The 57,671-nt window shown below is 50.9% G+C and carries 51 protein-coding genes, 1 tRNA gene and 1 other RNA gene (1 of these 53 running past the window's edge); 22 read left to right on the top strand and 31 right to left on the bottom strand.

The window, feature by feature from the left end; all coding sequences use genetic code 11:
- Positions 1-968 (top strand): glutathione-disulfide reductase (gene gorA / locus AACS05_RS22435; protein ID WP_045448620.1); only part of this gene is annotated, 968 nt, incomplete at its 5' end.
- 139 nt (positions 969-1,107) lie between these two features.
- Here the strand turns inward: gorA and AACS05_RS22440 are convergent.
- Positions 1,108-1,665 carry a hypothetical protein gene (locus AACS05_RS22440; RefSeq protein ID WP_136345375.1) on the bottom strand — a complete coding sequence of 186 codons (558 nt, stop codon included), beginning with the start codon at positions 1,663-1,665 and terminating at the stop codon, positions 1,108-1,110.
- A gap of 510 nt (positions 1,666-2,175) precedes the next feature.
- Positions 2,176-3,570: a cytochrome-c peroxidase gene (locus AACS05_RS22445; protein ID WP_045448622.1), complete on the bottom strand. Its 1,395-nt coding sequence runs from the start codon at positions 3,568-3,570 to the stop codon at positions 2,176-2,178.
- A gap of 425 nt (positions 3,571-3,995) precedes the next feature.
- Here AACS05_RS22445 and AACS05_RS22450 point away from each other — a divergent pair, with 425 nt between their 5' ends.
- Positions 3,996-5,645 carry an alpha,alpha-trehalase gene (locus tag AACS05_RS22450; protein WP_045448623.1) on the top strand — a complete coding sequence of 550 codons (1,650 nt, stop codon included), beginning with the start codon at positions 3,996-3,998 and terminating at the stop codon, positions 5,643-5,645.
- Between the two features lie 38 nt (positions 5,646-5,683).
- Here AACS05_RS22450 and AACS05_RS22455 read toward each other — a convergent pair whose 3' ends face one another.
- Positions 5,684-7,273 carry an STY4199 family HEPN domain-containing protein gene (locus AACS05_RS22455; RefSeq protein WP_045448625.1) on the bottom strand — a complete coding sequence of 530 codons (1,590 nt, stop codon included), beginning with the start codon at positions 7,271-7,273 and terminating at the stop codon, positions 5,684-5,686.
- 176 nt (positions 7,274-7,449) lie between these two features.
- On the opposite strand from AACS05_RS22455, the gene AACS05_RS22460 reads away from it, so the two are divergent.
- Together AACS05_RS22460 and AACS05_RS22465 are read left to right on the top strand one after the other, a co-directional pair.
- Positions 7,450-7,989, top strand: a complete 540-nt coding sequence (locus AACS05_RS22460) for a GNAT family N-acetyltransferase (protein WP_045448627.1) — start codon at positions 7,450-7,452, stop codon at positions 7,987-7,989.
- 90 nt (positions 7,990-8,079) lie between these two features.
- Positions 8,080-8,451, top strand: coding sequence for a glycoside hydrolase family protein (locus AACS05_RS22465; protein WP_045448629.1), 372 nt, complete (start codon positions 8,080-8,082; stop codon positions 8,449-8,451).
- Here AACS05_RS22465 and AACS05_RS22470 read toward each other — a convergent pair.
- Positions 8,448-9,050: a helix-turn-helix transcriptional regulator gene (locus AACS05_RS22470; RefSeq protein ID WP_045448631.1), complete on the bottom strand. Its 603-nt coding sequence runs from the start codon at positions 9,048-9,050 to the stop codon at positions 8,448-8,450. The two genes, AACS05_RS22465 and AACS05_RS22470, sit on opposite strands and share 4 nt — an antisense overlap.
- 369 nt (positions 9,051-9,419) lie before the next feature.
- On the bottom strand, positions 9,420-10,178 hold the full coding sequence (locus AACS05_RS22475) for an SDR family NAD(P)-dependent oxidoreductase (protein WP_045448633.1): 759 nt from the start codon (positions 10,176-10,178) through the stop codon (positions 9,420-9,422).
- Between the two features lie 119 nt (positions 10,179-10,297).
- On the opposite strand from AACS05_RS22475, the gene AACS05_RS22480 reads away from it, so the two are divergent.
- The 3 genes from AACS05_RS22480 (at position 10,298) to AACS05_RS22490 (ending at position 13,922) form a co-directional block, all read left to right on the top strand.
- Positions 10,298-11,197, top strand: coding sequence for a LysR family transcriptional regulator (locus tag AACS05_RS22480; protein ID WP_045448635.1), 900 nt, complete (start codon positions 10,298-10,300; stop codon positions 11,195-11,197).
- Between the two features lie 79 nt (positions 11,198-11,276).
- Complete coding sequence (yhjD, locus tag AACS05_RS22485) at positions 11,277-12,278, top strand: inner membrane protein YhjD (protein WP_045448637.1); 1,002 nt, start codon at positions 11,277-11,279, stop codon at positions 12,276-12,278.
- Between the two features lie 321 nt (positions 12,279-12,599).
- Positions 12,600-13,922: an MFS transporter gene (locus tag AACS05_RS22490; RefSeq protein WP_045448639.1), complete on the top strand. Its 1,323-nt coding sequence runs from the start codon at positions 12,600-12,602 to the stop codon at positions 13,920-13,922.
- Between the two features lie 45 nt (positions 13,923-13,967).
- Here AACS05_RS22490 and AACS05_RS22495 read toward each other — a convergent pair whose 3' ends face one another.
- Together AACS05_RS22495 and pdeH are read right to left on the bottom strand one after the other, a co-directional pair.
- Positions 13,968-16,028, bottom strand: coding sequence for an AsmA family protein (locus AACS05_RS22495; protein WP_045448641.1), 2,061 nt, complete (start codon positions 16,026-16,028; stop codon positions 13,968-13,970).
- A 77-nt stretch (positions 16,029-16,105) separates the two neighbouring features.
- A complete protein-coding gene (gene pdeH / locus AACS05_RS22500; RefSeq protein WP_045448643.1) occupies positions 16,106-16,873 on the bottom strand; it encodes a cyclic-guanylate-specific phosphodiesterase in 768 nt (255 codons plus the stop codon).
- A gap of 230 nt (positions 16,874-17,103) precedes the next feature.
- Here pdeH and AACS05_RS22505 point away from each other — a divergent pair, with 230 nt between their 5' ends.
- Positions 17,104-18,033: a sugar kinase gene (locus AACS05_RS22505; RefSeq protein WP_045448645.1), complete on the top strand. Its 930-nt coding sequence runs from the start codon at positions 17,104-17,106 to the stop codon at positions 18,031-18,033.
- A gap of 54 nt (positions 18,034-18,087) precedes the next feature.
- Here the strand turns inward: AACS05_RS22505 and AACS05_RS22510 are convergent, their stop codons facing one another.
- The 4 genes from AACS05_RS22510 to AACS05_RS22525 form a co-directional block, all read right to left on the bottom strand.
- On the bottom strand, positions 18,088-19,581 hold the full coding sequence (locus tag AACS05_RS22510; protein ID WP_045448650.1) for a M16 family metallopeptidase: 1,494 nt from the start codon (positions 19,579-19,581) through the stop codon (positions 18,088-18,090).
- A 221-nt stretch (positions 19,582-19,802) separates the two neighbouring features.
- A complete protein-coding gene (gene dctA, locus AACS05_RS22515) occupies positions 19,803-21,089 on the bottom strand; it encodes a C4-dicarboxylate transporter DctC (protein ID WP_045448651.1) in 1,287 nt (428 codons plus the stop codon).
- Positions 21,090-21,246: 157 nt separating this feature from the next.
- Positions 21,247-23,253: a biofilm formation regulator HmsP gene (gene hmsP / locus AACS05_RS22520; RefSeq protein WP_071829050.1), complete on the bottom strand. Its 2,007-nt coding sequence runs from the start codon at positions 23,251-23,253 to the stop codon at positions 21,247-21,249.
- A 226-nt stretch (positions 23,254-23,479) separates the two neighbouring features.
- Complete coding sequence (locus AACS05_RS22525) at positions 23,480-23,587, bottom strand: type I toxin-antitoxin system toxin Ldr family protein (protein ID WP_045448654.1); 108 nt, start codon at positions 23,585-23,587, stop codon at positions 23,480-23,482.
- Between the two features lie 429 nt (positions 23,588-24,016).
- Here AACS05_RS22525 and megL point away from each other — a divergent pair, with 429 nt between their 5' ends.
- Both megL and AACS05_RS22535 read left to right on the top strand, forming a co-directional pair.
- A complete protein-coding gene (gene megL / locus AACS05_RS22530; RefSeq protein WP_045448656.1) occupies positions 24,017-25,213 on the top strand; it encodes a methionine gamma-lyase in 1,197 nt (398 codons plus the stop codon).
- 117 nt (positions 25,214-25,330) lie between these two features.
- Positions 25,331-26,629: an amino acid permease gene (locus tag AACS05_RS22535; protein WP_045448658.1), complete on the top strand. Its 1,299-nt coding sequence runs from the start codon at positions 25,331-25,333 to the stop codon at positions 26,627-26,629.
- Positions 26,630-26,662: 33 nt separating this feature from the next.
- Here the strand turns inward: AACS05_RS22535 and AACS05_RS22540 are convergent, their stop codons facing one another.
- The 12 genes from AACS05_RS22540 to AACS05_RS22595 form a co-directional block, all read right to left on the bottom strand.
- Positions 26,663-27,865, bottom strand: coding sequence for a sigma-54 interaction domain-containing protein (locus AACS05_RS22540; protein ID WP_045448660.1), 1,203 nt, complete (start codon positions 27,863-27,865; stop codon positions 26,663-26,665).
- A gap of 176 nt (positions 27,866-28,041) precedes the next feature.
- A complete protein-coding gene (dppF, locus tag AACS05_RS22545; protein ID WP_045448662.1) occupies positions 28,042-29,046 on the bottom strand; it encodes a dipeptide ABC transporter ATP-binding subunit DppF in 1,005 nt (334 codons plus the stop codon).
- Positions 29,043-30,026 (bottom strand): dipeptide ABC transporter ATP-binding protein, encoded by a 984-nt coding sequence (dppD, locus tag AACS05_RS22550; RefSeq protein WP_045448664.1) that lies wholly within the window; start codon positions 30,024-30,026, stop codon positions 29,043-29,045. The genes dppF and dppD overlap by 4 nt, the downstream gene beginning before the upstream one ends.
- A gap of 10 nt (positions 30,027-30,036) precedes the next feature.
- The gene (gene dppC, locus AACS05_RS22555; RefSeq protein WP_045448666.1) at positions 30,037-30,939 is read right to left on the bottom strand and encodes a dipeptide ABC transporter permease DppC; all 903 of its coding nucleotides are present in this window, start codon (positions 30,937-30,939) and stop codon (positions 30,037-30,039) included.
- Between the two features lie 9 nt (positions 30,940-30,948).
- A complete protein-coding gene (gene dppB, locus AACS05_RS22560) occupies positions 30,949-31,968 on the bottom strand; it encodes a dipeptide ABC transporter permease DppB (RefSeq protein WP_045448668.1) in 1,020 nt (339 codons plus the stop codon).
- Between the two features lie 162 nt (positions 31,969-32,130).
- Positions 32,131-33,738, bottom strand: coding sequence for a dipeptide ABC transporter periplasmic-binding protein DppA (gene dppA, locus AACS05_RS22565; RefSeq protein ID WP_045448670.1), 1,608 nt, complete (start codon positions 33,736-33,738; stop codon positions 32,131-32,133).
- On the bottom strand, positions 33,653-33,889 hold the full coding sequence (locus AACS05_RS22570; protein WP_162604169.1) for a hypothetical protein: 237 nt from the start codon (positions 33,887-33,889) through the stop codon (positions 33,653-33,655). Before AACS05_RS22570 ends, dppA begins: the two co-directional genes overlap by 86 nt.
- Before the next feature lie 420 nt (positions 33,890-34,309).
- A non-coding RNA gene (locus tag AACS05_RS22575) (RtT sRNA) lies at positions 34,310-34,442 on the bottom strand.
- A gap of 32 nt (positions 34,443-34,474) precedes the next feature.
- Positions 34,475-34,551: transfer RNA gene (locus AACS05_RS22580), tRNA-Pro, on the bottom strand.
- Between the two features lie 91 nt (positions 34,552-34,642).
- Positions 34,643-36,334, bottom strand: a complete 1,692-nt coding sequence (gene eptB, locus AACS05_RS22585) for a kdo(2)-lipid A phosphoethanolamine 7''-transferase (protein ID WP_045448672.1) — start codon at positions 36,332-36,334, stop codon at positions 34,643-34,645.
- A gap of 212 nt (positions 36,335-36,546) precedes the next feature.
- The gene (locus AACS05_RS22590) at positions 36,547-37,749 is read right to left on the bottom strand and encodes an L-lactate MFS transporter (protein WP_045448674.1); all 1,203 of its coding nucleotides are present in this window, start codon (positions 37,747-37,749) and stop codon (positions 36,547-36,549) included.
- A 250-nt stretch (positions 37,750-37,999) separates the two neighbouring features.
- Positions 38,000-38,704 (bottom strand): autotransporter outer membrane beta-barrel domain-containing protein, encoded by a 705-nt coding sequence (locus AACS05_RS22595; protein WP_045448676.1) that lies wholly within the window; start codon positions 38,702-38,704, stop codon positions 38,000-38,002.
- A 159-nt stretch (positions 38,705-38,863) separates the two neighbouring features.
- Between AACS05_RS22595 and tag the strand changes: the two genes are divergently transcribed.
- Together tag and AACS05_RS22605 are read left to right on the top strand one after the other, a co-directional pair.
- Positions 38,864-39,427, top strand: coding sequence for a DNA-3-methyladenine glycosylase I (gene tag / locus AACS05_RS22600; RefSeq protein WP_045448677.1), 564 nt, complete (start codon positions 38,864-38,866; stop codon positions 39,425-39,427).
- On the top strand, positions 39,424-39,864 hold the full coding sequence (locus tag AACS05_RS22605; protein WP_045448678.1) for an N-acetyltransferase: 441 nt from the start codon (positions 39,424-39,426) through the stop codon (positions 39,862-39,864). Before tag ends, AACS05_RS22605 begins: the two co-directional genes overlap by 4 nt.
- Here the strand turns inward: AACS05_RS22605 and AACS05_RS22610 are convergent.
- Complete coding sequence (locus tag AACS05_RS22610) at positions 39,833-42,166, bottom strand: molybdopterin guanine dinucleotide-containing S/N-oxide reductase (RefSeq protein ID WP_045448679.1); 2,334 nt, start codon at positions 42,164-42,166, stop codon at positions 39,833-39,835. The two genes, AACS05_RS22605 and AACS05_RS22610, sit on opposite strands and share 32 nt — an antisense overlap.
- Positions 42,167-42,327: 161 nt before the next feature.
- On the opposite strand from AACS05_RS22610, the gene AACS05_RS22615 reads away from it, so the two are divergent.
- The 6 genes from AACS05_RS22615 (at position 42,328) to ghrB (ending at position 48,259) form a co-directional block, all read left to right on the top strand.
- Positions 42,328-42,990, top strand: a complete 663-nt coding sequence (locus tag AACS05_RS22615; protein ID WP_045448680.1) for an OmpA family lipoprotein — start codon at positions 42,328-42,330, stop codon at positions 42,988-42,990.
- Positions 42,991-43,102: 112 nt separating this feature from the next.
- Positions 43,103-44,119 carry a LacI family DNA-binding transcriptional regulator gene (locus AACS05_RS22620; RefSeq protein WP_045448681.1) on the top strand — a complete coding sequence of 339 codons (1,017 nt, stop codon included), beginning with the start codon at positions 43,103-43,105 and terminating at the stop codon, positions 44,117-44,119.
- 100 nt (positions 44,120-44,219) lie between these two features.
- Positions 44,220-44,969: a sugar phosphate isomerase/epimerase family protein gene (locus AACS05_RS22625; RefSeq protein ID WP_045448682.1), complete on the top strand. Its 750-nt coding sequence runs from the start codon at positions 44,220-44,222 to the stop codon at positions 44,967-44,969.
- Positions 44,970-44,972: 3 nt separating this feature from the next.
- Complete coding sequence (locus AACS05_RS22630; RefSeq protein ID WP_045448683.1) at positions 44,973-45,911, top strand: sugar kinase; 939 nt, start codon at positions 44,973-44,975, stop codon at positions 45,909-45,911.
- 64 nt (positions 45,912-45,975) lie between these two features.
- Positions 45,976-47,262 (top strand): MFS transporter, encoded by a 1,287-nt coding sequence (locus tag AACS05_RS22635; protein WP_045448685.1) that lies wholly within the window; start codon positions 45,976-45,978, stop codon positions 47,260-47,262.
- A 22-nt stretch (positions 47,263-47,284) separates the two neighbouring features.
- On the top strand, positions 47,285-48,259 hold the full coding sequence (gene ghrB / locus AACS05_RS22640; RefSeq protein ID WP_045448688.1) for a glyoxylate/hydroxypyruvate reductase GhrB: 975 nt from the start codon (positions 47,285-47,287) through the stop codon (positions 48,257-48,259).
- 88 nt (positions 48,260-48,347) lie between these two features.
- On the opposite strand, the gene AACS05_RS22645 is transcribed toward ghrB, so the two are convergent.
- Positions 48,348-49,058 (bottom strand): DUF3053 domain-containing protein, encoded by a 711-nt coding sequence (locus tag AACS05_RS22645; protein WP_045448690.1) that lies wholly within the window; start codon positions 49,056-49,058, stop codon positions 48,348-48,350.
- 378 nt (positions 49,059-49,436) lie between these two features.
- On the opposite strand from AACS05_RS22645, the gene AACS05_RS22650 reads away from it, so the two are divergent.
- The 3 genes from AACS05_RS22650 to cueP all read left to right on the top strand — a co-directional run bounded on the left by AACS05_RS22650 (position 49,437) and on the right by cueP (position 50,947).
- Positions 49,437-49,727, top strand: coding sequence for an HTH-type transcriptional regulator (locus tag AACS05_RS22650; protein WP_045448692.1), 291 nt, complete (start codon positions 49,437-49,439; stop codon positions 49,725-49,727).
- A gap of 281 nt (positions 49,728-50,008) precedes the next feature.
- A complete protein-coding gene (cspE, locus tag AACS05_RS22655) occupies positions 50,009-50,221 on the top strand; it encodes a transcription antiterminator/RNA stability regulator CspE (protein ID WP_000014594.1) in 213 nt (70 codons plus the stop codon).
- A gap of 186 nt (positions 50,222-50,407) precedes the next feature.
- The gene (cueP, locus tag AACS05_RS22660; RefSeq protein WP_045448698.1) at positions 50,408-50,947 is read left to right on the top strand and encodes a copper-binding periplasmic metallochaperone CueP; all 540 of its coding nucleotides are present in this window, start codon (positions 50,408-50,410) and stop codon (positions 50,945-50,947) included.
- 67 nt (positions 50,948-51,014) lie between these two features.
- On the opposite strand, the gene glyS is transcribed toward cueP, so the two are convergent.
- The 3 genes from glyS to AACS05_RS22675 form a co-directional block, all read right to left on the bottom strand.
- Positions 51,015-53,084 carry a glycine--tRNA ligase subunit beta gene (glyS, locus tag AACS05_RS22665; RefSeq protein ID WP_045448701.1) on the bottom strand — a complete coding sequence of 690 codons (2,070 nt, stop codon included), beginning with the start codon at positions 53,082-53,084 and terminating at the stop codon, positions 51,015-51,017.
- A 9-nt stretch (positions 53,085-53,093) separates the two neighbouring features.
- Complete coding sequence (gene glyQ / locus AACS05_RS22670; RefSeq protein WP_001168551.1) at positions 53,094-54,005, bottom strand: glycine--tRNA ligase subunit alpha; 912 nt, start codon at positions 54,003-54,005, stop codon at positions 53,094-53,096.
- A 95-nt stretch (positions 54,006-54,100) separates the two neighbouring features.
- Positions 54,101-54,412, bottom strand: coding sequence for a YsaB family lipoprotein (locus AACS05_RS22675; RefSeq protein ID WP_045448705.1), 312 nt, complete (start codon positions 54,410-54,412; stop codon positions 54,101-54,103).
- A 177-nt stretch (positions 54,413-54,589) separates the two neighbouring features.
- Between AACS05_RS22675 and AACS05_RS22680 the strand changes: the two genes are divergently transcribed.
- Positions 54,590-55,585, top strand: coding sequence for an acyltransferase (locus AACS05_RS22680; RefSeq protein WP_045449826.1), 996 nt, complete (start codon positions 54,590-54,592; stop codon positions 55,583-55,585).
- Here AACS05_RS22680 and yiaB read toward each other — a convergent pair.
- The 3 genes from yiaB to xylA all read right to left on the bottom strand — a co-directional run.
- Complete coding sequence (yiaB, locus tag AACS05_RS22685; RefSeq protein WP_045448707.1) at positions 55,582-55,947, bottom strand: inner membrane protein YiaB; 366 nt, start codon at positions 55,945-55,947, stop codon at positions 55,582-55,584. The genes AACS05_RS22680 and yiaB overlap by 4 nt on opposite strands.
- A 168-nt stretch (positions 55,948-56,115) precedes the next feature.
- On the bottom strand, positions 56,116-57,570 hold the full coding sequence (gene xylB / locus AACS05_RS22690; protein WP_045448709.1) for a xylulokinase: 1,455 nt from the start codon (positions 57,568-57,570) through the stop codon (positions 56,116-56,118).
- A gap of 72 nt (positions 57,571-57,642) precedes the next feature.
- Positions 57,643-57,671: the 3' end of a xylose isomerase gene (gene xylA, locus AACS05_RS22695; RefSeq protein WP_045448712.1), read on the bottom strand. It continues 1,294 nt past the right edge of the window; 29 of the gene's 1,323 nt are visible here — the last part of the coding sequence; the start codon falls outside the window, past its right edge; the stop codon is at positions 57,643-57,645.

Here is a 57,671-nt window from a genome sequence, read left to right on the forward strand (position 1 = left end):
CCATCACTGCCGACCATATTTTGATTGCAACCGGTGGTCGCCCGAGCCACCCGAATATTCCCGGTGTGGAATACGGCATTGATTCAGATGGCTTCTTTGAACTGCCAGCCCTGCCGAAGCGCGTTGCGGTTGTCGGTGCGGGTTACATCGCCGTTGAGCTGGCTGGCGTAATTAACGGCCTGGGTGCAGAAACACACCTGTTCGTGCGTAAACATGCGCCGTTGCGCAGTTTTGACCCGATGATTGTTGAAACCCTGGTTGAAGTGATGAACGCCGAAGGCCCGACTCTGCATACGCATGCCATCCCGAAAGCAGTGGTTAAAAACGCAGACGGCAGCCTGACCCTGGAGCTAGAAGATGGTCGCAGCGAAACTGTGGATTGTCTGATTTGGGCAATCGGTCGCGAACCGGCAACCGATAATTTAAACCTGGCGGCAACGGGCGTGAAAACCAATGAAAAAGGTTATATCGTCGTTGATAAATTCCAGAATACTAACGTAAAAGGCATTTACGCTGTCGGTGATAACACGGGTGCCGTTGAACTGACACCTGTTGCCGTTGCCGCAGGTCGCCGTCTGTCCGAACGTCTGTTTAACAACAAACCGGACGAACATCTGGACTACAGCAACATCCCGACCGTGGTCTTCAGCCACCCGCCGATTGGTACTGTAGGCTTGACCGAACAGCAGGCTCGCGAACAGCATGGCGATGACCAGGTAAAAGTGTATAAATCATCGTTTACCGCGATGTACACCGCGGTGACAACTCATCGTCAGCCGTGCCGTATGAAGCTGGTTTGTGTAGGGCCGGAAGAGAAGATTGTCGGTATCCACGGCATCGGCTTTGGTATGGATGAAATGTTGCAGGGCTTCGCGGTCGCACTGAAAATGGGCGCAACCAAGAAAGACTTCGACAATACCGTTGCAATACACCCGACCGCAGCGGAAGAGTTTGTCACGATGCGTTAATATTGAAAACGCAGCTATACATGTTCTCAGCTCTGGAAAACTGGTTGTAAAAGGCCAGTTTTCCTTACTGAATAGTGTGTATATGTAAGCCCCCAGAATCATTGGGCCATTCACATTTGAAAGATCCATTCTCTATCAGTCATGACAAGGCGATATGACTGGCCGCAATGTATTCTGAAAGAAATAAAGTGTGAATGCTTACGTTCTCGATGCCTACAGTTTTAATAAGAGCCCGGTGATGACTGTGAGCAGCCTGGTGTGAAATACTGCGTGCTCTTACCCAGCGCATATAACGCTCCAGCCCCGCCGCAGCCATGCTCATACGCGCACGACCTGACAGCGTAGTATTTTCCGGGCAACTCCTGCTGAAATATCTGGCAACCTGCGCCGATCGCTCACGAAAACTTTTCGCTGATATTCTGGCGGGCCAGAAACAGGGCAACAATTTCGTTCCACTGCGGTAACGCAAACCGGGCAGAAAAAAAATAAGGTTGCAGTTCGTCTGCTTCAAATAACAGCACAGACGGCGATGCAACACCCTGTTCCGGACGAAAATATAGCAATCGCCACTATTGATCCCTGGGTTCTGATTTAGCAGTTCCTCAGGAGAAACAATGATTGCTTGCTGATGCTTTATTAACGCAGCAGCACCAAGCGCGAAATACTGATTATCTGAAATAATATATACAGCCTTCATTTTGAACATCCTATAAAAAAGCCGTCAACTACAGACTTGAGAACTATTTCGCAACTACCGTAATCTGGTAACGATAAAAAATTATAAGTAATAAAAATGAAACGCTTTTATATATTACAGGATATCTTCCACCCCAAATATAAGCTATATAATAATCAAGTCATGGTATAAAAAGACAACAAATAACAATTTATAAACAAATACATATAATCCGACGTAGCGGTATTTTTTCTTATTTCTGTACGTCTTCATCGTTTAAAATAAGTGTTACAAATAATTCGGGGCCGAGAGTATTGAAGATGAACCGAAAAATATACAGTTTTATTGATGTATGAGATGGTAGGCTTGTTGAAGTGTCGTCGAATTGGCAGTTGCCAGAGATGAATTCGTTCCCCTACTGACCGTCGAATAGTAACAGTGACATGCGTCGGCGTTACGCTTACCAGGCCTAAAAGTCACGGCAATCAGTAGGCCGGATAGGGCATCAGCCGCCATCCGGCATTGTATTGATTACTTACTCTGCATATACGGCGTATAAACCCCGTTAAGGCTTTCAAGGAACGCAACGATATCGTCGATATCTTCCTGCGGGAGTTCTTTGCCAACCTGATAGCGCAGCATCAGTTTGACAGCACCGTCGAGCGTTGGAACATCACCCCGATGGAAATAAGGTGCCGTCAGTGCAACGTTACGCAATCCCGGTACTTTCTGGCGCAATTTGTCACGTAATTCATTGGTAACATTCATACGGCCAATATCAGCGGCTGTCACTTCACCGAAATTAAAGTCCTTTTTCAAACCCAATGGTTCAAATGAACGTCCACCCAGAATAATACCGCCATGACAGGTCGCGCACTTGTTATCCTTAAACAACTGATAACCATGCTTTTGCTGGGCAGTTAACGCCGCTTCATCACCGCGTAACCACTTATCGAACGGCGAATTTGGCGTAATCAGCGTTTTCTCAAACTCAGCAATGGCATCGGTAATATTATCGCCGCTGAATCCCTGGGGGTAGACTGCGGTAAACTCTTGTTTCAGTAGCGGATCTTTATCCAGTTTCTGGATAATTTCATCCCAGGATTTCGATGCCATTTCAATCGGGTTCAACGGTGGACCGCCCGCCTGAGCCTGCAATGTCGGCGCACGACCATCCCAGAATTGTTCAACGTTAAAGACCGAGTTAAATACCGTCGGCGCATTAATAGGACCGACTGCACCACCCACACCAATTGACGTTTTTCTGCCATCCACGCCGCCCGCATTCAGGGCATGGCAGTGGGCACAAGAAATCGTACTGTCTCCGGATATACGCGGATCATGATAAAGCGTAAATCCAAGGGCCACTTTTTGGGCGTCAGTCGGGATGCTTTCCGGTATCGGCTGAACAGGTTCATTACGATGTTGAGGTGCGGTATCACGACTGGCGTAGTACTGCTCACGTTGTTTCGCGATCCAGCCAAGGATCTCTTCGCGCTCCGCATCACTCACCTTACCGGCCCAGTGCAGCGCGGTGTAGCGCGTCGGCGGCATGGTGTCATACTGCATTACCCATTCGATTTTATTCAGATCGCTTTGAGAGACTGGTTTATCCGCGACCAGCGCAGCACGAACAGCTTCAAGATTGAAAGATTTATATCCCAGTTGGATGTCGTAATTCATCAACTGTTTAGCGACAGGAAAAGAAGAATAAAAAGGCAATTCTGCCGAAGGCGTGTGGCAATAATCGCATCCTTTTTCGCGTAAAAAACCTAAAACTTTATTATTGGCTTCCAGTGTAGAGGCCTGAACATCAGCCTGTTTACTTCGTTGATTATCGTGGTACCACACATAACCGGATAATCCAAAATAACCGATCACGATGCCTGCTATAGCAATCGCGGTAAGACGGGTAATGATTTTCATTATTTTACCCTCACCGTTGTGAGTTATTGTGACCCAGAAAATTAAAATAATTAATGCGCAGTCTTTGTCAGACCTGACCATCATAGGAAATGAGGGGGATATTATTTTGATAAGTATCAATCAATTACATGGAGCAGAACTATCAATAGAATAGCCTGTGCCTATTATAAGCAGGAGCCACTACGTATTTCTGTTCACATATCGTTGCAATCGAATGTTCCGAAAATGAAATATATCCATTTTCGCATAATTAAAAATTACCCATTGTTATCATTGAGATACATTTATTCATTGATTCCTGAAAACCATAAAAGTGTGATTGAGCGCACGCTTTATCCATCAAATACCGAAGCGAATGTCTACGCTTAACAGACAGCCGGGCAATAGCCTTACCCTTTCCACATCCACCGGAGGTCTTTCTCATTATGCTCAACCAGAAACTATCCCACGCCCCTTCAGAAGAACTCACGATCGATGTCGATCTGCTTTATGAAATGGATCCGTGCGAGTTAAAGCTGGATGAAATGATTGAGGCAGAGCCCGAGCCAGAGATGATTGAAGGGCTACCCGCCTCTGATGCCCTGACGCCAGCCGATCGCTACCTTGAACTGTTTGAGCACGTCCAGTCGTCAAAACTGTTTGCCGACAGTAAAACATTCCCCGACTGCGCGCCCAAAATGGATCCGCTGGATATTCTTATCCGCTATCGCAAAGTCAGACGACATCGTGACTTTGATCTGAAACGCTTCGTCGAGAACCATTTCTGGCTACCGGAAACGCCCTCCAGTGAATACGTTTCCGACCCGGATAGCTCGCTGAAAGAGCATATCGACCAACTGTGGCCAGTACTAACGCGCGAGCCGCAGGATCACATTCCCTGGTCTTCGCTGCTGGCGTTGCCACAGTCGTATATTGTACCAGGCGGACGGTTTAGCGAAACCTACTATTGGGACTCCTACTTCACCATGCTGGGCCTGGCGGAGAGCGGCCGGGAAGATCTTCTGAAGTGTATGGCGGATAACTTTGCCTGGTTGATTGAAAACTATGGCCACATCCCAAACGGTAATCGCACTTACTATCTGAGTCGCTCTCAACCGCCGGTATTTGCGCTGATGGTGGAATTGTTTGAAGAGGATGGCGTGCGCGGTGCGCGTCGTTACCTGGATCACCTAAAAATGGAGTATGCGTTCTGGATGGATGGTGCCGACTCCCTGGTACTAAACCAGGCCTACCGCCACGTCATCAGAATGCCGGACGGTTCATTGCTCAACCGTTACTGGGACGATCGCGATACTCCTCGCGATGAATCCTGGCTCGAAGACGTAGAGACCGCCAAACATTCAGGTCGTCCCCCCAATGAGGTCTACCGAGATCTGCGTGCTGGCGCTGCCTCCGGTTGGGATTACTCCTCACGCTGGCTTCGCGATGCAGGTCGCCTTGCCAGTATACGCACCACCCAGTTCATCCCTATTGACCTGAACGCATTCCTGTACAAGCTGGAAAGTACCATTGCCAATATTTCCGCGCTAAAAGGCGATCGAGAAACCGAAGCGTTGTTCCGTCAGAAAGCGGGTGACCGCCGTACCGCCGTGAACCGCTATTTGTGGGACGATGAAAATGGCTGTTATCGTGATTACGACTGGCGCCGCGAACAAATGGCTCTCTTTTCTGCAGCCAGTATTGTGCCACTGTATGTAGGTATGGCGACCCATGAGCAAGCCGACCGACTCGCCAACGCAGTGCGTAGCCGCCTGCTAACACCCGGTGGAATTATGGCGACGGAATATGAAACCGGCGAGCAGTGGGATAAACCTAATGGCTGGGCGCCGTTGCAGTGGATGGCAATTCAGGGGTTCAAACTGTATGGTGATGACCACCTGGGGGATGAAATCGCCCGCAACTGGCTGAAAACAGTTAATATTTTTTACCAGGAGCATCACAAACTCATCGAGAAATACCACATCGCGGACGGCACGCCGCGAGAAGGCGGCGGCGGGGAATATCCGTTACAGGATGGCTTTGGCTGGACCAATGGCGTGGTCCGTCGCTTAATCGGCCTGTATGGGGAACCATAATCGCCTTACTGCCTGATAATGCAATACTTGTCAGGCAGTTAGTTAATCGCATCATAAAGCGCTGCGTGAATTTTCTGCCATTTTTTGTTCTCTGCGCTTGGCTCTGCGGCCACACGCAACTGAGCTTGTTCGGCGTTATATTGTTGACGTGCGACAACGTCCGGTACCGAGCAAAAACTTTTTAAATAGCTTTTATGCAGCGACGTTAAGGATGCTCCATTCGACATTGCGTGGCTTAGCGTACTCATAAACTGCTGACAAGGTTTAGCCTCATCCATCTGCGAGGGATAACGTAACAGCAGTTTCAGCACATCGGTATTGCCTGTCGAGAACGCCTGCTCCGTCCATGCCAGTTTCCAGTCCATACCGCCCTGCAAAAACAGTGACGTGACGCGAGTATCGTTGCGATCGATGGCAGCCCGCATATTGAATGAATCCCAGGAGATCCCCATTCGGGTCACCGTTTCCCGGGCGGAAGGCGCATCACGCCGCGGTTCTTCCTGCACAATTTCAACGGACTTCCCGGCGGACGCAAGCGGAGCAGGTGTACTGAAGAGCCAGAATGCCCCCAGCGATATCACCAGCACCATCACACCAACAGCAACCCACAGCATGCCTGAAATGAGCTGCTCGCGTTCTTCTGCCGTACGCTTTGCCCGTTTATCCGGCGGATCGATACTGTCGGCGATTTCCTGTTTATCTCCCCCAGCCTGCTCATCTTTTTGCCTTGCCGTTTCCCAGAACTGGCGGACGAGGTCCTCATCTGATTCCAGATACGACGAGGGATTAGTACGGATACGCCGCTCTTCAAACGCCCGCTGCACAGGGTGCGTAATTTGCCCGTACTGGTGATTTAACAGCATCAATTGTACTGATGTCAGCGGCTGCTGAGCGATAACGCAGTTTCGTGCCTGACGGCAGTCATCCAGAAACATACGCAGCGTTAAGCGCGGTTCGACAAACAGTGTGAGCACCGAAGTATCATTAAAAATCTGGGTAAAGTGACGAACAAACAGCTTCTTATCAACAACCATCAGCGCCAGTTCGCTAAACATCATACCGTCCAGCGCATCACGCCCTTCACCCAGCTTTAGCCAGCGGCGCAGACGATCGGCGCCAAAATGCTGTTTCAGAAAACTGTTTAGCGGGTGTTGATCCGGCCATACCCGGGCGACGAGGGATTTTAGCGTTAACTCTATTGCACGTAGCTGGCGCTGGGCCTTTACCTGTGCGTCCTGACTCCCTGTGTCAAACTCGGTTTGATAGTTCAGCAGCGGCTGCTGCTGGCGCAAATGTTCCAGGGAGGCCACAAAGCGCAGCGCAGAAATCAGCTGATTTTCACTGACATCCTGACCACTTTCATACTGAGGCACATTCTGTTGAAGATGGCGCAATCGCAGGGTGAACTGGCTCAGTTGCGCATCATTCATCTGAAGCCGTCTGGCCACAATCCCCCAACCGCCTAAATTCAGCCGGGCCTGATCGAGTTGCTCCAGAAACCAGCGTGGATCCTTGCCCTCAGCGACGTGTACGCCTAACAGCAGTAAGATTTCCACCGATGCCTGGCGGATGATCCCCAAACAGTGTTCAAATGGCGTACATGTCGCCTGTAACGCGCTATTGGTCATTATCATCCCTAAAAGAGCCGCGAAAATGCGACTTCACAATGTATTTATTTATCTTTTTATAAAGCGGCACTCCACAGATGTGTGCCGTTGTAGACTAAAACACATTCATATACCAAATAGATACGTTTTACAGTGATAACCGCGTAATCGTTGAAAATTATTCAGGAGATAAGCCTGTGCCGGTATTAAAAACATCACGTCTTACCTGTCGCCCACTGGATCAAGGCGATTGGGCGTTCTTTTTAAAATTACAGCAAAACCCTGATGTGATGCGATTTGTCTCCGACGCACGCACTGAAGAAGATGTGCTGACGGTATTCAACTCACGTTTACCCGAGTGGTCTCCAGGAAGCCCACACTGGCTATGTCTGGTGGTTTGCGACAACGACACAGGGTTACCGCTTGGCGTCACTGGATATATTCATGAAAACAATGAATGTGCCGAAGTCGGTTTTTTGTTCGCGCCAGAAGCACAAGGTAAAGGATATGGCGCAGAATCCCTGCGTGCCATCTGCGACTTCGCGTTTACAATTGGAGGCCTACGCCGGTTGACGGCCTGCGTCACCGCAGGCAACCATGCTTCACGACATGTGCTGGAAAAGGTGGGATTCATTCATGAAGGCACGCTACGCGAAAGTTACTGGCTGCATCAAACCTGGCATGACGACTGGATTTTCGGCTTGTTAAAGCGTGAATACCTCTCACCAATGCCATAAGGCGTTTTACTGAAAAAACCGGCTGAATGGCAACTACTATAGCGAGCAGTTCTCTTTAGAATGATGATCTTTACATGAAGAGAGATCGGTATGCAGCTCCATTCAGCACATTTTACGCCGACCTGTATCGCATTTATTAAACAATGGCAGGGTCTGTCACTGGAAAAGTATCAGGACAAAAAGGGTATATGGGTCATTGGTTACGGGCATGAAATCACTGCAGATGAATACTTCGATAAACCTATTTCAGTCATGCAGGCAGATAAACTGCTGCTCGATGATTTGTATGCCTGCGAGGCATTAATACGGACGAAGTTGCCACAACTTAACGATCTGTTTCAGCAGGAAGCGCTTATTGCGTGGATACTCAGCATTGGGATGAAGCAATTTTGTACTTCAGAAATGGGGTCGCTCATATTTCACAGCCAGACACTTTCTGACTGTGAAATAAGTACCCGTTAGTATGATTCGTTTAACATCATTGCTGCCTGAGTACGGTTTTTTACCTCCAGCCGCTGATAAAGCGATTCAAGATGTGCTTTTACCGTCCCGGTACTGATATTTAACGCCCGACCAATTTGTTTATTAGATTCTCCGGCTGCCAGCATAGTCAGGATCTCTCGCTGACGTGCGCTTAACGCTTTTATATTCTGGTTACCGTTCTCTGATACCGCTAAGTAATCTCTGGGTAAAAACATCATACCCATCGCTACACTGTTGATCGCCAGCGTGAACGTTTCCGCGTCAGAATCGCGCGGGACAACCGCCAGTACGTTTAACTGAGTGACTTCCTGCAGCCATTTTTTTCGGCAATCTGTTGCCGTTATCAACACTTTTACCGCCGAAAATAGCTCCGCTATTCGCTGCAGTATTCCACGGCAGAATTCGCCATCAAGATCGCCGTCAAGCATCACCAGCGCATCAGGATTTTCTTCCAGTTTTCGCCAAAGGTCATCTGCCTGACTGACACCCTGAACATCCACTCCTGGAATACGTTGTTGTAAACTTACATTCATTCCATGAATAAATATTGACTGCCTGTCAAACATTATTACCTGCATTATTTCTCTCCGTCCAAATAAGATATTAGCCTTAACACGCGAAGGGTATTACCTACGGGGTAAAATAAGAACTCACCATTTGGCAGAGGCCATTCTACCGATGACAGGATAGGAAAGAAGCAGAAATTATAAATAGTTACAGCTCACAAAAAAGGATTACATAAAGCGTTTAAAATTACGTCAAAGCTTAAGGAACTTCTTATTTTTAGCGTTCAAAAATACCTTTGCAAATATTAATTTCTAAGAGTCTATAACGTTGGCTAAAAATAAGGAACCACGGATGATCGGAGAATATGTTACAAAACACAATATAGCATTAAGTGCTTACTCAGCAGGTACCGCGACCTACTGAATAAGCACCCTGCAGATTTACAGGAACATCCCGCCAGATACCTCGATACGCTGCGCTGTCATCCAGGCCAGGTCATCGCTGAGTAGTGCAGCAATGGCATCACCAATATCATCCGGTAATCCGACACGTCCCAGCGCCGTTTGCGAGGCGATATAGGCATTCAGCTGTGCATTGTCCCGTACGTTCCCACCGCTAAAATCAGTTTCTATCGCCCCTGGCGCAATAATATTTGCAGTAATCCCGCGCTCACCTAGCTCTTTGGCCTGGTAACGGGTTAGCACTTCCATCGCCCCTTTCATGGCAGCATATGCACTGTAGCCTGGCAGGGCAAAACGCGATAATCCGGTCGAGACATTGAGGATCCTGCCCCCCTTTTTCATCAGCGGTAAAAGGCTCTGCGTCAGGAAAAAAGGCCCCTTAAAATGGATGTTCAAAAGTTGGTCAAATTGCGCTTCGGTGAATGCCGAATACGGCGCGTTAATGCCGATCCCGGCATTGTTCAATAAATAATCAAACCCATCGCTTTGCCACTGCGTCTGTAATGCTTCCTGCATCTGTTCAACAAACAGAGGGAAAGCGGAAATATCTCCGACATTCAACGACAATGCTGCTGCTTTGCCACCAGATTGTCTGATTTCATGCACAACCTGCTGCGCTTCTTTTTCATTGCTGTTCCACGTCAGAATAATACCAATTCCTTTGTTCGCCAGCTTCAGCGCCGCGTTTTTACCGAGTCCACGACCGCCACCGGTCACCAATGCGATACGTTGCGTCATAAGAAACCTCATTTCAGGTGTTGTGAAGATTGAGACAGAGCTTATTAGGTGTTAAAAAAACAATAAATATCGCTGATTACGCATTACTGTTTCATCCAGAACAACAATAAGGTATGGCAATGGATAAAATTCACGCAATGCAGTTGTTCATCCGCGTCGCAGAACTGGAAAGCTTTTCTCGCGCAGCGGAAACGCTCGGACTCCCTAAAGGTAGCGTATCGCGCCAGATACAGGCCCTGGAAAACTCGCTGGGTACGCAGCTTCTTCACCGCACCACCCGACGCGTACAGCTTACCCAGGACGGTATGATCTATTACGAACGTGCTAAAGATCTGCTGAGCAATCTGGATGAACTGGACGGGTTATTTCATCACGATCCGGCCAGCATCAGCGGTAAGCTGCGGGTTGATATGCCGGTTGGCGTCGCAAAGAATCTGGTAATACCCCGCCTGCCGGATTTTTTACATCAATACCCAGGTCTTGAAATTGAACTGAGCAGCAGCGATCGCCTGGTAGATTTGATTCGTGAAGGTTTCGACTGTGTGGTGCGTGTTGGTACGTTAAAAGATTCCGGGCTAATTGCTCGCCCGCTGGGAAAACTAACGCAGGTTAACTGTGCCAGCCAACAATATCTGGCCCGTTTTGGCTATCCGGAAAGTCTGGAAGATTTGGCTTCACATGCGGTGGTGCATTACTCAGTGAATTTAGGCTCGCGTTCACAGGGTTTCGAGGTGGCGACAGAAAACGGCACAGAATGGGTGAAAACCGGCGGCATGCTGACGGTGAATAGCACCGAAACATACCATGCGGCATGCCTTGCCGGGTTAGGCATTATTCAGGTACCACGCATAGGTGTACGTGAGGCATTACGCGCCGGAACGCTGGTCGAAGTGTTGCCGCAGTATCGCCCAGAGCCTATGCCGGTTTCTTTATTGTATCCGCACCGTCGCAATCTCTCCCGTCGGGTGCATCTGTTTATGGAATGGTTAACCGGCGTGATGAAAGACTATGTGGATTAGTCTGTTAGACCGATTTTCGGGATTCTGGCTTGAGCAGGCTATAATGACTTGAGTGCACAAAATAAGGACTACCGACCGGATGACGCAGGAACACGATGCAAAACACCCTACGCATACACAAGAACCAACTCCCACAACGCCTGAGAGCAACGCGAAGGCGAACCAGGCTCTGAAAACGGCCATAACCCTGGCGGAAAAGGTCCAGCGCCAACCTGTTATCGCCCACCTCATCCGCGCCACGGAGCGATTTAATGACCGAATGGGGAATCAGTTTGGCGCAGCCATCACCTATTTCTCGTTCCTGTCGATGATTCCCATCCTGATGGTGTCGTTTGCCGCTGCCGGTTTTATTCTCGCGTCACATCCCACGTTGTTGCAGGATATCTTCAATAAAATCCTGATGAACGTCAGCGATCCTACCCTTGCGTCCACGCTGAAAAACACCATCAATACCGCCGTTCAACAACGTACCACCGTCGGTTTGGTGGGGCTTGGGATCGCGCTCTATTCCGGTATTAACTGGATGGGAAATCTACGTGAAGCTATTCGCGCCCAGTCGCGGGATGTCTGGGAGCGCACACCGCAGGATCAGGAAAAAATCTGGATAAAATACCTGCGCGATTTTGTCTCATTGATTGGTTTGCTGATTGCGCTGATCGTTACCCTCTCCATTACGTCCATCGCCGGTTCCGCTCAGCAGATGATTATCTCTGCACTTTATCTCGACGGTATCGAATGGCTGAAGCCAGCCTGGCGACTGATCGGCCTGGCCATCTCAATTTTTGCCAACTATTTGTTGTTCTTCTGGATATTCTGGCGATTGCCGCGCCACCGTCCGCGTAAGAGAGCGCTTATTCGCGGCACATTTATTGCGGCGCTTGGGTTTGAAGCGATTAAAATTATTATGACGTATATGCTGCCGTCGCTGGTGCAATCACCATCAGGTGCGGCGTTTGGCTCCGTGCTAGGGCTGATGGCATTCTTCTATTTCTTCGCCCGCCTGACCTTATTCTGCGCGGCCTGGATAGCAACAGCTGAATACAAAGATGACCCGCGCATGCCGGGGAAAACTCACCGCTAATTCTCATCCCAACAGCGGATTCGTGAGCCGCCTCCGGCTTACGTTCCGCAAGGATCTGTAGGCCAGATAAGATACCTGTATCGTCATCCGGTACTCTTTTTAGAATATAAATCCAGTACGTAACTTTTATTTAACCAAAAACCAGTTTTATTATCCAAGTTTTAAATTATGTGAAGCATTTCATGGAAGAGAAATCTTCAGCCTAAAAATTATCCCCTTTTTGACATATTTTTGACCAGACTCAACGCTTGTTACAGATTGAAATGTCTCTTTTGCTGTGCGTAATATGACCTTTCGTTCGACCAAAAATAAGAAAATATTATGCAAGCAACAGCCACAACGCTCGACAATGAACAGGAACACACGCCGGTCAACTCGCGCAATAAAGTCGTCGTCGCCTCACTTATTGGCACTGCCATTGAGTTCTTTGACTTCTATATATACGCGACCGCTGCAGTGATCGTGTTCCCCCATATCTTCTTCCCGCAGGGCGACCCAGCAGCGGCAACGCTTCAGTCTCTCGCGACCTTTGCCATCGCCTTTGTCGCACGGCCAATTGGTTCTGCCGTGTTCGGACATTTCGGTGACCGCGTAGGGCGCAAAGTGACACTGGTTGCGTCACTGCTCACCATGGGGATTTCTACGGTCGTCATTGGTCTGCTGCCGGGTTATGAAACTATCGGTATTTTTGCACCACTACTGCTGGCACTGGCACGTTTTGGTCAGGGTTTGGGACTTGGTGGCGAATGGGGCGGCGCAGCGTTGCTGGCAACGGAAAACGCCCCTCCGCGTAAACGCGCGTTGTACGGCTCGTTCCCACAGCTGGGCGCACCTATCGGCTTCTTCTTTGCCAACGGCACGTTCCTGTTGCTCTCCTGGCTGCTTACCGATGAGCAGTTTATGAGCTGGGGCTGGCGCATACCGTTTATCTTTTCTGCTGTGCTGGTGATCATCGGCCTGTACGTTCGTGTTTCGCTGCATGAGTCGCCAGTTTTCGCTAAAGTGGCTGCGGCGAAAAAGCAGGTTAAAATCCCGCTGGGTACCTTGCTGACAAAACATGTACGCGTAACGATCCTCGGTACGTTTATCATGCTGGCAACCTATACACTGTTCTATATCATGACCGTCTATTCAATGACGTTCAGTACCGCAGCTGCCCCGGTGGGTCTTGGCTTGCCGCGTAATGAAGTGTTGTGGATGTTGATGATGGCGGTGATTGGCTTTGGCGTAATGGTTCCCGTGGCGGGACTGTTGGCCGACGCGTTTGGTCGTCGCAAGAGTATGCTTATCATCACTACGCTTATCATTTTGTTCGCGCTGTTCGCCTTTAAACCGCTGCTGGGTTCCGGCAATCCGGCGCTGGTGTTCGCTTTCTTGTTGCTGGGGTTAAGCCTGATGGGGCTGACATTCGGCCCGATGGGCGCGCTGCTACCAGAGCTCTTCCCGACCGAGGTTCGCTACACTGGCGCATCATTTTCGTATAACGTTTCGTCAATCCTTGGTGCTTCCGTTGCTCCGTATATTGCCGCCTGGTTGCAGGGAAACTATGGTCTGCCAGCGGTCGGCATTTACCTGGCGTCAATGGCGACATTAACGCTGATAGCACTGTTGTTAACCCACGAAACACGTCACCAGTCGTTATAATTTGCTTGCCGGATAGCGGTGCTATCCGGCAATTCTCTTCTGCAATCACTTCTTCATCTGCGACAAAATAGTCCTGCACTGGTTGGCCTCACCTTCAGAGGGTGAAATCAGCGCCAGCAGGGCAGCCGCAGGTGTGACTAAGGTTGCCAGCGCTGCGGCAACCGCGCCACGCGCAATCAGCGGCCCGGCTTTCACCCCGGCCTGTGGATCCTTGAATGTCCCGCGAACATACAGCGGTGAACGCAGGGTGATAATACGGATACCTTTACTCTCGGGATCAATGGTTAAATCCAGCTGTTCAGAGGCAAAGCTCGCGGTTCCGGTCACATTGATGACCGCATTTTCGGTATCGAACGCAAAAATCTGCGGACGCGCAACACCATTGACGATATCCAGATTCGCCGCCGCACAGTTCACCCGGACCTCGTCATCACCGAATATCTGCCCGACGATATAGTTACCCAGATTCAGTCCAACAATTTCCATCAGATTTCGACTGATAAGACCATCATTCATCAGCAGCTTCAGATTGCCATTACTGTTACCAAGCAGTGCCGCCACTGAATTCCCGCTACCGCTAAATCTGGCATCTCCGTTCATTTCGCCCAACGTTTTCTGCATCAGTTCCACATCCGGCATTAGCTCTTTCAGCTTCAGGCGGCGAGCCTGTATATCCGCACTTCCTTGCATCGGCTTTTTATTCCCTTGCAAATGGATGCTTGAAACAATGCTGCCCCCCGCCAGACCAAATTTCAGCGGCTGCAACCGCAAGTCGGCATTTTTCAGGATGATATGAGTGGAGAGATCGCTGATGGTCAGGCTACTGCCGTGCTCAATACGTCGTCCTTTAAAACGCACGTCAGCGTCCATCACGTTCCATTTATCGGTTTCGAAGCGGTCGTATGGCAACACTTTACCCGCAGGCTGAACGCTTTTTTCACCTTTGCGTTGTTCAGATTTTTTCGCCCGCTCCGCACCTTTCCCGGAGTCGACGCCAATCAGTGGTCCCAAATCAGCTAACCGCAACTGGCGCGACTCAACATCGCCTTCCAGCTTCGGACGCGGCTTACCAGTGGTATAGGCGAGCGTACCGTGAATATCGCTGTCGCCAATGCGGCCATTAAAATCACGATAATTAAAAACTGAAGATTTGCCGGTATCGATTTTTGCCACCAAGCGCCCGTCAGTTTCAAATGGTGGGGTGTCCGGCAGAAGTACCCCCGTCAAATCGTACAAATCCCCTAATGAATCACCTGAGAATTTAAGCTGGAGATCCACGCCCCCCATCTTCATCGGATCCTTCACCGTTCCTGTAAATGCCACACGCGTGTTATCCGAACGGAAATCGGCCTGTACCGGGAAAGGCGTACCTTCCCCCCGTAATGCCAGCATTCCACCTATTTTCCCTGTCCCGGTTAGCGGTTCGCCGTTATATCGCCCTTGCGCTTTCAGACCAAAAACGTAGTCTCCGACGCTGGCGCTACTCTCTTTGCTTTTCGTTCCGGTCACTTCACTAAAGGGAAGCGGCTTGCCCAACGGATCGACCAGAATTTCAATCTCAGAGCGAGTCACCTTATCGTTGATGGCTATGCGCCCCTGATCGAACAGAATGTTATCCAGACGGAAAGACCAGGCAGACGGCGAAGTATTGGGTTCGCGATTGTCATCTCCCGCCAGGGTAAAGGTCCAGTTGTTGTTTTTCTCCGACAGGCGGATAAGTCGTGCATCCGGTTTCACCAGCTTGATCCACGGTAGCCAGACGGTTTTCGTCAACAAAGCCAATGGGGCAAGCGTCGCTTCAACACGGGGAAGATGTACCATCGTGACATCAGGAATATCTGGCGGGTTGCCGAGGATGATATCTTCAGCATGAACATGCGGCCACGGAATCCAGCTTCGCCAGCCGGTCTCCTGCTTCTGGCGCTCCCAGACAACGCCTAAATCCCCCCGAATGGCGAATGGTCGGTTAAGTTCAGTAGAGACTTTCTGGTTGATGGTCGGTTTGAGCCGGTTCCAGTCAAATGTCGCAATCACCATGATGAGTACGACGATCAACAACAAGAAAACCCCTGATACTATGGCGGTTATTTTGCCTGCTTTCGTCATATATTACGTCCTCGTTTCCATCCTTGCCTGTCCTAAAGATAGTCCAGCAGGGCAAAAGGAGACACGCTACGACCATATCAAAGCGACAAGATCACCTCTTCAAGGGTATCCAGTGGGACCGGGCGAGAGAGGAAATAGCCCTGTGCGGCGAAAGCCGGTGAGTTTTGCACATCACGCCACTCTTCCAGCGTTTCTACACCTTCGACGATCACGCCACGGCAATAGCGGTTCATTAACTGTAATAACAGCGTGAACAGGTTCCGACCTTCCGGCGTCTGGCGCAGCATAACAAACAGGTCCCGCGCCACTTTAATGTAGTCATAACTGACTTCGCTGAGGGCCGAAAAATTCGCCATTCCGGTACCAAAATCATCCAGCCAGAGTGGCCCGAACTCGCACATAGAGGCGAAAGACGATCCCTTCGGCAGGCGAATATGCTCCACCAGCTCGAATCGCAGCCAGGGCAGGCATTCGATGATTTTCAGTATTTCAGCCTCCTGGCGCATCGCAATTAACGTCGGTCCATCAACATTCACTGACGCCAGCAGACCGTGGGCCCTGAAAAATTCGCCTTTTAACTGCAACTGGTGAAGCTGCTCTTTCACCACGTCAACCCGGTGTCGAACGGCCACTTCAGCAAAATAACGATCCGGCGCAATACGGTGGGAAGGGTTATCAGGATGGCTCACGACAGTCAGCAGCTCAACGGCCATCAGTCGCCCATTGGTCTGGTAAATCGGCTGATAGGTGTAAGCACGCTCGCACTGCAGCCAATAGCGTCGCTCAAGCAAGCTTTCGATACTCGCATCAGGCGTAATTAGCTGCTGGGTAACCTGCTTTATCATCTGAGGTGTCCTGTAAATAAGAGTGTGACTGACCGGACTCGTCAAAGGTTATCGGCGCTCGGGCGCAGAACTTTACGTTCAGCGCAACGCAAAATAAAAAACTAAGCGGCAAAAATCACACAGAACACGTGCTGGCTCAAAAAATTAATGGAACGATGTTTTAATATAGTTGACCACATACTACCCACAGCGCACACTAACGCTAATTTTTTTCAGAGCAGGTTACGACTATGTCCAGAAAGATTGCCGTGATTGGCGAATGCATGATTGAGCTGTCACAGAAAGGTGCTGATGTTCAGCGCGGATTCGGTGGCGACACGTTGAATACATCCGTTTATATCGCCCGTCAGGTCGATTCTGCGGCACTTTCCGTACACTATGTGACGGCGCTGGGCACTGACAGTTTCAGCCAACAAATGCTGGAATCCTGGCACAGCGAAAACGTCGATACCTCTTTAACGCAGCGTATGGAAAATCGCCTCCCAGGTCTCTATTACATTGAGACAGACAACACCGGTGAACGCACCTTCTATTACTGGCGTAATGAAGCTGCGGCAAAATTCTGGCTGGAGAGTGAACAGTCTGCCGCCATTTGCGAAGAACTGGCCACATTCGACTACCTGTATCTGAGTGGAATAAGCCTGGCGATATTAAGCCCATCCAGCCGTGAGAAGCTGCTATCGCTGCTCCGCGAATGCCGCGCCAACGGTGGAAAAGTCATATTTGACAACAACTACCGTCCACGTCTGTGGAGCAGTAAAGAAGAGACACAGCAGGTGTATCAGCAGATGCTGGAATGCACCAATATCGCGTTCCTGACGCTGGATGATGAAGACGCATTGTGGGGCGAAAAACCCGTTACCGAGGTGATTGCCCGCACTCACGCAGCTGGTGTGCAGGAAGTGGTTGTGAAGCGTGGCGCAGACTCTTGCCTGGTTTCCATCGCTGGCGAAGAACTCATTGATGTACCGGCTGTAAAATTACCGAAAGAGAAGGTCATTGATACCACGGCTGCAGGAGACTCCTTCAGCGCAGGATATCTGGCAGTACGCTTAACCGGTGGCGATGCCGCAGAAGCCGCCAAACGCGGCCACCTGACAGCAAGCACTGTTATTCAGCATCGTGGGGCGATTATTCCACGCGACGCAATGCCACAATAGAATGTCACACTAGTTTTATTCCCCCTCTCCCGACCGGGAGAGGGAAATTCCTGCTTATTGCACCGGCGGAATATCCGTCACTTCAGGATGAGCCTCATCCGTTTCGACAGCAGTCGCCGCGGTTGTCACAGGTGCCATAATTTGATCCCACGTAGCCTGCAAGTCCTTCATATTGAATTCAGGTTCACCTTTCGGCTGGAGCAGAATTAACGCCATCTCTTGCGATAATTGCTGGCGCAGGTTCTGGTTCAACATTTCGACGGTCAGGCCGTTGAGGAAGTTCTGGCGTAAACGCTGGTACTGCTCTGGCGCGATATCCACTACCTGATTTTGCAGCGAACGCAGGCGCTGGCTGATCAAAATATCGGTATCGGTACGACCATAGGTGGCAAACAGTTTCTGCAGCTCCAGATTCTTTTGCGCCACCAGCGCATTGAACTCTTCTTCCGGTAGACCTTTATCACGCACTTTCGCCAGTTCACGCGCGACCATGCCAAGATTCGCGTTCAGTTTATCGTTCGGAGACTCAACGTTAATGGCGCACTGCGCGCGCAGGAACAGAACCCGACAGTCAAAACCAAGGCCGATATCTTTAGCGTTGTTTTTGGTTAGCGTTTGCTGAATATGCCAGAACAGCGCCTCACGGGCTAAATCAGCACGCCAGTAGCGCAACAGCGCGGAGGATTCGCGGATAGGCTGCCACGGTGTATCCCACATGATGGAAAGGCGATCCTGACGCACTGCATCGGTCATAATGCTAACCGCTTCGGCACGCAGTGGAGAGAGCGTAGGTACTGGTGCCGGCGTTTCGCGTTTTCCTTTTAACTCACCAAAGGTTTTATTGATTTGCTCAGCCACGCTGCGCGCATCAACATTACCGACGATAATCAGCGTCATGGCATCCGGGGTATACCATTTCTGATAGAACGACTGAATTTTCGCCGCATCAATTGGTGTTTTCAGCGGATCGGCGGGATCATGTCCCAACAGCGTCGATCCCTTCAGACGATAACGCCACCACCCTTCTTTGGTATCCATAGGCCAGGTCGCAACCATATCTTCGCTATTCAGCGCATGATTGACCGTTTCAGGCGTGATGGTCAGCTTGCCGGAAATGTTCGCCAGATAAGATAACGACTCTTTCAGCAGGTCATTGCGGCTGTTAGGCAAACTGAGGTTATACAGTGTGGAATCATAGGAAACGATAACGGGCGGCATGGGACGTTTTGGATCGAACCCCTGCTGCCACAATGAACGGGCTTGCGCGGCATCCAGACCACCGCTTTGCGTCAGCGCAATGCGAGGGATCGCATGGCTGAAACCACTCTGTTGCGTACTTTCGGTGAGTGAACCGGTATTAACCAGCAGGCGAACCTCTATGCGGTCGCTGGGACGCTGGGGCGTGGCGAGAACTTGCCACTGTAAGCCATTTGCCAGCGTGCCCTGTTGCCACGCCGGGTCAGGCTGGAGCGCATCTGCCTGCACATAGCCGGCAGAGGCCATCATCAGCAAGCCGCCCGCTAAAAGTCGAATTTTTGTGCCCTGCATGTGAACCCCTGATCAACAATCCTGGTAATAAAAAGACAGTCCTGAAAGGACTCTCTGAATATGACGTTAAAAACACTTCGTGTTAGACCGCGAGAACATAAAAATGTCACGGAAGAAGTGAAAAAATCCCAAAGCCATCGTATTGATGAATTCGGGCACAGGGGTCAATTATGCGCAGGAGCCCGTAGCCCTACAAGGGACTACGGGCATAAGTGACGAGATTAAGAGGATAATTCGTGCGTTTTGCCATCCGGCGCACGATTATTCAGCACATCATCCAGCTTTTTGTGGTCCAGTTCTTTCACCCATTTAGCAACGACAACCGTTGCCACACCGTTACCAACCAGGTTGGTCAGCGCGCGGGCTTCAGACATGAATCGGTCAATACCAAGAATCAACGCCAGACCGGCAACCGGCAAATGACCCACGGCGGAGATAGTCGCAGCCAGAACAATAAAGCCGCTTCCGGTAACACCCGCAGCCCCTTTCGAGGAGAGCAGCAGCACCACCAGCAGAGTTATCTGATGGAAGATATCCATATGACTGTTCGTTGCCTGCGCGATAAATACCGCCGCCATCGTCAGATAGATCGACGTACCATCAAGGTTAAACGAGTAGCCTGTAGGGATAACCAGTCCGACTACCGACTTCCGACAGCCCAGCTTTTCCATCTTATCGAGCATACGCGGCAGCGCCGACTCGGAAGAAGATGTGCCCAGAACGATCAACAGTTCTTCACGGATATAGCGGATGAACTTGAAGATGCTAAAGCCGGTTGCACGGGCAATCGATCCCAGCACCACCACCACAAACAGAATACAGGTGATGTAGAAGCAGATAATCAGCTGACCCAACTGTACCAGCGTTCCGACGCCATATTTACCGATGGTAAAGGCCATGGCACCGAAAGCACCGATTGGCGCCAGGCGCATGATCATGTTGATGATGCCGAAAATGACCTGCGAGAAGCTTTCAATTACGTTGAAAATCATCTGGCCTTTGCTGCCCAGACGATGCAGAGCAAAACCAAACATTACCGCAAACAGCAATACCTGCAGGATGTTGCCACTGGCGAACGCCCCAATGACGCTACCCGGGATAATATCCATCAGGAAGCCCACAATCCCCTGGTCTTTTGCCTGTTCAGCGTAAATCGCTACTGCTTTAGCATCCAGCGTCGCCGGATCGACGTTCATCCCGGCACCAGGTTGCACCACGTTGACGATGATAAGACCGATGATCAGTGCAATTGTACTGACCACTTCAAAATAAAGCAGGGCAACCGCACCGGTGCGGCCTACTGCTTTCATACTTTCCATACCTGCAATGCCGGTGACGACAGTACAGAAGATGACAGGTGCGATGACCATCTTAATAAGCTTAACGAACGCGTCGCCAAGCGGTTTCATTTGGGCGCCTAATTCAGGGTAGTAATGGCCAAGGAGAATACCAATGGCAATTGCTGTCAGGACCTGAAAGTAAAGGCTTTTGAAGATAGAGGTTTTCATAGGGTGTCCTTAAAGTAAAAACCACAGGTCTTGTAAGGTTTTATTTAACCTGCGGCCTTAAAGTAACACCCACACAACATCACAGAAATGTACAAAGATCATAATTGATACAAAAATGTTAAAAAATTTGAGCTGGCTCGCACAAGCGCTACCTTTTTTAACTTTTGTAATCAGGCCATTCCTTCGTTAAATAACGTTCTTCGAAGATATCTGCCGGAACCGGACGGGCAAACAGGAATCCCTGGGCCACTTCCACTCCCGCCTGCGATAACCACTCTCGCTGCGCTTCGGTTTCGACACCTTCGGCGATCATCTGCAAATCGAGGCTGTGGGCCAACTGAATAATTGCAGTGATCATGCTGCTGTCTTCCGGTAATCCTTCAACAAACATCTTATCGATTTTGAGCACATCTACCGGCAGCGACTTCATGTGTTGCAGCTGTCGAAGCCCCGCATAGCCCATGCCAAAGTCATCCAACGCGATACGTACACCCGCATTACGCAGTGGGCGCAAAATAGCCACAGCGGCGTTCGGATCATCGATATGTCGGCTTTCGGTCACTTCCAGAATCAATGTGCCTGGCTTAATACGATAGCGGTTTAGCAGTTCCAGCAGGTCAGACACCATACTCGGGTGCATCAGTTGCAACGCCGAAAGATTCACCGACAGCGGCAACATCAGGCCGCGCTCCTGCCAGGCGGAAAGCTGGCGACAGGACTCTTCAAGTATCCAGTAGCCGACCGTTATCATCAGACCGCAGGATTCAATCCTGTCGATTAACCCTTCCGGCAGCTCCCAGCTTCCGTCCGGTTGTTGGATCCGCAATAACGCTTCTGCACTCAACATCTTACCGCTGGATATCTCTACCTGTGGCTGTATCCAAAGCGCAAACTGCTGATTATCCAGTGCGGTAAGAATGTCATTCTCTTCCGTTAAACGCTGCTGTGCTTCTTCCATTTGCTGCGGGTCAAAGAACTGAATTTGGTTTTTACCTCTGCGACGCGAGGTTAATGCTGCCGAGAGTGCGCGACTGTATAGCTGTTCAGCACTCAAGTCACCGTAATACATCGCCACTCCAATGTTGCAGTTTGGACGTAGCTGAATGCTTTGAATAGGCAGCCGCTCATTCATGATAGTGAGTACTTGCTGACCTAATGTAATCGCATGCCAGGGTTCCTTCACACCGTGTGCAATAATGGCAAAGTCATAGCCACTCACCTGGGTCAGCACCATTCTGGGCGCCAGCACCGATTTCAGTTTCTCGACCAGCGTTAGCAACAGGATCTCCCGCTGGGTTTCGGTCAATACACCCGCGGTATCACGCAGGGTCTCACAGGTGACAATCATTAGCGCCGTGGTTTGCTGGCGGGTAACGACCTGCTCCAGTAGCCCCATCAGAAAGGTCTTGTTGGGTAGATCAGAAACCGGGAACCGCATCGAATGGTCGTTTTGTTCTTCAGTGTAGCGCTGCACCATCTGCTGATTCAGGTTATAACTGCGCACCAGCATACCAATCTCATCATCCTGATGCAGGCGTGGTAACGCCAGTTGGTAGCCAATCAGCTGCTGTTGAGGAATATCGTTCAACTCGCGAGCAATTTTGCGTAACGGATGCACAATCAAACGGTTAATGCACCAGGAGATTGCCACCGTCAATATTAAGGACAAAAGTAAGTAAATGGTCACTAACGTTGAGAGCGTGCTCATGACGAATTTGTACATGCGATACGAATCCGCCTGCAGAACCAGATACGCCAGAGGCTGCGGGTTGGCGGAGCGCTCAAGAGAATAGACCGGCAATGAAATCTGTACCGGCAGTTCAAACAGGCGAGTCACCATCACCGGGACGGGGCGTTCGGGAATAAAGCTCATCCGTAATGCCTGAAACTGATTAGGCAGGACAACATCAGCGCGGCTGACCACACCCGCGGGCTGAATTCGGCTTAAAATCGTTTCCGCTTCGGGGATATCCGCTTTCAGAATAGAGGCCGACAGAGGTTCACGGACGGAGCGAGCGATGCTTTCAAGTTGCGTAGCCGTGTTGTAGCGATTCTGCTGTACCAGATGAAACAGCAAAACGGTGCAAAAAATAAAAACAAACACCATGACAACGGCCGCAACCATCGCCATCTGCTTAATTGTTAACGAGCGACTGACACGCAAACTGACTCTCCACGGATAGACGAAACTGCCGTCAGAGTATACCCGATCGTAGCCGTATTAAGAGAGGCGCTATCTGAAAACTTCCCCGCACGCATTATCGCAGCAGGTTAGCCACATAGCGATGGAACTTACCTGCAATAAAGACAAAAAAGGCCGCAAGGTTTATCCCTGCGGCCTGGTCCGGGCGCATATTTCCATTACAGCAGGCTGACGCCCATAAGCCCTGTCACTTTCTGTTACGCAGCCAGTTCACAATCAGACTGGCAGTAATGCCAGCGATGACCGAAGCAACCAGATCGTGCCAGAAGGCAATGCCTAACTGCGCGAGCGTCATATAACCGCCTGTGTTGCAATGGCAACTTTTCGCGGCTATTCTTGAATTGTCTGGATTCAAGTTAGCCCCCGTTATGTTGCCGGTTTATACCAAACAACGTGCGGGGGTTTTCTCGTTCCAGCAACCTATGCCGCCAGGGATCAAGCCCCCGCAACATTGCGCCTCACCGGACGAGTCCGGCTTGCCGCGGATTCTATGTCAACAATTACGGCCTATCACCCCACCATAACTCAGTCTGCGTGAAGCTTCGCAATCAGACTTGTACGCGCACATCCTTCATGGCTGGAAAGTTTTTTGCCAGATGGCAACTTTCCTGACAGCTTACTAAACAGCGATTTATCTAATGCATTGATATCCATAGGTTCATTTTATGGCACAGCGATTGCTATTTGAGTGTGAGCTGTTCTGTTCCGAATTAAAGGAGATATCATGTCTGACTGTCGTACTTACGGATTCAATACTCAGATCGTTCACGCGGGGCAACAACCCGATCCTTCCACTGGCGCGCTTAGTACGCCTATTTTCCAGACTTCAACATTTGTTTTTGACAGCGCCGAACAAGGTGCCGCCCGCTTTGCGCTCGAGGAGTCCGGGTACATTTATACCCGTTTGGGTAACCCCACCACCGACGCGCTGGAGAAAAAGTTGGCGGTACTGGAAAAAGGCGACGCCGCATTGGCAACCGCATCCGGTATCTCAGCCATCACAACGTCACTGCTGACCCTGTGCCAGCAGGGCGATCATATCGTTTCCGCCAGTGCAATTTACGGCTGTACTCATGCTTTTCTGTCCCACAGCATGCCGAAGTTCGGTATTAACGTGAGCTTCGTTGACGCCGCAAAACCCGATGAAATCCGTGCTGCCATGCGCCCGGAAACTAAAGTGGTATATATCGAAACGCCAGCCAACCCAACGCTCTCACTGGTCGATATTGAAACGGTGGCTGGCATAGCCCATCAACAAGGTGCATTGCTGGTCGTGGATAACACCTTTATGTCGCCATACTGTCAGCAGCCTCTGCAATTAGGTGCCGACATCGTGGTGCACAGTGTGACCAAATACATCAACGGTCACGGAGACGTGATTGGCGGCATCATTGTTGGCAAGCAGGATTTTATCGACCAGGCACGATTCGTCGGGCTGAAGGATATCACCGGCGGCTGTATGAGCCCCTTCAACGCCTGGCTGACGCTGCGTGGTGTTAAAACGCTGGGCATTCGTATGGAACGCCACTGTGAAAACGCGTTAAAAATTGCTCGCTTCCTGGAAGGTCATCCGTCTATTACCCGAGTTTATTATCCTGGCCTGCCTTCACACCCGCAGTATGAGCTGGGTAAACGCCAGATGAGTCTGCCGGGAGGAATTATCAGCTTTGAAATCGCCGGAGGCCTGGAGGCTGGCAGACGGATGATCAATTCTGTAGAATTGTGCCTCCTCGCGGTCAGTCTCGGTGATACCGAAACCCTCATTCAGCACCCAGCGTCTATGACACATTCGCCCGTTGCGCCAGAGGAACGGCTTAAAGCAGGTATTACCGACGGACTTATCCGTCTTTCTGTAGGTCTTGAAGATCCAGAAGATATTATTAACGACCTTGAACACGCCATCAGAAAGGCAACATTCTGACCATTACGACCTGAACCGACGCCGCTCGGTTCAGGTCGTTGAGAATCAAGGCACAACAGCCTGGTTATACGCACAATCCTTTTTCAGGGAGAGTGAGTATTTTGGGCAGGGGGTTCTATGCAGGACAACACATTACAATTAAGCAACAATACAGCAACCGCCGTACCATTCTCACAAAAAATACCGTTCACGAAATACGATTTTGGCTGGGTGCTACTCTGCATCGGCATGGCAATTGGTGCCGGAACGGTACTGATGCCAGTACAAATTGGCCTGACAGGTATTTGGGTATTTATTGTCGCATTTATTATTGCCTACCCAGCAACCTATATTGTGCAGGATATTTATTTAAAAACATTATCAGAAAGCGAAACCTGCAATGACTACACCGATATTATTAGTCATTACCTGGGAAAAAACTGGGGAGTGTTTCTCGGTGTCATTTATTTCCTGATGATTATCCATGGTATATTTATATATTCATTATCCGTTGTTTTTGACAGCGCTTCATATATAAAAACCTTCGGGCTGACTGATGCCGATCTTTCACAATCGATCATCTATAAAGTAGCTATTTTTGCTGTACTGGTTGCTATTGCCTCCGGTGGGGAGAAGCTGCTATTCAAAATCTCCGGTCCAATGGTAGTGGTGAAAGTGGGTATCATCGTTGTGTTTGGTTTTGCGATGGTTCCACACTGGAATTTTAGCAATATCAGTGCGTTCCCAGAGGCGTCAGTGTTCTTTCGTGACGTACTGCTGACCATCCCATTCTGCTTCTTTTCGGCGGTGTTTATTCAGGTGCTGAACCCAATGAACATCGCCTACCGCAAACGGGTGTCTGACAGAATACTGGCTACACGCATGGCCATTCGCACCCATCGAATCAGTTACATTACGCTGATTGCGGTGATCCTGTTCTTCTCGTTTTCATTTACCTTTTCCATTAGTCATGAAGAAGCTGTATCGGCCTTCGAGCAGAATATTTCTGCGTTGGCACTGGCGGCTCAGGTTATTCCAGGACAAATCATCCATATTACCTCAACGGTATTAAATATCTTTGCCGTGTTGACTGCATTCTTCGGTATTTATCTGGGGTTCCATGAAGCGATTAAGGGCATTATTCTTAACGTACTAGGGCGCGTAATCGACGTTGAGAAAATTAACCCGCTGGTTTTAACTCTGGGTATTTGCGCGTTTATCGTAACAACACTGGTTATTTGGGTGTCATTCCGCGTGTCGGTGTTGGTATTCTTCCAGATGGGCAGCCCACTTTACGGTATCGTTTCGTGCATTATTCCGTTTTTCCTGATCTATAAAGTGACGCAACTGGAAAAACTACGCGGGCTGAAAACCTGGCTTATCCTGCTGTACGGAATTTTGCTGTGTCTGTCGCCGCTATTGAAACTGATTGAATAGTCCGCATTGTGCGCCGTCAAATCCTGGCGGCGCTTAACTCACACTCTCCAGTTGATAGCTGCGGATTTTATTCAGTACCGTGGTATGAGATACCCCCAACGCTTTGGCAATATGCCGCGACGAGACATTTTCTTCAACCATCTGCTCGATTAGCTGACGCTCAGCGTACTGAACTTGCTCTTTAAAAGGGCGCTCGGCATGGACCTGCTTAGCCGATGGCATATTTGTCATCCCCAAATCCTCTCTGGTAATAACATCGGATTCCGCCATCAGCATCAGACGAATAATAGTGTTTTCCAGCTCGCGAACGTTTCCCGGCCAGGCGTGATGATGCAATGCCTCAAAACAGGCTTTATCCAGAATCAGACGTCGCTGGAATTCCTTTGCGTATTTCTGCACAAAATGGCGAATAAGTTGGCTGATATCCTGCGGGCGCTCCCGTAAAGGAGGAATGGTGAGGGAAAGCACGTTAATACGATAATAAAGATCGGCCCGTAGCAGGCGTTGTTCGACCATTTCCTCCAGATTTGCGTTGGTTGCCACAATAATGCGCACATTTACTGGAATAATTTGTGCCCCACCAACGCGACGTATCCCGCCATCCTGAAGAACACGCAGCAATTTAGCCTGTAAACTCAACGGCATTTCACCAAATTCATCCAGAAACAGGGTGCCTTTATCAGCCATTTCAAACAGCCCCTTTTTACCTTTGCAGTCAGCACCGCTGAAGGCCCCTCTTTCATAGCCGAAGAATTCACTTTCCATCAGCGCCTCTGGTAACGCTGAGCAGTTAACGGGAATAAACGGGTAAAAGCGCCGATGCCCGGAATTATGGATAGCCCGGGCCAGCAGCTCTTTTCCGGTACCGGTTTCACCCCGGATTAAAACGGTATATTTGCTATCCGCGATTCTGATCGCCTTTTCAATCAGCAACTGCATGCTCTGGCTGCTGCAAATAATGTCTGAAAAATAACGCGGGCGAGTCAGATCCGGTGACGATAGCCCTGCAATCTCTTCAGAAAGCCAGGCAACGTTAATAATATCAGTACGCTGGTTTAAACGAGATTCAACGCCAGAAATATCCTGCAGTTGACGACACCACGACTTAATCAGGATCCTGCCCGTCGTCACTTTCATTGAAATGATATTAATGTCACAGAAAGAGAACTCCTTAAGAACGTCCTCAACCATAGACAGGCGGTCAATTGTTTTAATATCCCAGCGTATCGTAACCACATTTGCTCCAAATAGTTAGCAACTGCGAAGTAGATATTTCTGTGATGCTTACAGTACTGAACACATTCTAGCCGACACGGCAGAATGTTCTGCCAATAACCTCACACTGTGGGGATAAAAACAAAGATATAAAAAACCGGAGCACAAGGCTCCGGTTATCAGGTCATAACCCACCTTTATTGCTGTGGGTTCTCATCCTGGTCGACGGCAAAGCATGCCACCAACTGACCACCATAGTCTTTAAGCTGGGGTTGTAGCTGAGTACAAGGACCAAAACGACGGCGGCAACGGGCATTAAACGCGCAGCCCGGCGGTGGGTTCAATGGGCTTGGCAGCTCGCCGGTCAGCTTAATACGCTCCCGGCGGTCATCCGGGTTCAGCCGTGGCGTCGCGGAGAGCAGAGCCTGCGTATAAGGATGACGCGGATTATTGAAGATTTGGTCCTTGGTTCCTTTCTCCACACAGCGGCCGAGGTACATCACCATGACTTCATCGGCAATATGTTCCACTACCGACAAATCGTGGGAGATAAAGACATAGGACAGCCCCAGATCCTGCTGCAGATCCATCATCAGATTCAGTACCTGTGCGCGTACGGATACGTCGAGCGCGGAAACAGGTTCATCGGCAATCACCACGTCCGGATCAAGCATCAGACCACGGGCAATCGCGATGCGCTGACGTTGACCGCCGGAGAACATATGCGGATAGCGGTCATAGTGCTCAGTTTTGAGACCCACTTTCGCCATCATCGCCAGCGCTTTTTCACGACGCTGTTCTTTGCTGAGCGAGGTGTTGATCAGCAACGGCTCCTCCAGAATCTGCCCCACTTTTTTACGCGGATTCAGAGAACCATACGGGTTCTGGAACACAATCTGGATTTTCTGTCGACGCAGTTTTTGCGCCTGCGGGTCGTGTTTAAGCAGATCCTGTCCCTGGTAATACAGCTCACCGCCGGTTGGAACTTCAATCATCGTCAGCAGGCGACCGAGCGTCGATTTCCCACAGCCTGACTCTCCGACCACTGCCAGCGTTTTACCGCGTTCAAGGGTGAAAGACACACCGTCCAGCGCTTTCACCAGGCGCTCCGGAGCGAACATGCCCTTCTTCACCGGGTAATGTTTTTTCAGGTCAATTGCCTGCAACAATGGTTGTTGCGAGGTGGCATCATGCGTACTCATAGCCCAGGCCTCCCGGCATCATCGAGTGGGTAATGGCATTTCGACTGGCGACCGTCGCCCAATATGTTCAGCTCCGGTTCAACGCTACGGCACTTATCCGTTGCATACGGGCAGCGCGGGTTCAGCAGACAGCCGTTCGGACGATCGTACTTACCCGGAACCACGCCCGACAGCGATGCCAGGCGCGCTTTATCCTGGGCAAACTCCGGTAGCGCACGCAACAATGCCTGAGTGTACGGATGCCGAGGAGCGCGGAAAATATCGTGCGCAGCCCCGGTTTCCACCACCTGGCCGGCATACATCACAATGATTTTGTGCGCCGACTCAGCCACCAGCGCCAGATCGTGAGTAATCAACACCAGCGCCATATTTTCTTTCTGCTGTAGCTCCAGCAGCAACTCAATGATTTGCGCCTGGATGGTCACATCCAGCGCCGTTGTCGGTTCATCGGCAATCAGCAACTTCGGACGGCAGGCAATCGCCATCGCGATCATCACACGCTGGCTCATACCACCGGAAAGCTGGTGCGGATAAACATCCAGACGCGAGGCGGGATCGGGGATGCCCACCAGCGTCAGCAGGTCAATCGCCCGCTGAATGCGGGTTTTCTTGTTACCACCCTGATGTACCTTTATGGCTTCCATAATCTGGTAGCCAACGGTATAGCATGGGTTCAGGCTGGTCATCGGATCCTGGAAGATCATCGCCACTTCTGCGCCCACCAACTGACGGCGCTCTTTCTCAGAGATACGCTTCAGGTCGCGACCGTTAAACTCCAGCGCCTCAGCCATTACGCGGCCAGGGTAGTCAATCAGCCCCATAATCGCCAGCGAGCTGACGGATTTACCCGAGCCGGATTCCCCCACAATGCCAACCACTTCACCCTGGTTTACACTGTAGCTAATGCGGTCTACAGCGCGGAATTCGGAACCCACATCGCCGAAGTGCACTGATAATTTATCTACATTTAATAACGCCATCTCGAACCTCTTACTGCTTCAGTTTGGGATCGAGCGCGTCACGCAGACCGTCACCCATCAGGTTAAATGCCAGCACCGTCAGCAGGATCGCCAGACCCGGGAAGGTCACGACCCACCATGCACTTTGCGCGAACTGCAACACGTCGGAGAGCATGGTGCCCCACTCCGGCGTCGGCGGTTGCGCACCCATGCCAAGGAAGCCAAGCGCGGCCATATCGAGAATGGCGTTAGAGAAGCCGAGCGACGCCTGAACAATCAGCGGCGCAAGACAGTTAGGAAGAATATTAACGAACATCTGGCGCATCGCTCCGGCCCCCGCCACACGGGAAGCGGTAACATAGTCGCGGTTGACTTCCACCAGTACGGCGGCGCGCGTCAGACGCACATAGTGTGGCAATGCCACAAACGTCAGCGCCAGCGCGGCGTTACCGATAGACGGACCAAATACCGCTACCAGCACCAACGCCAGTAACAGGCTCGGCAGCGCCAGCATGATATCCACTACGCGCATGATGATGTTATCAACAATACCGCCGAAGTAGCCCGCAACCAGCCCCAGGACCACTCCCATCATCAAGGAGAGTACTACCACCAGACAGCCGACCAGCAGCGACAGACGAGCACCGTACATCAGGCGAGACAACACATCGCGCCCTACGTCATCCGTACCAAACAAATGCGCCATCGTACCGCCTTCCTGCCATGCAGGCGGAGCCAGCAGCGTATCGCGGAACTGATCAGCCGGGTTGTACGGCGCGAGGACGTTTGCAAAGACCGCAATCAGGATCATCACAACAACGTATACCAACCCAACAACCGCACCTTTGTTGCGTTTGAAATAGTGCCAGAACTCCTGCAACGGGGTCATGGGCACCGGTGCAGTAATAACTTTATTTTCAGTAACCTGTGACATGATGGCCCCTTACTTCTTATGCCGAATACGCGGGTTCACCACGCCGTACAGCAGGTCTACCAGCAGGTTGACGAGAATAATCATCGTCGCCACCAGCAATACGCCGCCCTGCACAACCGGATAATCACGGCGTTGTAACGCATCAATCAGCCACCGCCCCAGACCCGGCCACGAAAATATGGTTTCGGTCAGGATTGCCCCTGCCAGCAGCGTACCGACCTGCAGGCCGATAACGGTCACGACGGGCAGCATGGCATTGCGCAGCGCATGAATGATGATTACACGCATCCGCGTCAAACCTTTGGCGCGAGCAGTGCGAATATAATCTTCACCCAACACCTCCAGCATTGACGAACGGGTCATACGCACTATCACCGCCAGCGGAATTGTCCCCAGCACCATCGCAGGCAGGATCATATGCACCACGGCATCAATGAAGTTGCCCTCTTCACCCCAGATGGCGGTGTCGATCAGCATGAAACCGGTGAGTGGATTGGAATCATCAAGGAACACCATGTCGCTTACCCGCCCGGAAACAGGCGTCAGATTCCACTGCACGGAGACCAGCATGATCAGCATCATGCCCCACCAGAAGATAGGCATGGAATAACCGGTCAGAGCCAGGCCAACTGCGGTATGGTCGAAAATGGAACCACGCTTAACAGCAGCGAGTACACCGACTGGAATTCCCACTGCGGTAGCAAAAATCATGGCGCAGACGCCTAACTCCAGCGTCGCTTTAAAGCGAGGCACAAACTCTTCCCACACCGGTAAACGGCTTTTCAGTGAGATACCCAAATCGCCATGCATCACCCCCCAAATATAATGGAGGTATTGTTGCCACATCGGCTTATCCAGACCGAGTTCAGCTAAGAGTTGAGCATGGCGCTCAGGGGAGATACCACGTTCACCTGCCATGATCATCACCGGATCACCGGGGATCATATGGACGAAGGCAAAGGTGAGAAGAGTGATACCGATAAACGTGGGGATGACGAGTCCCAAACGTCGGAGAATGAACTGCAACATAACCCGGATTCTCTCTAATGACGTGCAGCCTGGTGACAGCACGTCTGTATTGCTCACAAATCTTATCTCCCCCTCAAGCGAGAAGGAGATAAAGCATTACTGCCAGATCGCGTTACGCGGGTCCGACTTAACGGTACGTAACGCGGCCGGGCTTGCTTTTAATTATTCGACAGAGACATTTTCGAAGTGGTGTTTGCCTAATGGATCAACCACATAGCCTTTGACTTCTTTACGCACCGGCTCATATACGGTGGAGTGAGCGATAATCAGTGCCGGAGCCTGGTCATGCATCACCACCTGGGCCTGTTTGTAGAGTTCAATACGCTTATTGTGATCGTCGGTCGCACGCGCCGGCTGAATCAAATCTTCAAACGGCTTGTAGCACCAGCGAGAGTAGTTGGAACCATCTTTCGCTGCTGCACAGCTGAACAGCGTAGCGAAGAAGTTATCCGGATCCCCGTTGTCGCCGGTCCAGCCCATCATAACGGCCTGGTGCTCACCAGATTTGGCGCGCTTGAGGTACTCGCCCCACTCGTAGGTGACAATCTTGGCCTGAACGCCAATTTTCGCCCAGTCAGCCTGGATCATCTCAGCCATACGGCGTGCGTTCGGGTTGTACGGACGCTGTACCGGCATTGCCCACAGCTCAACAGTGAAGCCTTTGTCCTGACCCGCTTCTTTCAGCAGCGCTTTGGCTTTCTCTGGATCGTAGCTGTAGTCTTTAACGTCATCGTTGTAGCCCCACATAGTTGGTGGGATCAGGTTTTTCGCAGCAACACCTGCACCCTGATAAACGGCTTTGATGATTGCTTCTTTGTTCACCGCGTAGGTCAGCGCCTGACGGACTTTCACGTCATCAAACGGTTTCTTCTCGGTGTTGAAAGAGAGATAGCCAACGTTCAGACCCGCCTGCTCCATCAGATTGATGTTTTTATCCTGCTTCATACGTGCGATATCAGCCGGATTCGGGTATGGCATTACCTGGCACTCATTCTTCTGCAGTTTGGCATAACGCACAGAAGCGTCAGGCGTAATGGAGAAGACCAGACGGTCGATCTGCGGTTTGGTGCCCCAGTAGCCTTCGAATGCTTTATACAGAATACGGGAGTCTTTCTGGTACTGCTGCAGCTGGAACGGACCGGTACCGATTGGGTTCAGATCCACTTTCTCCGGGGAGCCCGCTTTCAGCATGTTGTCAGCATATTCTTTGGAAAGAATAGAGGCGAAGTCCATAGCCAGGTCCGCAAGGAACGGCGCTTCAGGACGCGTCAGCACGAACTGAACGGTTTTATCGTCAACTTTCTTCACTTCGCTTATCAGGTCTGGCAGGCCCATTCCTTCGAAGTATTCATAGCTGCCGCCAGACACTTTATGGTACGGGTTCTGAGCATTTTTCTGACGATCGAAAGAGAACACCACGTCATCGGCGTTAAAATCACGCGTTGGTTTAAATTCTTTATTGTCCTGCCACTTCACACCCTGACGCAGGTGGAAGGTATATGTTTTACCGTCTTCGCTGATTTCCCACTTCTCAGCAAGGCCCGGAATAACTTCAGTCGTACCAGTTTTGAATTCAACCAGGCGGTTATAAATCGGCACTGAGCTGGCGTCATAAGTGGTACCAGAGGTGAAAAGCTGTGGGTTAAAGCCTTCAGGAGATCCTTCTGAACAATAAACCAGAGTTTTAGCCTGTACGCTTGCTGCGACGGTCATAGCCACCAGGCTCAGACCAAGCTTCAGCATCCCTGACTTCTTCAAGGAAATACTCATTCTTCTGCTCCAAATGTGATGTTTGTTGTTTTACCCTTTGCAGTGGGTTTGCACCGCCTGGCCTTTTTTGTTTTTTACCCGGCCGGGTCGGCGTTAAGAGGATAGGGATTCCGTTCACATAAGCGACTGAGTTGCAGTGCGGATTCTCCATGAAATGCCCCTCATGCCCTACAATCTGTCAACAGAATGTGAAAACGTCAATACAGGTAACCGTGATTTACACCAAGGGTGAGAATTCGCAAACAAAGATTAAAAAAAGTGCAGACTGATATTTTCAGCAGGGAAATTTGTGCTACGCGCACTATGCCAGAATAAATATCTTCATATTTAGCAACATTTGGTGATTAACATTTATGCAGATTATGAAAAATTTCTAAATTAATGCTGCATATCTGAGCGATTAATACCATGAACGTTAAAACGCACAGCGGAAAATGCTAGGTTCAGCCATAAGTAACGCAAAAAAAGATTCAAGCTAATATAAAAAAAGACAATGGAATATGTCACAGAATCGTTAACTGTCAGTGGGAAGTGGTGCACAATTTTTGCAGATGAAATGAAGGTAAGTTATTAGTCGGTGATAGAGGACTACTCGCCACTTCGTGCCTCGCCCTGCGGACCGTTGCTGTTGCAACGTTCTCTCGCGCTGCTCGAGTCGAACCTCTTACCCCCGGAGGTTCTCATCCTCACGGCTACAAATGCAAAAAACCCTGCTCGTTGAGCAGGGTTTTAAATTTGGTCGGTGATAGAGGATTCGAACCTCCGACCCCTTCGTCCCGAACGAAGTGCGCTACCAGGCTGCGCCAATCACCGAATGCGGGGCGCATCTTACTGCGCAGGTGCGCGCCCGTCAATCCCTACGTCACAAAATGGCATTCGATCGGCGAGAAAGTCAGCAGCCCCGTTACTGAGCCGTAGCCTTCTGTTCGTCCGGGATACGACACCAGTTATTGTTCTCGTTAATACCACCATTTGGCGAGGTATAACCAAGGCAACCTAAAATGGTGTCATACAGTTCCACATGGCGACGCGGCACCTTCATATCGGCCTCTTGCTTCAGGTGGGCAAACGCCTTCGCATGCTCGGGATCTTCCAGATATTTGTCAGACATCCACACCAGCATGGGAACGCGGAACTGCTCTGGCGGAGCCATTTTACGCGGCGTACCGTGCAAATGCTCACGCTCGTTAATCGACTCACCGTGATCCGCGGCGTAGAACACTATCGCTTTCTTATCTCGCAACTGGTCATACACTTTGGTAATAAAGTGATCAACATAGGTCACCGAGTTATCAAACGAGTTGATCATCTGCGCCTTCGAGCAGCCGCTATCAACATCGACACACTCTGGCTTCCATTGGGCATAATCGCGGGTGTAGCGCTGCGTGTAGTTAAAGTGCGATCCTTTGGTATGCAGAATAATCAGATGCTTGCCATTATCATCCTGCTTTAAGGATTGCTGCATCTCATCAATCAGCAGCATATCGTCAACCGTTTTGCCACGGTTCCGTGGTTCAGCGCCAATCTGCTCACGATAGGCGATGTTTTCCGCCATCGTATTGCTGTAGAACCACATCTCACTTTGCATCGCGTAAAGATCGGTACTAAACCCTAACTGACTGAGAACGGAAAAGATGTTTTGTTCTTTCAGAGTACGCTGCGGGTTATCGTCTGCCCCACCCTCACGTACGAACATACAGCGCAGTGAAAGCTTGGTTGCGGTATCACACGAATAGCCACGGAATGCCGCGAGGTTTTTTTCCTGAGCCAGTCTTGGGGTGGTATTTCGCTCGTAACCAAAAATACCCATGTGATCCCAGCGCGTCGTTTCACCGATAATAAAGACGACATAGGTATCATCGATATTCTTTGGTGCAACGTAGGTAAACTTCTTCGCCGGATTCATCAACGATTTGTTATCTGAAGACTCATCAACCTGTGCCCAGGCATACAATCCAAGCGCGGAAAGCCAGTTTGAAGGCAGATAGGAGTTCGCCACTACGCCGCCGTAGCTGGGTAAATCAATTCCCGTTTCGCGTTCAACTGTTTTCTGCTGCATACCAAGCAGACGAATCGGTGCCCACACCATCAGGCCAGCCAGCACGACCACGGCCACGCTACGCCACCTTTGTCCTGGCGTACGAACCTGTTTTAACAGGGTGTAACGACAGCGATTACTCCAGATCAGGAGCAAAGGAAAAACGCTGACAGAAACCAGCCAGGCGATGAAATGCCAGCCCACAACTTCCTTCGATAAATCAATATCTGTGGTTATTACCGAGGCAATAATGCCGTAACCAATCACCACATTCAGGAAGGTCATGTAATAGCTTGCACCTGCGGAGCAAAGCACTACAAAGGTGGCCAGTACACGCCAGACGCGTCGACCAAATAAAGAGAGAACACGAAGTAAAAAGAAGGTCGCCAGCACCGCGCCAGCTAATTCAACGACCGCAGAGATTCCTTTCCAGGCGGTAAATTCCTGCGCAAAGCTGCCGAATCGGCGATAAAAAACTGCGCAGTTCATAAACAGACCGATATAGAGCGCAAGCAAGAAGCTAAGCTTTTGCTGCGTCATCGACTTAATATATCTCATGCAAAAAAACCCTGGAAATCGGGATAAAAACACCCTGTGCAACAGTCAATCAGACCAGACAGGTGAAAGATGCGACAACAGCAGAGATGAAATGTCTACAAGCGCGGGTAAGTAGACCACAGGAGGGAGCAAAAGTGCTTATGGAGAATGCAAACAGCGCACATATTTTTGTAAATATATGCGCCTTGTATTAATCAGACGACTAAATAAGATTAGGCGTGCGCCTCGGTAAATACGCTTCGCTGTGGCTGACGAATGGTGGTAGACAGCGCCAGTGAGATGATAAGCAGCGCGAAGATAACACAGAAGGTCACATAGAAGCCGCCAAACAGCGAGGCGATGATTGAACCGCAAATGCTGCCGATCCCAAAGCCAAGGTAGATAACACCATAGTTTTTCGCCAGATTATTCAGGCCGAAGAACTCACTTACCAGTGACGGGAACACGGTAATGGTGCCACCAAAGTTAAACGCCACACAGGCAATCGCTGCAAAAAAGGTCGTGCTATTAAGCGGAGCGAAAAGCAGTGCCGCCATACCGACCAGAGAAACAACCTGACCAATGGTGATAACACGAATACGGGAAATTTTGTCAGACAGAATACCCAGCACCAGACGACCTGACAGGTTAGCGATAGAAATCACCGTTACCGCATTGGCCGCCGTCGCCACATCCATATGCGCCAGGCTTTGTGCGATATCTTTCGCCACACCAATCACATACAGACCACTCATACACGCTGTCAGGAACATCACTGCCAACATCCAGTACTGTGGTTTACGCATGGACTGTGCCAGGGTGTAGTCGTTCTCAACAACGCCATTTACTGACTTCACTTCCTGATTTGGTGCATCTTTCATCAGCGTGGAGCCAAAGACAATCATCACCAACGCAATTGCACCCCAGATGATGAACGTTTTTTCCAGTCCAACGGTGGCCAGCAAATGGGTGTCGATAAATTTAAACCCGAGGCTGCCCAGACCATAAGAGCCGATAGCAAAGGCGGAAATCAGCCCTTTACGCTCAGGGAACCATTTTACGCAGTTAGAAAGCGTTAACAGATATCCAGCGCCGTCCGCCAGGCCGACCAATACCCCTGCGCTCAGCCACAACATAATCAGGCTGTCTGAGTGTGCCGTTAAGAAAAAGCCCACGCCCAGCAGGATACCGGATGCCATGGTGACGCGTTTCACGCCAAAACGTTCCTGAAGTTTACCGGCGACAGAAGAAGAAATCGCCAGGCCCAGGCTCAGCAAGCCAAAGGAAAATGCGACCTGGCTGACAGGCGCATCCAGCTTCGAGGAGAGCGCGCCATTAAACAGGCTCCAGGTATAAACAGAACCTAAGGCAAATTGGGTAATGATAGTGCCGATAAGTGTCAGCCAGCGGGTACGCTGATAATCAGAAGTTTTCATGGCAGTCTTCCTGCATAAACAAAAGGGAAATTCTCTGCTGACAACCATAACGAAGTGCAGTTTATGCAGGGAGAAAAAGGCATGAGATGCCATCAGGACGGAATGAAATGCCTGGATTGCGGAATGAATGACTAGACAAAAAGTCGGGGGACTGAGTTTTCTCGCATGAGTTAGTACACACTATCGCTGGAAGGCGTGCGATTATTGATCTAAATATGTAAAAAAGTTGTTTTGGTTACGCATCATCTCGTTAAAATTTGGCACTCACCCCCATGGTGTACATATAGTCACTATTATTTGTACTTTTTTCCGCCTGAGAGAGCGCTGCATAAGCAGCCATGTGCGGGTTGAGCAGCATATCTGCCCCCACGGTGACATCCAGCCAGTTACCGTCCTGGCTCGCTGCCGTCATACGGCTGAGGCCAGACTGCGCCTTCCAGATATTCTCGCCAAACTGCTGGTTATAGCTGATTTGCGCCCACGGTCTAACATCGCCAAACTGCGAATCTACCCGCCAGCCAACTGTACTCACGCTGGCATGCCACAGCGGATCGATTTGTGTCACAGAGGTCGCGCTGTCACCAAACTCGTTATAGGTAGAGGTTGTTGAACCGTCATAATGCAGGGCAGCAACCGGACCAGTAGTTACCTGCCTGGCCAGGGGAAAATTCCAGCCCATGCTCATACCGCTGGTTGCATCCAGAGTCTTTTGGTCCGCCATATTCATCACCGGTCCTGCTACGTTCTGAGTGGAGCGAATGCGCTCTTCCAGTACGTCGTTATAACGCGGTTGGTGATCGCTGTCCCATGTATAACGTTCAGCCGTATGACCTGACATAGCATCAACGATATATTCTTGTTGCCAGCCATATGCGGTATTGGTGGACAATGCACATACTACGACGCTCACCAGAAAGCTTAACCTCTGGCGACCACTACTGTTTCTTATAATCATCAACGCGACTCCAGAAAAGAGCCGAATTCGGCGATATTATTGTCATTGTGTGAAGGATATCGGGCACATCAGGCCCTGTATTAAATATTGTCTTTTTAGCTGGCGCGTCAAGGCGGGCCGAATGAATTTTTTACGCCAGTAAAAACAGCGAGGAAGAATATGCAGCGTTGCGGCTGGGTCAGTCAGGATCCACTTTACATTGCCTATCACGACAAGGAATGGGGCGTCCCCGAAAACGATAGCAAAAAGCTGTTCGAGATGATCTGTCTGGAGGGACAGCAGGCCGGATTGTCGTGGATCACCGTATTGAAGAAGCGGGAAAACTATCGCCACGCTTTTCACCACTTCGAGCCAGCAACCGTTGCAGCAATGACCGAAGATGACGTAGAAAGGCTGGTAATGGATGCCGGCATTATTCGCCATCGCGGAAAAATTCAGGCCATTATTGGCAACGCGCGTGCATACCTGGCGATGGAGAAAAACGGTGAACCCTTTAACGAGTTCGTCTGGTCATTCGTCAATAATCAACCGCAGGTGACGCGCGCCGCCAGTCTGAGCGAAATTCCCACCTCCACTCCTGCGTCTGACGCACTCTCTAAGGCATTAAAAAAACGCGGGTTCAAGTTTGTTGGCACCACTATTTGTTACTCCTTTATGCAGGCCTGCGGCCTGGTTAACGACCATGTCACCGGTTGTATTTGTTACCCGGGAGGATCTACATGATTCGCGAATCAAAGGCTGACGATCTTGCACCGATTCTGGCGCTATGGATGGAAAGCACTATTTATGCCCACCCCTTTATCGATGAACGCTACTGGCGCGAAAGTGAGTCCGTTGTACGCGATGTCTATTTGCCAGCCGCACAAACCTGGGTATGGGAGGAAAACGGTGTGCTAAAAGGCTTCGCCAGCGTGATTGAAGAACGCTTTTTGGGCGCACTGTTTGTTGAGCCTGCCGCCATCAGAAGTGGGATCGGCAAAGCGCTGGTGCAGTATGTGCAACAGCGCTTTTCATTACTCAGCCTGGAGGTCTACCAGAAGAATCAATCTGCGGTGAATTTCTACCATGCGCTGGGTTTTCGAATAGAAGACAGCGCATGGCAGGAAGAGACTCACCATCCAACATGGATTATGAGCTGGCAGGCGGATCAAACGCCGTAAGCGCAAGCGCAGGCCCGCTGTACTTTTCGAGCCACGCCAGCGCGGTATTACCCGCGCAGCCGTTCCCCAGCTTTGAGCTGGGGAGATCTTTGGTCAGTACATTCACCGCACCATTTTTACAGATCCCCCCGGCAGACAGATCTAAATCAGGCCAGGCACCTTCGTGAATACAAATGACTCCAGCTTTAATGCCTTCAGTCACCACCGCACCGGCCAGAATATGGCCGCGATGATTCCACACTCTGACCGTATCGCCATCCACGATGCCACGCGCTTGCGCATCCTGTGGGTGAATTGTCACTGGCTCCCGATCTGCTACCGCATACTTCTCACGTAGCGCACTGTAATTCAGCTGGCTGTGCAAACGGTGTGCCGGATGGGCTGAAAGCACCTGCAACTGGTCGGGTTCAGCATTCCCGAACCATTCATCCGGCTCCAGCCACATTGGGTGTCCCAAACAATCTGCATAGCCGTAACCCGCAATTTTCTGCGAGTAAATTTCGATCTTTCCGCTCTCCGTTTTCAATGGATACTTATGCGGGTCTCGGCGAAAATCGGCAAAACGGATAAACTGCGCATTGGCTGATTCTTCCGGCATTTCGATGAGTGTATTTGCCTGCCAGAATTCGGTGAATGGTGGCAACGTCACCTGCTGGCTGGCACCGCGTTGTCCGGCAATGTTGTAAAAAGTCTCCAGCCACTCCAGCTCGCTTTTGCCTTCCGTAAACCGTTCGTAACCGCCTTGCTCCCAGCGCTCGCTCAGTTCGGCAAAAACATCAAAATCATTGCGTGCTTCATCACGCGGCGCAACAACCTGTTTCATCGGCACCAGATGCTGATTGCTGTAATCCCCGGTCATGGTTAAATCGTTGCGCTCAAAAGAGGTCGTTGCGGGTAATACAATATCGGCGTGCCGGGCTGCCGCAGTCCAGAAACACTCCGAGATAACCACCAGCTCTGGCTTTTGCCAGGCACGGATCAGGCGATTCGTGTCCTGGTGATGGGTGAAGTTTGCTCCGCCCGCCCACCAGAGAAAACGGATGTCGGGAAAATGTCTGTCCATACCGTTGTGCTGATAGAAACCTCCGGGGTTCTCCAGCGCTTCGACAATACGCGCCACCGGAATTTTATCCACCGCATCGGTGCCGCCTTTTACGCTCCCCTGCATCGAGGCCAGGACAGCAGCGCGACGTGTCGGATTACCGCCATTAGCAAAATGGTACGAGAGGCCAAACCCTCCGCCAGGAGTGCCAATTTGGCCGAGCATGGCGGCAAGTGTGACAATCATCCAGTGCTTTTGCTCACCATACTGCTGGCGTTGCATACCCCATCCAGCCATCAACATAGTGGTATTTTGGTGAAATATTTCGGCAAGTTCGCGTATTTTCACCGCCTGAATTCCACAAATATCCGCTGCCCACTCTGCTGTTTTGGCCATATCATCGGTTTTCCCCAGTAGATAATCAGCAAACCGTTCATAACCGGTAGTACAGCGAGCCAGGAAGGCCTCGTCATGCCAGCCGTTCTCCACCAGCGTATGCGCAATCCCCAGCATCAGCGCAACGTCGGTCCCCATATGTGGGGCTATCCATTCCATCTTGTCACCGAAGAAATCGACGCTTTCCGATCGCATTGGATCAATGCAGATCAACCGCTTGCCGCTGTTTCGCAATGCCTCAAAGTACGCCAGCCCTTGTTCGTCAGAGGCATTCCAGGCAATCTTCAGAGTGTTGAGCGGATTAGCGCTCCATAACACCACCACATCGCTGTGTTCCAGCACCACCGGCCAGCTGGTCTGCTGCTGGTAAACTTCGTTTCCACCCACCACATACGGCATGATGGCCTGTGCAGCCCCGGTAGAGTAATCCCCCAGATGCCCGGTATACCCTCCTGCCAGCGCCATGTAACGCTGCAACAAAGTTGATGCTTTGTGTAACACACCGTTTGAACGCCAGCCATACGAGCCGGCAAAAATCGAAGCAGGTCCGTAGCTCTCACGGATGCGTTTATGCTGCGTATGAATAAGATTCAGCGCGTCATCCCAGCTTACGCGGACAAACTCATCCTGCCCACGCACACCCAGCGGAGCCTCTGGCGAGACGAGAAACCCTTTACGTACCATAGGAAAACGCACCCGCGTTTTGCTGTGTACCTGATCGCACACAACGGTTTGCAAAGAGTTGGGGTGGGATGTGGGCAGTGCGCCACGGGAGGAGAACACGGTATCGCCATCTGTCTCCACGAGAATGGGTCCCCAGTGTGCTGCGGTTAATACCGAGTAACGTGCGGGTGAATTAGCCAAGATGGCACTCCTGAATGCGATGTGACGGGGATATTTATTATGCCGTTCAATGTTACTTACAAATTTCAGAGTCTTCCCTGGAATTTTCTTCATGTTCACACGTCATAATCATCCGCCACGGTCGCTGTGGTAAAGAAGAAAAAAGTCATTAAGGAATTGAGATGAAGAAACGTGTATTTGTGATTGCTGCCATCGTGAGCGGCGCCCTGGCAGTTTCTGGCTGCACAACAAACCCATATACCGGTGAGCGCGAAGCGGGTAAATCCGGCATGGGTGCGGGCATTGGTTCGCTTGTTGGCGCTGGCATTGGCGCGCTCTCCTCGTCGAAGAAAGATCGCGGCAAAGGCGCGCTGATTGGTGCAGCAGCAGGCGCTGCTGTTGGTGGTGGCATTGGTTATTACATGGATGTGCAGGAAGCGAAACTACGCGAAAAAATGCAGGGAACTGGCGTAAGCGTGACGCGCAGTGGCGATAACATCATCCTGAATATGCCAAATAACGTCACCTTCGACAGCAGTAGCGCTAACCTGAAACCAGCAGGGGCAAACACCCTTACCGGCGTGGCAATGGTGCTGAAAGAGTACAATAAAACCGCAGTAAACGTATTAGGCTTTACTGACAGCACCGGCAGCCAGGATCTGAATATGCGCCTGTCACAACAGCGTGCTGACTCTGTAGCCAGTGCCCTGATCACTCAGGGTGTGGAAGCAAACCGTATTCGCACCCGTGGTATGGGCCCGGCGAACCCGATCGCCAGCAACAGCACCGCCGAAGGCAAAGCACAGAACCGTCGTGTAGAGATCACCTTAAGCCCAATCCAGTAAACGTATGCGCCGGGTGGAGGCTCCGCCTTGCCCGGCCTACGTCCGGCAGGAAGCACTTGCCATCGTCAATTTTCGCGTTAAGGTGTTCTCACTTTCTGGCGAGGGAACCTTAATGGCAAAATCAGCACGCCCAACCATCAGCGATGTGGCAAAAGCCGCTAAAACGGGTAAGACCAGCATTTCACGTTACCTTAACGGTGAGAAACATCTGCTATCCGACGCGCTGTTGGCCCGTATTGAACAAGCCATTGCCGATCTCGACTATCGCCCCAGCCTGATGGCGCGAGGCCTGAAACATGGCCGTACCCGTCTGATCGGACTGATTATCGCCGATATTACCAATCCCTACTCCGTTAATGTCCTGAGCGGTATTGAAGCGGCCTGTCGCGAAAAAGGTTTTACCCCTCTGGTCTGTAACACCAACAACGAAGTGGATCAGGAACTGCATTATCTCGACCTGCTGCGAAGCTACCAGGTTGAAGGAATTGTGGTGAATGCTGTAGGCATGCGTGAAGAGGGGTTAAACCGCCTGCAACAGTCCGCACTACCGATGGTGCTAATTGACCGTAAAATCCCTGATTTCGCCTGCGACATGGTCGGGCTCGATAACACTCAGGCAGCAACGGTCGCCACTGAGCACCTGGTCGAACAAGGTTTTGAAGCTATTCTGTTTCTCAGCGAACCTTTAGGCATGGTTAATACTCGCCGCGAGCGCCTGAGTGCCTTTCGCGCGACGCTGGCACAATACCCTGGCGTCATCGCAGAAAATGCCGAAGTCCCGTTGGCGGAAAATATGCAACTGGATGACACGCTGCGCCAGTTTCACCAACAAAATCGGGGAATGCGCAAAGCTGTTATCTCAGCCAACGGCGCCCTCACGCTACAGGTTGCCCGCGCACTGAAGCGGATTGGCCTCAATTGGGGCAGCGACATCGGCCTGCTCGGTTTTGATGAGCTGGAATGGGCCGAGCTGGCAGGCGTGGGCATTACTACTTTGAAACAGCCGACGTGGCAGATTGGTTATACCGCCGTAGAGCAGGTTGTGCGCCGGATTAATGGTGGATCCGATGCCATTCAGGAGCAGGTTTTCTCCGGTGAACTGATCGTTCGCGGCTCCACCGCCCGCTAAATTTCCTTCGTGATGGTGATCATAAATTCGGCATCATGCCCTTTTCTTTGGAACCGGTTCCATCTAGCGTTATAGCAAGAGCGATAGTTTTGGAGTTTCCATGAACAGAAAAATTATGGTGGTCACCGCCGCCTACGGCTATGACCAGGTACGCGCAGCCGGTGGGCAAACCGCGATATTGCCCGTCATTGCAGAAGCTGGCGCGGACGGCGTCGAAATTCGCCGCGAAATGTTGACCAACACCGAGCTCAACACGCTGTCAACCATGGCGTCAGCTATTGAAATTTTTGGTCTGCTGACCTGCTACTCCGCACCAGAGCCGCTGTTCCTTGAAGATGGTAGTCTCAATCCCCGGATCCCATCACTGCTTCAGGAAGCACAGGTCCTGCAGGCTCTGTGGTTAAAAGTATCCCTCGGACATTTTTCCCATACAGATCAGTTCGACACATTGCGTAACTGGCTGGATACCAGTGGTATGGAGCTGGTCGTCGAAAATGATCAAACACCTTGTGGCCGCCTGCAACCAATGCAGCGTTTTAACGAAGCCTGCCAGACCCTGAACCTGCCGGTAACTCTGACCTTCGATATGGGCAACTGGTTGTGGGTAGGCGACACCCCGGAAGAAGCAGCGCAGCAGCTGGCATCTGCCGTGGGATATATCCATGTGAAAGCCGCCACACCACATCACGACAGCTATCGTGCTGTGCCGCCTGATGAAGCAGACTCACGCTGGATGACGCTGCTAAACAAACTGCCCGCAGATGTGCCGCGCGGCATTGAGTTTCCCCTGGAAGGGCAAGATTTGGCGGCGGTAACCCGTCACTACGTCGATCTGTTACGCAAGGAGTAACGCATGAAAAATTCACTGGATGTCGTCACCATTGGTGAAGCGATGGCGATGTTTGTCGCCACGCAAACGGGTGATTTGGCGGACGTAGAGCAGTTTATCAAGCGCGTAGCGGGCGCTGAACTCAATGTGGCAACCGGCCTTGCCCGCCTGGGCCTGAAGGTCGGCTGGGTGAGTCGCGTGGGTAACGACAGTTTTGGTCGTTTTATTCTTAAGTCGCTGGCGAAAGAAGGGATTGATGCGCAGGGAGTTACCCAGGACGGGCGCTACGCAACCGGCTTTCAGTTAAAATCTAAAGTCGAAAATGGAACCGATCCCATTGTGGAGTATTTCCGCAAAGGCTCCGCCGCCAGCCACCTCAGTGTTGAGGATTATCATGATGCATACTTCTCCAGCGCGCGTCATCTGCACCTGAGCGGCGTTGCAGCAGCACTGTCAGCAAGTTCATACGCGCTGCTGTCTCATACTGCCAGCACTATGAAAGCGATGGGTAAGACAATCTCATTTGACCCGAACCTACGCCCGGTGCTGTGGAAAAGCGAAACAGAAATGGTGGAGAAACTCAATCGATTAGCCTTTCAGGCTGACTGGGTTCTACCGGGGTTAAAAGAGGGCATGATTTTAACCGGGCAACAGACCCCTGAAGGCATCGCAGACTTTTATCTGCGCCACGGCGTCAAGGCAGTGATCATCAAAACCGGGGCCGATGGCGCCTGGTATAAAGCCGCCAATGGCGAGCACGGTAGTGTCGCGCCAGTGAGAGTCGACAACGTAGTCGACACCGTTGGCGCGGGCGATGGTTTTGCCGTGGGTGTAATCAGTGCGCTACTGGAAGGACGCTCTCTGCATCAGGCAGTAACCCGAGGCAATAAAATTGGTGCACTGGCCATTCAGGTTCAGGGCGACAGCGAAGGCTTACCCACACGTGAACAATTATGGGAATAAACCCCCGACCCTCTCTGTACCCTATATGCAGAGGCGGCATAACAGCATAACCAGAGGGCAATCTATGAATAGCTCAACAAATGCAGCAAAACGCTGGTGGTACATCATGCCGATCGTGTTTATCACGTACAGTCTGGCGTACCTTGATCGCGCGAACTTCAGCTTCGCATCCGCCGCCGGAATCAACGAAGATCTCGGCATTACCAAAGGGATTTCCTCCCTGCTGGGTGCCCTGTTTTTCCTCGGTTATTTCTTCTTCCAGATCCCTGGAGCGATTTACGCCGAGCGCCGTAGCGTACGAAAACTGATTTTTATCTGCCTGATCCTGTGGGGAGCCTGCGCGTCACTGACCGGTATGGTCAGTAACATCCCCATGCTCGCTGCCATTCGCTTCATTCTTGGCGTTGTTGAAGCCGCGGTCATGCCCGCGATGCTGATTTATATCAGTAACTGGTTTACGAAGTCCGAACGTTCACGCGCCAATACCTTCCTGATCCTCGGCAATCCGGTAACCGTCCTGTGGATGTCCGTTGTTTCCGGTTATCTGATTCAAGCGCTGGGCTGGCGTGAAATGTTCATCATTGAGGGCTTCCCGGCCATCATCTGGGCGTTTTGCTGGTGGGTGCTGGTAAAAGACAAACCTTCACAGGTGGGCTGGTTGTCGGAATCCGAGAAAGCGGCGCTGCAGGCCCAACTGGAAAAAGAGCAGCAGGGTATTAAAGCCGTACGTAATTACCGTGAAGCTTTCCGCTCACGTAACGTGATCTTGTTGTGCCTGCAGTATTTTACCTGGAGTATTGGCGTCTACGGCTTCGTCCTGTGGCTCCCGTCCATCATCCGTAGTGGTGGCGCAAATTTAGGTATGGTGGAGGTCGGTTGGCTTTCATCAGTACCTTATCTGGCAGCAACGGCAGCGATGATTCTGGTCTCATGGGCTTCAGATAAACTGCAAAACCGTAAACTGTTTGTCTGGCCGCTGTTACTGATCGCCGCTTTCGCCTTTATCGGCTCCTGGGCCGTTGGTGCTGACCACTTCTGGGTTTCATACACCTTGTTGGTGATTGCAGGTGCGGCAATGTACGCTCCTTACGGTCCCTTCTTCGCCATCATTCCAGAAATGCTGCCTCGTAACGTTGCCGGGGGAGCAATGGCACTGATTAACAGCATGGGCGCATTAGGCTCATTCTTTGGTTCCTGGTTTGTCGGCTACCTCAATGGCACCACCGGCAGCCCTTCCGCCTCATACATTTTTATGGGGGTAGCGCTTTTTGTCTCAGTATGGCTAACTCTGATTGTCAGACCAAGTTCTGCTAATAATCAGCAACTTCCAACTGGCGCGCACCACGCTTAAACACTAACTTACGGAGATTCGTATGAAGCCGTCCATTATTCTCTACAAAGCGTTACCTGACGATTTGCTGCAACGCCTGGAAGAGCATTTTACTGTGACTCAGGTGCCCAACTTGCGCCCGGAAACAGTAACACAGCACGCACAGGCCTTTGCCAGCGCGGAGGGACTGTTAGGCTCAAGTGAAACCGTCAATACCGCCCTGCTGGAGAAAATGCCCAAACTGCGTGCGACATCAACAATCTCCGTCGGCTATGACAATTTTGACGTCGATGCTCTCAACACACATAAGGTGCTGTTGATGCACACGCCAACAGTGCTGACAGAAACCGTCGCTGATACGGTGATGGCGCTGGTGCTAAGCACAGCCCGCCGCGTGGTTGAAGTAGCTGAACGAGTGAAAGTCGGTGAATGGACCAAAAGTATTGGCCCAGATTGGTTTGGCACCGATGTGCACCACAAAACGCTGGGGATTGTCGGCATGGGCCGCATTGGGCTGGCTCTGGCGCAACGTGCTCATTTCGGTTTTGGCATGCCGATTCTCTACAACGCGCGACGCCACCATAAGGAAGCAGAAGAGCGCTTCAACGCGCGTTACTGCGATCTGGACACACTGCTGCAGGAGTCTGACTTTGTCTGCCTGATTCTGCCGTTAACAGAAGAAACGCATCACCTGTTTAGTACAGAGCAGTTTGCCAAAATGAAGTCCTCCGCCATTTTCATCAATGCGGGTCGTGGTCCGGTCGTGGATGAAACCGCGCTGATTGCTGCTCTAAAAAACGGGGAGATTCATGCGGCAGGTCTGGATGTGTTTGAGCAGGAACCGCTGTCGGTAGACTCACCGCTGCTGTCACTGCCAAACGTAGTGGCAGTACCGCATATTGGCTCAGCAACCCATGAAACACGCTATAACATGGCGGCCTGTGCGGTAGATAACTTAATCGATGCGCTACAAGGAAAGGTCGAGAAAAACTGCGTGAACCCGCAGATTTTGGGGTAAAAAATACCGGGTTGCGTTAACGCATACCCGGCATTTTGTATATAGCTATAGGCCGGACAAGGCGAAGCCGCCATCCGGCATACTGCCATTACTGGGCTGCACTCACCGCAGCAGTCCAGGCTTGAGTAAAGGCCTGGTGCTGAGAAGCCAGCGGGCCAATCAGCGTATTGTACTGACTTGCCTGTTGTGATGTTGGGAACTGGATACCGTTCGCAACAAAGCTCACCTGCGTATCCTGTTGCGCCACAAAATCACCTACCTGTACCAACTGCTGCGTGAAGATTTGCGCGGCAGGTATCAGCGGCTGTAACGCCTCAGCAGGCGCGGTTACCACTTTGTTGTAGACCTGATCAAAAACAGGCTTCAGGTCGTCGCTCTGCTTCAACGCACCGTGTGCAGCATCGGCCTGGAGTTTCGCGTTCTGCAACTGCTGTCCTAACACACCCAGCGCACCATTTGCCTGACGTAGCGGTTCACGCTGAGTCACATAATCCTGAGGAACACGAATTGCATTGACGCTATCAACAACCGGACGCAGACCGGAGTCCATCGCCTGATTTACCTGCTGCGAATAGCCGTAAAGAATCGCGTAATCGGACACAAACGGGCCAAACTGTTTTTTCTGATCGGCGGTAAGCGTCGGTAAACGCTCCCCACTACGCATTGCAGTATTCTGCAGAAAATCGATAAACGCTTTACGCTGATCGCCTTCTTTATCAAAACACCCACTCAGGCCAACTACCATTAAGAGCGCCAAAACAGGCGCAAACCAGCGAGAGCAGGACTTACCTGTCGCCATTTTAATACTCCTTTCACCCAAAAATGCGCACAACGACACCCGCGTGCCTGACGATGACAAGGATAGTCCAGGTCAGCCCCGCAAGATACCCTTTCCACATAATCTTGTAAGGGAAAATCCCCCTCCCCATCGTCCTTCCTTTACTAACCAATGTTCCATTCCTCGCACGGTGTAATTTTTTAGTAATCTTTACAATTGGAATCCGTTGTCTGGAGATCCCGACCGTTATCAAATCGTTAGCAAACTACAGGTTGCCCCATGCGAGACGCTGAAACGAATCCATAACCAGAACCTTCAGCCCGCCTTCATTTTTTACGACTATTCTTAATGAGCTTTGATCAAATTCACGATCCCGTTGTGTGATTTTAGGAGTTCTCAATGGAATACAAAGATCCTATGTTTGAACTGCTGAGCAGTCTGGAACAGATTGTTTTTAAAGATGTATCGCAGACGGTAACCCTGACGCAAAAATCCAACCCTTTCACCGAATTTGAACAGCTACGACGAGGGACTGGATTAAAAACAGATGATTTTGCCCGTGTAATGGGCGTGACGGTCGCGATGGTTCATGAGTGGGAGTCTAAACGCGTAAAGCCTTCCAGCACTGAATTGAAATTGATGCGCCTGATACAGGCGGACCCAAGATTAAGTAAGCAGTTGATGGATTAGAACATTTTTCACATTTGATTTAAGAACGGCCCTGAAAAAGGGCCGTTTTCTCGCCGTCGCTATCCACAAAAAAGAAAATAGTAGTTGCATCCCTATGCGTAAAATGAGTTAATGCACTCAACGGTTTGACGTACAGACCATTAAAGCAGTTTAGTAAGGCAAGTCCCTTCAAGAGTTATCGTTGATACCCTTCGTAGTGAGCATTTCCTTTACTGTTAAAAAATCTGTAAAGCACGCCATATCGCCGAAAGGCACACTTATTTTTTAAAAGGTAATACACTATGTCCGGTAAAATGACTGGTATCGTAAAATGGTTCAACGCTGACAAAGGTTTCGGCTTCATCACTCCTGACGATGGCTCTAAAGACGTGTTCGTACACTTCTCTGCTATCCAGAACGATGGCTACAAATCCCTGGACGAAGGTCAGAAAGTTTCCTTCACCATCGAAAGCGGCGCTAAAGGCCCGGCAGCTGGCAACGTAACCAGCCTGTAAGCTTAAAAAAGCTCAGAATTCAAGATCCCTGCCAAATGGCGGGGATTTTTTTATTTGCACGTTGCGATAAATCCCTCTCCTCTCTTCTTTGCATTACTTTACCCACTACACCTTTGACCTTTCCCTAAGGGCAAGCTTTATAGTACGTCGGCATGTATTCCACAATTTTCACAAGGAATTGAAGCTATGTCGAAATCCTCACTGCTGCTGCTTTTGGGTTTATTCACAGCCAGTAACGTATTTGCAGCAACCCCAGAGTCAACCTTTCTGGCGCAACATGGGCTTAGCGGGAAATCCGTCGAACAAATGGTAGAAACCATTGACCAGTCGCCTCAGAGTCGTCCATTACCCTACTCTGCTTCCGTTACCAGTACGGCTCTTAAGCTGTCTTCCGGTGAGCAGGTTTATACACTGCCGCTCGGCGATAAGTTCTACCTGTCCTTTGCCCCTTATGAATGGCAAACGCACCCCTGCTTTAACCACAGTCTCTCTGGCTGCCAGGGCGAAATGCCTGAGAAGACTTTTGATGTCAAAGTGACGGATAACAAAGGTGATGTTGTCGTACAAAAAGAGATGAAAAGCGGCCGTAATGGATTTATCGGCGTATGGCTACCGCGCAATATAGAAGGCACGATCGAAGTGAGTTATAACGGTAAAAGTGCGGCTCATTCCATTAAGACGATGAATGATAGCCAGACCTGCCTGACAGAATTGCAACTGCGCTGATAGCATAAAAAAATGCCGGATAGCGCAATTTTGCTTATCCGGCATTTTCTAAGTCATTTCACGACAATTACTGCAGCAGTGAAATATCCGCCACGCGCAGGAACAGCTCGCGCAGTTTTTCGAGCATAGAGAGACGGTTAATACGTAGCTCTTTATCCTCGACGTTCACCATCACTTTCTCGAAGAAAGCATCCACAGGCTCACGCAGTTCAGCCAGCTCAACCAGCGCTTCCTGATAGCGGCCTTCAGCGAAGAACGGCTCGAGCTTGTCACGCAGCACGACAACCTGCATCGCCAGCGCAATCTCTTCCGGCTCTTTCAGCGTTGACGCATTCACGCGGTCATTCAGCTTCTCTTCTGACTTCGCCAGAATGTTCGATACACGTTTGTTGGCAGCAGCCAGCGCAGATGCGGCTTCCAGCGTACGGAAGTGCGAAACCGCCTTCATGCGTGCGTCGAAATCAGCCGGACGAGTCGGACGACGCGCCAGCACAGCCTGAATGGTATCAACGCTGTAACCTTCATCCTGATACCAGGCGCGGAAGCGGCCGAGCATAAAGTCGATAACGTCATCAACCACATTGGCGTTAGTCAGCTTATCACCGTACAGACGAACCGCTTCTTCGGTCAGCGTTTGCAGATCCAAAGTCAGGTTTTTCTCAACAATGATACGCAGTACGCCCAGCGCAGCACGACGCAGTGCAAACGGGTCTTTGTCACCTTTCGGATGCTGGCCGATACCGAAGATACCCGCCAGGGTGTCCATCTTATCGGCAATCGCTACCGCACAGGCAACCGGGTTGGACGGCAACTCATCGCCGGCAAAGCGAGGCTGATACTGTTCGTTCAGCGCCACAGCAACATCTTCCGCTTCGCCATCATGACGTGCGTAGTGCATGCCCATCACGCCCTGAGTGTCAGTGAACTCGAAGACCATGTTGGTCATCAGGTCACATTTTGACAGCAGGCCCGCACGGGTCGCATGATTAACATCAGCGCCAATCTGACCGGCAATCCAGCCCGCCAGCGCCTGAATACGATCGGTCTTATCACGCAACGTACCCAGTTGCTGTTGGAACAGCACGGTTTGCAGGCGCGGCAAATGGTCTTCCAGACGTTTTTTGCGGTCGGTATTGAAGAAGAACTCGGCATCAGCCAGACGCGGACGAACCACTTTCTCGTTACCGGAGATGATTTGCTGTGGATCTTTAGACTCGATATTGGCAACGAAGATAAAGTTCGGCAGCAGTTTGCCGTCGTTCGCATATACCGGGAAGTACTTCTGGTCACCTTTCATGGTGTGGACCAGCGCTTCAGAAGGTACGGCGAGGAATTTTTCTTCAAATTTTGCCGTCAGCACCACTGGCCATTCAACCAGAGAGGCGACTTCTTCCAGCAGACTTTCGCTCAGATCGGCGTTACCACCAATCTTACGCGCCGCTTCTTCGGCATCGGCTTTAATTTTTGCCTTACGCTCGGCGTAATCGGCAATCACTTTACCGCGCTGACGCAGGATTTCAGGATACTGATCGGCATTGTCGATGGTGAATTCCGGCTCGCCCATAAAGCGGTGGCCACGAATCACGCGATCGGACTGAATACCCAGGATCGTTGCCGGAATAACTTTGTCGCCCAACAGCAAGGTCACAGTGTGAACCGGACGCACAAAGTGAACATCAGACGCACCCCAACGCATCAGTTTCGGGATCGGCAGCTTAGCCAGCGAGGTGGCGATCATGTCAGGCAGCAGCGTTTCAGCACTTTCGCCTTTCACATGCGCACGATACAGCAACCACTCACCTTTATCGGTGGTCAGGCGTTCAGCCTGATCAACAGTGATGCCGCAACCACGCGCCCAACCCTCTGCCGCTTTGCTCGGATTACCGCTGGCATCAAATGCCTGGGCAATTGCCGGACCGCGTTTTTCAACTTCGCGGTCAGGTTGAGACTCAGCCAGAGCGGCTACCTTCAGCGCCAGACGACGCGGGGCGGCAAACCACTCAACATTGCCGTGCGCGAGGCCGGCGTTATCCAGCTCCGCGGTAAAGTTCGCAGCAAAGGACTCTGCCAGGCTGCGCAGTGCTTTTGGTGGCAGCTCTTCAGTGCCGATTTCCACCAGAAAAGTTTTCTCAGACATGGCCGCCTCTTATTTGTCTTTGTTGCACATCGGGAAGCCAAGGGCTTCACGGGAAGCGTAGTAAGCTTCTGCCACTGCTTTAGTCAGGGTGCGAATGCGCAAAATATAGCGCTGACGCTCGGTGACGGAGATGGCTTTACGCGCATCCAGCAGGTTGAAGCTATGGGCGGCTTTCAGAATACGCTCGTAGGCAGGCAGCGGCAGCGGATTTTCCAGTGCCAGCAACTGCTGAGCTTCTTTCTCGTACTGCTCGAAGCAGGTAAACAGGAAATCCACATCGGCGTATTCGAAGTTGTAGGTGGATTGCTCCACTTCGTTCTGATGGAACACGTCGCCGTAAGTGGTTTTACCCAGCGGGCCGTCGCTCCAGACCAGGTCGTAAACGCTGTCTACGCCCTGAATGTACATGGCCAGACGTTCCAGACCGTAGGTAATTTCCCCGGTCACCGGCTTGCATTCCAGACCACCCACCTGCTGGAAGTAGGTGAACTGCGTGACTTCCATGCCGTTCAGCCACACTTCCCAACCCAGACCCCAGGCACCCAGCGTTGGGTTTTCCCAGTTATCTTCCACGAAACGAATGTCGTGAATGGTCGGGTCCATACCCAGCTCCTTCAGAGAGCCCAGGTACAGTTCCTGAATATTGTCCGGTGACGGCTTAATGACGACCTGGAACTGATAGTAGTGCTGTAAGCGGTTCGGGTTTTCGCCGTAGCGACCGTCGGTCGGACGACGAGAAGGCTGCACATAAGCAGTTGCCATCGGCTCCGGCCCCAGCGCGCGCAGGCAGGTCATTGGGTGAGAAGTCCCCGCGCCGACTTCCATGTCCAATGGTTGAACAATGGTGCAGCCCTGGCGAGCCCAGTAATCCTGTAAGGTCAGGATCAAGCCCTGGAAGGTCCTGGTATCAAACTTTTGCATATTATTTCGTGCTGGATACGTGTGGATTTAAAGGAAGCGGTCAGTATACCCGCTGGCTGCAAGATATACAGTACGAAACGGGAAAAAGGGGGCACTTAGCGCATGGAAAGGTGCAAAAACTGCCCGTCTGCATCAAATGAGCAGACAAAACTCTCTTTACGGAAGGTAGAACCGCGCATCTCATAGCTACCCTGGAATTGTTCAAAGCCGGTAACATCAATTTTCTGGGTCGCAGTGTTATAGCGTTCGGCAGCCTCATTTTTGCACAATGATTCCATATCCAGCGAACGCGTAGGAGTGACTTTGACCTTTTGCGCCTTCTGTTCGGCCGCGGACGATTGAGGGTCGGCGCATCCTGCCAACAGGAAGGTTGTCACCATCACAGGAAAGAAATACTTCATCATCATTTTATTACCGCCTGTTTTGCTGGTCAGTCTTATTATTATTTATGTCTGAAACTCGATTCCTATTGTGAGAATCTCCTCGGACCACCACAAGCTTTAGCGTAAGAACTCGGATTATTCCAGTGAGACACGCCGACAAAATGCCAGTCAGATTATTTTTAAATGGAAACAGAGGAACTGATGCAGCCCAAAATTTTCTGGATTGATAACCTGCGAGGGATTGCCTGTTTAATGGTAGTTATGATTCATACCACTACCTGGTACATCACTAATGCGCAAATCGTCAGCCCAGTAAACTGGGATCTTGCCAATGTGCTAAATTCAGCCTCACGCGTCAGCGTACCGTTGTTTTTTATGATCTCGGGTTACCTCTTTTTTGGCGAGCGAAGTGCTCAGCCACGACATTTTGTGCGTATCGCACTCTGCATTCTGTTTTACAGCTCCGTAGCACTGGCCTACATCCTGTTATTTACCTCAATCAATGCCAGGCTATCGCTAATAAATCTGTTGCAGAAACCGGTTTTCTATCACCTGTGGTTTTTCTTCGCCATCGCCGTCATCTATCTGGTATCACCACTGATTCAGGTAAAGAATATCAGCGGGAAAACGCTGCTGGCGCTAATGGTTGTACTTGGTGTCATTGCCAATCCCAACACCGTATCGCAAAAAATCGGCGGTTTTGAGTGGCTGCCCATCAACTTATACATCAACGGCGATACGTTCTATTACATCCTGTACGGCATGCTGGGGCGGGCAATTGGCATAATGGAGACGCAAAAACGCGCATTAACCTGGCTCAGTGCGTTACTGTGTCTCGTTAGCGTGGTTATTATTTCTCGGGGGACGTTGCATGAACTCCACTGGCGAGGCAATTTTGCCGATACCTGGTATCTCTATTGCGGTCCAATGGTATTTATTTGCGCTATATCACTGCTGACACTAATCAAAAATACGCTCGGCACGCGCACCATACCGGTACTTGGCCTTATTTCTCGCCATTCACTGGGTATTTATGGCTTCCATGCGCTGATCATTCATGCATTGCGCACGAATGGGATCGAGTTTAAAGCGTGGCCCCCGCTGGACATGCTGTGGATTTTTAGCGCCACCCTGGCAGGTAGCTTGCTGCTTTCCATACTGTTGCAACGAATAGATACGCGCAGACTGGTGAGTTAAGTCTCATCAGGTTGATCTTTTTTCAACGGACGCAACAGCAGGATCTGTCCCAGTAAACCCATTACGAATGCCGCCGGATACAGCCCCATTTCGACAGGTAATAACGGGGCATTCCATATTCCTACCAACAGTAATCCTGTTGTTATCAATGCCACCATCTGACATACAGAGGAAAAGCGTTCATCATTCTGATTAAGATTTTTAGCATGATGATAAGCATACGTAACGAACATCCCCGTCACCAACACACCCAAAAAATACCCTTTTCCGCTCAACAGTGGGCATGCCCGCCATAAACCAACAATGTAAATAAGTGCGCCAGAAAGGAATAACATCCATGACCACAACCTCAAAGTCTTCATTGGGATCTCCTTATCCATCAGGGATGATGATATGAAGTACCCAAAGGAGATCACACAGGAAATAGTGCCAACGCTGAGATTTAAGAATTAATTCATACTCAATTTCTATTGTTTTGATTTAGTCATACAGAAGATTTATCCCCCTCTACTGAGCAGAGAGGGATAAGGTCAGGACATTAGCGGTAGCAATTGCTGGTAGATACGACGGAAGGTTTCGCGACGTTGCTGAAAGAGAGCATGGCGCTCTGCGTCAGGGTAATGCGACTGCTCCAGCACAAGCTGAGGCAGTAAATCAGATAATGGCTTCCGGGGGTTTATTGCAATTTGCGCCAAACGTGCCGCCCCCAAAGCAGGGCCGACATCGCCACCAGTACGGTAATCCAGTTGCAATCCACTGATATCAGACAGCATCTGTCGCCAGTATTCACTGCGCGCCCCACCACCAATCAACGTAATGCTGGCCGGTTTAACGCCGCAGGCATGCACCACATCCATCCCGTCTGCCAACGCAAAACCGACCCCTTCCAGAACAGCTTGAGCCAGTTCAGCCGGACCATGTTGATGGGCCAAACCAAAAAACACGCCCTTCGCCTGCGGGTTGTTGTGCGGCGTACGTTCACCGGACAGATAGGGTAAAAACCAGACAGGACCGGCGTTGTCATCCGCCTGTTGCGCCGCGCTAATCAGTGCCGGAACGTTCGCCAGCCCGGTTAATTTCACCGCCCAGTCAAGGCAGGACGCCGCGCTGAGCATAACCGACATCAGGTGCCAGCGCTCAGGTAAGGCGTGGCAAAAACTGTGCACCGCGCTTTCTGGTTTGCTGAGGAACCCATCACTGACCGCAAAATAGACACCAGAGGTACCCAGCGAGAGCATCGCCTGACCAGCATTCATCATGCCTACGCCAACCGCTCCCGCCGCGTTGTCACCACCGCCAGCAACGACCGGGACTTCCGACATTCCCCATGATTGGGCAACAGCAGGCAACAGTGTCCCGGTAATTTCGCTACCTTCATACAAAGCAGGCATATGCTCACGGGTCAGACCACATGCTTCCAGCATGACATCACTCCAGTCACGCTTCGCCACATCCAGCCACATCGTACCCGCCGCATCAGACATATCGCTGGCAAAATCACCGGTCATGCGCAGACGCAGATAATCTTTCGGTAACAGGACTTTCTCAGTCTGGCGGAAAATCTCCGGCTCATGGCGTTGAACCCACAGCAGTTTTGGCGCAGTAAAACCAGGCATCATCAGATTGCCCGTGATCTTACGGGACTGCGGAATCAGATTTTCCAGCATCACGCACTCTTCAGCGCAGCGTCCGTCATTCCACAAAATTGCCGGGCGTAATACCTTCTGTTGCTTATCAAGTAGTGTCGCACCGTGCATTTGTCCGGCAATCCCTAGCGCCTTCACCCCTCTGAGTGAATGTTGCTGAGACAGCGCTTTTACGGCGCGATCCGTTGCCAGCCACCACTGTTCAGGATCCTGCTCCGACCATAACGGATGAGGACGTGAGACCGTGAGCTTCTCCGCTTGTGAGGCCACCACATCACCCTGCTCGTTCAGCAGGATTACCTTTACGCCTGATGTACCAAGATCTATCCCGATATACATAGGGTATCTTTCCTTAAAGAAATGCCCGGTAGCGCAAAGCTATCCGGGCTTACGCACGCTCTCAGAGGCCTGTTATTTGTCGAACAAATACTGGTTTACCA

The sequence above is a fragment of the Citrobacter sp. S-77 genome (assembly GCF_963864895.1).
Taxonomy (GTDB): domain Bacteria; phylum Pseudomonadota; class Gammaproteobacteria; order Enterobacterales; family Enterobacteriaceae; genus Citrobacter; species Citrobacter murliniae.

Coding starts and splice junctions, on each gene's coding strand:
- AACS05_RS22440 (WP_136345375.1), bottom strand. CDS start 1,665: ATGAAGGCTGTATATATTATTTCAGATAATCAGTATTTCGCGCTTGGT.
- AACS05_RS22445 (WP_045448622.1), bottom strand. CDS start 3,570: ATGAAAATCATTACCCGTCTTACCGCGATTGCTATAGCAGGCATCGTG.
- AACS05_RS22450 (WP_045448623.1), top strand. CDS start 3,996: ATGCTCAACCAGAAACTATCCCACGCCCCTTCAGAAGAACTCACGATC.
- AACS05_RS22455 (WP_045448625.1), bottom strand. CDS start 7,273: ATGACCAATAGCGCGTTACAGGCGACATGTACGCCATTTGAACACTGT.
- AACS05_RS22465 (WP_045448629.1), top strand. CDS start 8,080: ATGCAGCTCCATTCAGCACATTTTACGCCGACCTGTATCGCATTTATT.
- AACS05_RS22470 (WP_045448631.1), bottom strand. CDS start 9,050: ATGCAGGTAATAATGTTTGACAGGCAGTCAATATTTATTCATGGAATG.
- AACS05_RS22475 (WP_045448633.1), bottom strand. CDS start 10,178: ATGACGCAACGTATCGCATTGGTGACCGGTGGCGGTCGTGGACTCGGT.
- AACS05_RS22480 (WP_045448635.1), top strand. CDS start 10,298: ATGGATAAAATTCACGCAATGCAGTTGTTCATCCGCGTCGCAGAACTG.
- yhjD (WP_045448637.1), top strand. CDS start 11,277: ATGACGCAGGAACACGATGCAAAACACCCTACGCATACACAAGAACCA.
- AACS05_RS22490 (WP_045448639.1), top strand. CDS start 12,600: ATGCAAGCAACAGCCACAACGCTCGACAATGAACAGGAACACACGCCG.
- AACS05_RS22495 (WP_045448641.1), bottom strand. CDS start 16,028: ATGACGAAAGCAGGCAAAATAACCGCCATAGTATCAGGGGTTTTCTTG.
- pdeH (WP_045448643.1), bottom strand. CDS start 16,873: ATGATAAAGCAGGTTACCCAGCAGCTAATTACGCCTGATGCGAGTATC.
- AACS05_RS22505 (WP_045448645.1), top strand. CDS start 17,104: ATGTCCAGAAAGATTGCCGTGATTGGCGAATGCATGATTGAGCTGTCA.
- AACS05_RS22510 (WP_045448650.1), bottom strand. CDS start 19,581: ATGCAGGGCACAAAAATTCGACTTTTAGCGGGCGGCTTGCTGATGATG.
- dctA (WP_045448651.1), bottom strand. CDS start 21,089: ATGAAAACCTCTATCTTCAAAAGCCTTTACTTTCAGGTCCTGACAGCA.
- AACS05_RS22525 (WP_045448654.1), bottom strand. CDS start 23,587: ATGACGCTCGCGCAGTTAGGCATTGCCTTCTGGCACGATCTGGTTGCT.
- megL (WP_045448656.1), top strand. CDS start 24,017: ATGTCTGACTGTCGTACTTACGGATTCAATACTCAGATCGTTCACGCG.
- AACS05_RS22535 (WP_045448658.1), top strand. CDS start 25,331: ATGCAGGACAACACATTACAATTAAGCAACAATACAGCAACCGCCGTA.
- dppF (WP_045448662.1), bottom strand. CDS start 29,046: ATGAGTACGCATGATGCCACCTCGCAACAACCATTGTTGCAGGCAATT.
- dppD (WP_045448664.1), bottom strand. CDS start 30,026: ATGGCGTTATTAAATGTAGATAAATTATCAGTGCACTTCGGCGATGTG.
- dppC (WP_045448666.1), bottom strand. CDS start 30,939: ATGTCACAGGTTACTGAAAATAAAGTTATTACTGCACCGGTGCCCATG.
- dppB (WP_045448668.1), bottom strand. CDS start 31,968: ATGTTGCAGTTCATTCTCCGACGTTTGGGACTCGTCATCCCCACGTTT.
- dppA (WP_045448670.1), bottom strand. CDS start 33,738: ATGAGTATTTCCTTGAAGAAGTCAGGGATGCTGAAGCTTGGTCTGAGC.
- AACS05_RS22570 (WP_162604169.1), bottom strand. CDS start 33,889: ATGGAGAATCCGCACTGCAACTCAGTCGCTTATGTGAACGGAATCCCT.
- eptB (WP_045448672.1), bottom strand. CDS start 36,334: ATGAGATATATTAAGTCGATGACGCAGCAAAAGCTTAGCTTCTTGCTT.
- AACS05_RS22590 (WP_045448674.1), bottom strand. CDS start 37,749: ATGAAAACTTCTGATTATCAGCGTACCCGCTGGCTGACACTTATCGGC.
- AACS05_RS22595 (WP_045448676.1), bottom strand. CDS start 38,704: ATGATTATAAGAAACAGTAGTGGTCGCCAGAGGTTAAGCTTTCTGGTG.
- tag (WP_045448677.1), top strand. CDS start 38,864: ATGCAGCGTTGCGGCTGGGTCAGTCAGGATCCACTTTACATTGCCTAT.
- AACS05_RS22605 (WP_045448678.1), top strand. CDS start 39,424: ATGATTCGCGAATCAAAGGCTGACGATCTTGCACCGATTCTGGCGCTA.
- AACS05_RS22615 (WP_045448680.1), top strand. CDS start 42,328: ATGAAGAAACGTGTATTTGTGATTGCTGCCATCGTGAGCGGCGCCCTG.
- AACS05_RS22620 (WP_045448681.1), top strand. CDS start 43,103: ATGGCAAAATCAGCACGCCCAACCATCAGCGATGTGGCAAAAGCCGCT.
- AACS05_RS22625 (WP_045448682.1), top strand. CDS start 44,220: ATGAACAGAAAAATTATGGTGGTCACCGCCGCCTACGGCTATGACCAG.
- AACS05_RS22630 (WP_045448683.1), top strand. CDS start 44,973: ATGAAAAATTCACTGGATGTCGTCACCATTGGTGAAGCGATGGCGATG.
- AACS05_RS22635 (WP_045448685.1), top strand. CDS start 45,976: ATGAATAGCTCAACAAATGCAGCAAAACGCTGGTGGTACATCATGCCG.
- ghrB (WP_045448688.1), top strand. CDS start 47,285: ATGAAGCCGTCCATTATTCTCTACAAAGCGTTACCTGACGATTTGCTG.
- AACS05_RS22645 (WP_045448690.1), bottom strand. CDS start 49,058: ATGGCGACAGGTAAGTCCTGCTCTCGCTGGTTTGCGCCTGTTTTGGCG.
- AACS05_RS22650 (WP_045448692.1), top strand. CDS start 49,437: ATGGAATACAAAGATCCTATGTTTGAACTGCTGAGCAGTCTGGAACAG.
- cspE (WP_000014594.1), top strand. CDS start 50,009: ATGTCCGGTAAAATGACTGGTATCGTAAAATGGTTCAACGCTGACAAA.
- cueP (WP_045448698.1), top strand. CDS start 50,408: ATGTCGAAATCCTCACTGCTGCTGCTTTTGGGTTTATTCACAGCCAGT.
- glyS (WP_045448701.1), bottom strand. CDS start 53,084: ATGTCTGAGAAAACTTTTCTGGTGGAAATCGGCACTGAAGAGCTGCCA.
- glyQ (WP_001168551.1), bottom strand. CDS start 54,005: ATGCAAAAGTTTGATACCAGGACCTTCCAGGGCTTGATCCTGACCTTA.
- AACS05_RS22675 (WP_045448705.1), bottom strand. CDS start 54,412: ATGATGATGAAGTATTTCTTTCCTGTGATGGTGACAACCTTCCTGTTG.
- AACS05_RS22680 (WP_045449826.1), top strand. CDS start 54,590: ATGCAGCCCAAAATTTTCTGGATTGATAACCTGCGAGGGATTGCCTGT.
- yiaB (WP_045448707.1), bottom strand. CDS start 55,947: ATGAAGACTTTGAGGTTGTGGTCATGGATGTTATTCCTTTCTGGCGCA.
- xylB (WP_045448709.1), bottom strand. CDS start 57,570: ATGTATATCGGGATAGATCTTGGTACATCAGGCGTAAAGGTAATCCTG.